Raw genomic sequence first — 57,671 nt, forward strand, 5'->3', positions numbered from 1 at the left:
AGCCGTGCCGCACGCTCAGCGTCATTGCCTTTGGAACAGACGGGAGCGTGAGATGAAGATCGGTGTCCCTCGTGAAGTCAAGAACCACGAGTACCGGGTCGCGGTGACGCCCGCGGGCGTGCACGAATTCACCTCGGCCGGGCACGAGGTGTTCGTCGAGCGTGGAGCAGGCGAAGGTTCCTCCGTGCGCGACGAGGATTACGCCGCGGCAGGGGCGAAGGTGCTCGACAGCGCCGACGACGTCTGGGCGACCGGAGACCTCGTGCTCAAGGTCAAGGAGCCGATCGCGGAGGAGTACCACCGGCTGCGGCGCGACCAGTTGCTGTTCACGTACCTGCATCTCGCCGCGAGCGAGCCGTGCACGCGGGCGCTGCTGGACGCGGGCACGACGTCGGTGGCCTACGAGACGGTGCAGCTGCCGAACGGTTCTCTGCCCCTGCTGTTCCCGATGAGCGAGGTCGCCGGACGGCTGGCCCCGCAGGTCGGCGCGCAGACGCTGATGCGCGCCAATGGTGGACGGGGTGTGCTGATCGGCGGTGTCTCCGGGGTGGCCCCGGCGCGGGTGGTCGTACTCGGCGCCGGTGTCGCGGGCATGAACGCGGTCGCCGGCGCGGCCGGGACCTGGGCCGACGTCGTCCTGTTCGACAAGAACGTCGACAAGCTCCGTGCCGCCGACCGGATGTACCAGGGCCGGATCCGCACCGCCGCGGCCAACGCGTACTCGATCGAGGAGGCCGTGCTCGAGGCGGACCTCGTGATCGGCGCGGTGCTCGTGCCCGGTGCCAAGGCGCCGAGCCTGGTGTCGAACGACCTCGTCTCCCGGATGAAGCCGGGCAGCGTGCTTGTCGACATCTCCGTCGACCAGGGTGGCTGCTTCGAGGACACGCGGCCGACGACGCACGCCGAGCCGACGTTCCAGGTGCACAACTCGGTGTTCTACTGCGTCGCCAACATGCCCGGAGCCGTCCCGCACACCTCGACGTACGCGCTGACGAACGTCACGCTGCCCTACGCGCTGGAGCTGGCGAACCACGGTCTGTCCGGCGCCGTCGCGCGGTGCCCGGAGCTGCGCGGCGGGGTCAGCACGGTGGACGGCAGGCTGACCTCCGCGCCGGTCGGCGAGGCACTCGGAATCGCTTCGGCCGGCCTCGACGACGTGCTCGGCTAGGTGGTGCGGGCCGGGATCTGGAGCTAGGTTCAGATCCCGGCCCGTCGCCGAAAGGGAGGTGCCGTTGCCGCGAACGTTGATCGAAATCGACCGGACGTCCGCCGAGCCGCTCTACCGGCAGGTGCGGCGCGCCATCGAGCACGGCATCGCGATCGGCACCTTCGACCCGGCGCACCGGCTGCCGAGTTCGCGTGAGCTGGCCGCCGAACTGAGCGTTTCCCGCAACACCATCAACCTCGCCTACCAGGAGCTGGTCGCCGAAGGGTTCGTGGAGAGCCGGGAGCGCAGCGGCCTGTTCATCAACGCGGAAATGCGGCCACATTGCGCGGTGCAGGAGCGTGGCACCAGCCCGGCCATCGACTGGAGCGCGCGGGTGCGCCGGTACCCGGACGCCGGGGTGCCGCATATCGAGAAGCGCCCGGACTGGCACACCTACCCGTACCCGTTCCTCGCCGGGCAGGTGGACGTCACCGCCTTCCCGGCGCGGTCGTGGACCCGCTGCCTGCGTGACGCGCTCTACCGGCCGCACGTGTTCCCGAGCCTGCAGGACAGCGTCGGCTCCGACGATCCGATGCTGGTCGACCTGATCTGCCGTCAGCTGCTCACCGCGCGGGGGATCGAGGCCGACCCGGCCGAGGTGCTGATCACCGTCGGCTCGCAGCAGGGCCTCGACCTGCTCGGCCGCGCGCTGCTCGGGCCGGACAGCGTCGTGGCGATGGAGAATCCGGGATACCTCGACGCCCGGCACATCTTCCTGCGCACCGGCGCCGGGCTGCGCGGCGTCGACGTCGACCAGAGCGGCCTGCGCCCGCCGGAGGCACTCGACGGCGTCGACCTGCTCTATCTCACTCCGAGCCACCACCATCCGACGAACGCGACGTTGAGCATCGGCCGCCGCCGTCGCCTGCTCAGCCTCGCCGCGAGTGCGGGCACGGTGCTCGTCGAGGACGACTACGACAGCGAGTTCCGGTACCACGGCAGCCCCACGCCCGCGCTCAAGGCGCTCGATGGCACCGGCGACGCGATCTATCTCGGCACCTTCTCCAAGTTCCTCTCACCCGGCCTGCGGCTCGGGTACCTGGTCGGGCCGCGTGAGCTGGTGCGGGAACTGCGGGAGATCCGGCGGTACGTGCTGCGGCATCCGCCCGGTCACCTCCAGCGGGCGCTGGCGCTGCTCATCGACAGCGGCGAGTACCACCGGTCCCTGCGGCGGTACCGCACGAAGCTGATGCGGAAATGGGAGGCGACCTGCGCCGCGGTCACCGAACACCTGCCGTGGACGCAGACGGCGTATCCGCCGGGCGGGGTCAGTCTCTGGATGACCGGGCCGTCCGAACTGGACTGCCGGGCGCTGATGGAACGCGCCGAGCGCGACGGCGTCCTGATCGAGCCCGGTGACATCTTCTTCGTCGGGGACGAGCCGCCGCGCAACCACTTCCGGATCGGTTTCGCGGCGGTGCCGTTGCGCGACATCGACCCCGGTATCCGGCTGCTCGGCGAGGCCTGCCGCGACCTGCTCGGCGGCTGAGCGCTCAACTGGTACCACCGCGCCGGAGCGTTCTGGACCTGTTCAGGCGGCCAGATGTGCCGCACTGTCTGGGGATCCTTCGTGAGCCAGGACACGTCGCCAGGAGGTCCGTGTGGTGGAGTTCGTTCGAGAAGATCCCCGGAATGCCGCCGATTTCGTCGCGCTCGGCGGCACCGTGCTCACGCTGGACGCGGCGGGGAGACGGGTCCGCGCGCTGGCCGCGTCCGGCGGGCGGATCACCGCGCTGGGGGCCGAACGGGAGATCTCGCGGTTGATCGGCCCGGAGACGACCGTGCTCGACCTGGCCGAGCGCACGGTGATCCCCGGCTTCGTCGAGTCCCACAACCATCCGGCGTTCTTCGGGATGACACTGGCCGCGCCGGTCGACGCCGGCAGCCCGCCCAACGACGCCATCGCCGACATCGCGTGCCGGGTCGCCCAGGCGGCCAAGGACCTCGGACCGGGGGAGTGGATCCGCGGTTTCCGTTACGACGACACACTGCTCGCGGACGGCCGTCATCCGACGCGCGCGGACCTCGACCCCGTCTCAGGTCGCAATCCCGTGGTCCTGACCCATGTTTCCGGGCATTTCTGCACCGCGAACTCGCTCGCCCTGCGCGAAGTCGGGATCACCGCCGAGACCCCGGATCCGCCCGGTGGGCTCATCGTGCGCGACGCCCGTGGCGAGCCGACCGGGGTGCTCGTCGAGACGGCGGCCTTCCTCGTCACGTCCCGGCTGCCCGGTCAGAGCGTGGGCGAACTGGCCGAAGCCCTGCTGCTCGCCGACGAGGAATACCTCGCCAACGGCGTGACTTCCGTGCACGACACCGGGATCGGCCTCATCGGCGGAGCGGCGGAACTTGAGGCGTACGCCTTGTTGCGGCGGGCCGGGAAACTGCGCGTCCGGGTGCGCGGCTACCTGTTCGACGGCCTGCTTCCCGGCCTCGACGAGGGCGACCCGGAAGCTCCGGAAGCCCACGCGGACGACAAGTTCGCGATGACCGGCGTCAAGATCATCGCGGACGGGTCGATCCAGGGCAAGACCGGATGCCTCGCGGAGGGCTACACGTGCGACCCGGACGAGCACGGCATGATGCTGCTCGAACCCGCCGACCTCGGCCGCCGGATCGCGGCGCTCGACGCCGCGGGCTGGCAGGTCGCCGTGCACGGCAACGGCGACGCGGCGATCGACGCGATCATCGACGGCTACTCGCGGCTGGGGGCACCGAGCGGAACCGGCAGGCGGCATCGGATCGAACACTGCCAGACGGTGCGCGAAGACCAGTTGGACCGGATGGCCGCCCACGATGTCCTCGCGTCGTTCTTCGTCAAGCACGTCTACTACTGGGGAGACCGGCATCGTGACGTCTTCCTCGGCCCGGAGCGGGCGCGCCGGATCAGCCCGCTGGTTTCGGCCCGCTCGCGCGGAATCCGCTTCGGACTGCATTCGGACACCCCGGTGACGCCTGTGCCGCCGCTGGAAGGGATCTGGTGCGCGGTACGCCGGATCACCAGGCAGGGCAAGGTACTCGGCCAGGAACAGGCCGTGGACGTCGACGCCGCGTTGCGCGGCTACACGATCGACGCCGCCTACCTGGCGGGCGAGGAGGACGTCAAGGGCAGCTTGGAGGTCGGGAAACTCGCCGATCTCGCGGTGCTGTCCGGCGATCCGACCACGATCGACCCGGACCGGATCCGCGAGCTGACCGTGGACGCCACCGTCAGCGGCGGCGAGGTCGTCTGGCGGCGCGAGGCGACGGGGGCACGACGATGATCCGCAGCTGGCCGAGTGTCCTCATCGGACTGTTCGTTCCCGCTTTCGCCCTGCTGGCGGGAATTCTGCTGCTCTCCGGATCGACGGCATCGGTGCTGGGCATTCCGGTGCTGTTCTTCTGGGTGTTCTGCTGCTGCCCGCTGACCACCCTGTGCCTGTGGATCAGCTGGCGTTTCTTCGACCGCGCCCACTATCCGGAGGACGACTGATGCTGATCGCGATCGTGGCGGTGGTGATGGCGGGTTCGATCGGGCTCGCGGTGTGGGCGGGACGGTCGACGCGCGGTGGCGGGATCTCGGAGTTCCTCGTCGCCGGCCGGTCGTTCCCGGCGTGGCTGGTGTACTTCCTCGCGGTCGGCGAGGTGTACAGCATCGGGACGATGATCGGGTTCCCGAGTGGGATCTACGCGCACGGCGCGAGCTACGGGATCTGGTTCCTCGGCTACATCCTGCTCGCGTACTCGCTGGGCTATTTCCTGGCGCCGCTGGTGTGGCGGGCGGCGAAGCGGTACGACGCGATGACCGTGCCCGACGTGTTCGGACGGCATTTCGGCAGCAGGCGGCTGGAGCTGATCACCTGCGTCACGATGCTGATCGCGCTGATCCCGTGGGGGCAGTACCAGTTCATCGGTCTCCAGGTGGTGCTCGGCAATCTGGGGCTGCCGCTGGATCCCGTGCAGTGCGTGGTGCTGGCCGGCATCGTGGCGTTCATCTACATCGCCGTGTCCGGGGTGCGGTCGCCCGCGTTCGTCTCGATCCTCAAGGATTTCTTCATGCTGCTCGGCGTCGTGCTCGTCGGGGTGGCCGTCGTGATCGCCGCCGGCGGCACCGCGAAGGTCAGTGGACCCGAGGTGCTGAGCGCGGCACAGACCACCATGAGCGGTTCGGAACTCACGTTCGCGATGACGACGATCCTCTTCCAGAGCATCGTGTTCTACCTCGGTTTCGGTGGCGCTTACGTGTTCCCGGCTCGTTCCGAACGCGCGGTGAAGAGTTCGACCGTGTGGATGCCGATGTACATGCTGATCTACCCGTTCCTGGTGCTGGCCGCCTATTACGGTGTGCGCGCGCATCCGGACCTGGAGAACCCGAACACGGTGTTCATGGTGACCGCCAAGGGATTGCTGCCGGACTGGCTGCTGGGCCTCGTCGCCGCCGGGGCCGCGCTGTCGGGCGTCCTGGTGCTCGCCGCGACCGCGCTCACCATCGGCGGCATGGTCTGCCGCAACATCGCGCCGAACGTCCCGGCCGCGGCGCAACGGCGGTGGACGGTCGTCGCGGTGGCGAGTTTCCTGGTGCTGGCGGCGGTACTGACCCTCGTCGCGTCGACGTTGATGCTCACCATCCTGAACTTGACCTACAACCTGCTGGCTCAGGTCGTCCCCGGCTGGCTCGCGATCCTGTTCGTGCGTCGGGTGCGGACCGCCGCGGTGGCCGCCGGGATGGTCACCGGGGTGCTCACCGCGATCGTCCTGTACCTCACCGGCGCGACGTTCGGCGGTTTCAACGCGGGGCTGGTGTCACTCGGGGTGAACCTGGCCGTGGTGGCGGTCTGGAGCCTGGCGGCGCCGGACAAGTCCCGGGTTCCGGTGGCGCGGTCGGCCGACAGCGTCTCGGACGCCGAGGCGGTGCCCTCCCTCAGCCGGTGACACCGCTTTTGCCGCTGCGGACGTTGCGAAAGCCACTCTCCAGGTGTGATGCCCCGAAAGTGGCTTTCGCGACGCGATCGCCGACGGGACCCCCGAGCGGACCACCCACCGCACCCAGACACGTTTGCCGTACCCCTCGATAACCCGAATTGCCAGTCACGAGCTGCTCGAAATCACGCATGCAGTCATCAACCAGACATCCAATCAACCGTCGCTGGACCGGTCACGCATGACTGTGTGGATTTCTGGTCATCCAACGCCCCAAAATCCACACAGTCGACGTTATGCCCCGACTGGGCGGCTAAATCGACCTCCGCCATGAGCGCAGGGTGAGGCGTCGCGTCGCGGGCTGTGCCGCCTCGGCCACCGGACTTCCGTAAACCGCCTTCGCGACCGAGAGTTTCAAGTCCCGGGACCGCCGGACGACGTGCGGCGGGAACCCGCTACCGGTCGGCCGGTCCGGCGTCCCGCCCGTCTCGGCGTCGAACGGCGTCCAGCCCGAGCCGAGATCGATCAGGCTGCGGTGTTTGGTCGTGTAGTACCCGCGCGACACGCTCATCGCGAGGCCGGTCGCGCCTGCCGCCGCGGCGACGAGGTGCGGGTGGTACCGGCTGGAGATCCAGGTCTGCCCGGGCGCCAGCGGGAGGCCGTGGCGCCAGATGTCACGGAGCGGGTGGAATTCCGCGCCGGCGAGTTCGTGTTCCAGCAGTGCCGGAACGGCGCGGTCGACCCGGGGGATCCCTTCGACGACGGCGAGTTGCTCAGGGTGGACTTCCCACGCGCGCAGCAAGCCGAGTACCTGGGCGGCCAGCGCGGACGGCTCGAAGGCGCCGATGTCGGACTGGACGCACAGCACGAATTCGCGCGCCTGCGCGGCGGGTCTCGGCTCGGGCGGTTCCAGGAAGACGTCGTCGCACGTCCGGACGGCGCCGGTGAGCAGTTCCGCCGAGGGGTCGTCGCGGACGTCGACGACGTCGAAGCGGTCGGTGAGTGAGCGGAGGAGGTCGGTCGCCCCGGGCGGGAACGGTGTCAGGCCCTGCCCGGTCATGGCCGTACGGGCACCCGATCGGCGTGCGGCGGCCGCGGCGCCCGCGATCAGCCCGATATGCCGGGGCCATAACGCGTTGAGGTAGCCGCCGCCGATCAGGTGCACGACGTCGGTCCGGCCGAGGAGGTCGATCCCCGCGTCCCACCGCGGCGCGAGCCCGGGGTCGTCCACCGCCGACTGCACCCAGCGCGCCACTTCCCACGGATCGTCCGACGGCGCCTCACCGCACAGCCGCCACAGGGTGTCCGTGCAGCGGAGGCGCGGATGCAGATCGTTCAAGAGCAGTTGCGCGGGTCCGGGCGAGTGGGTGTCGAGCCAGACGTCGGCCTCCGGCGCGGTCCGCGCCAGGTGACGCAGCCACGTCGCGGCGATCAGTTCGTCGCCGTAGTTGGGAAAACCGCTCGGGCCGATCAGATAGTGACAGGCGCGGGCAGGCGGATCGCTTTCGTCGCGGGCAGCACGATCCCGAACANCTCGTGGAGGAGTTCAACGAGGAGTCGGGTTCCTCGGGCTGATGCTGCCCGAGCTGAGCATCCCGTACTTCGGCGCGCTCCGCCTGCCCGCGCTTCCGTCGAGGGTCACTGGGCGACGGTGATCTGCGTGTCCAACGCCTTGTCGCCCTGCGCCTTTTCGTTGCCGGTCGCCTCGGTCTTGACGCGGTCCTTGGCCACGCCCGCTCCTTCGAGCGCGGCGGTGATCGCTTCGGCGCGCTTTTCGGAGAGCGTCTTGGACTTTTCCGCGTCGGGGTAACCCGCGTGGGTGGCGACCGTGATCTTCACGTCGTTGCCCTGCATGGCCTTGGCGATCTCGCCGAGTGCCGCCTTGCTCTTTTCGGACAGTTCGGCGCTTTCCGTGGTGAAGGCGATCGGCGACTGCTGGAGCGCCTGCTGGATCGCCGCGGTCACCTTCTGCGCCGCCTCGCCGCCGGCCTGTCCCGCGTCCGCTCCTGAGGACGCCTGGGCGCCGTCGCCGGAGGACGGCGCAGCGGCCGCGCTTGAAGCGGTTCCATTCGCGCCAGATGTTCCAGCCGCACCGTTCTCGCCCTCGGAGCCGCACGCGGCGACCAGGCCGGCCACGATCGCCACGCCCGATACCGTCCGGGCAATATTCCTGCGCATGAAGTTCGAACTCCCTTTGGCCGTGTCCGCATTGGCTGACCCCAGGGATACGAACACGAAAGGGCTAAAAGCGCCAATCGTGGTCCGGTGGAGCGGCGGCAAGTCCACCCGAGTGAGCTACCTCAGGTGATCCGTGTTCACGGTGGTCGAGTTCGATTTCCTTGTCCGCAAAGGGTAAATGAGGTGAAGTTCGGGTAACTCACCCGACCGTCCGGCTCAAGTTGCGGTGGGGCGCGAAGGGTCTTTGATGGGAGTTATGCGCCGGTAGCCGGCGTATTCACAATAGGTGAGGAGTTCTGATGGGTATCGACTTCGAAGGCATGAAGGACAAGGTGAGCGGGGAACACGTCGACAAGGCCGCCGATTTCGCGAAATCCCGTTTCGGTGACCACTCCGATAAGATCGACTCGGCCGCCGACAAGGCGAAGGACTACCTCGGCGAGTCCGGCGGCGAGCAGCAGGGCGAAGGGCAGCAGGATTCACCGCAGGGTCAGTAACCCGAGGACGTCACGGAACGGCGCGTACCCGGACGTGACCGAGGTGTCGAGAACCCGGGAGCGGCGGTAGAAGGGGCTGAGGTCGAGCCCCACGCCGATCCCGCGGATCTCGACGGTGTCCTGCTCCCGCAGGACCGTTTCCCGCAAATGCTCGTCCAGGTAGTGCGGATCGTTCGCCAGGCTCGTCGCGCTGTCCATGGGGCTGCCGTCGGAGAGGACGAGCAGGATCCGGCGTGACTCCGTTCGCGCACGCATCCGGCCGCAGGCCCAGGCCACGGCCTCGCCGTCGATCCCCTCCCGGAACAGATCGGCTTTCAGCAGTGCCGCGAGATCCGGGCGCGCCCGGCGCCAGGGGGTTTCAGCGTCCTTGAACACGAGGTGCAGGCGTTCGTTGAGCCTGCCGGGATGGCGCGGTCGTCCCGCTCGTCTCCATTCCCGCCCGGGTCCGCCGCCGTTCCAGGCACCGGTCGTGAAGCCGAGTACCTCGCAGGACGCACCGGCGAGTTCGATCGAGCGCGCGAAGAGGTCGACCAGCGCGGCGACGGGTTCCGCGTGCGCGGTCATCGAGCCCGAGCAGTCGATCAGGAACGTGACGAGGGTGTCCGCCACCGGTTCGATCCGCTCGGTGCGGAAGATCCGGCGTTCGGTGGGCGAGCTGATCAGCTGCGCCAGGGTGCGGCCGTCGAGCCGGCCTTCCTCCTGGCCGCCGTCCCAGCCGTCGCGCGCGGGCTCGGCGAGCACCGCCTTGAGGTCGCGTGCCAACCGTCCCGGCCCGACGCCCTGCCTGGCAACCCGCCGGTCGAGCCGTTCGCGGAGTTCGGCCAGCGGTCCGGGGCGCACCAGATCCGACGCACGCCGTTCGCGGTCGTACGCGGTGGTGAAAACCCGGTACGCCGCACCGGATTCGCCCAACGTCCGGCTGGTACCGGCGGTCGCGGAGGGAATCTGCTCGCCGAGGCTCGCGTCGAAGTCGATGACGAGGCTGAACCGCGGGTCGGTGGGATCAGCAGGGTCGTTGCCGTCCTCGGCGTCCTGCTCGGTCCCGGCGAGCAGGACGCCGGTCGTCCGGGCGATCGCCAGCGCGTGTTCGGCGAACGCCTTCTGGTCCGTCCGGTGCCGCCGAAGCCCGGCGAGGTCGTGGCCGAGCGAAGGGGCCAGCGCGAACCTGGTCGCCTCGATGAGGTCTTCGGTCTCCTCGACCACAGGTTCGCCGGTGATCCGTGACCGGCAGATCTGCGCGACCGTGTACAGCAGCAGTCCGCGTGCGGTCTCGGTCAGGCCGGACCGGTGGAACTCCAGTGACCAGCGAAGATGGCGGAGGCGCAGGTTCCGCCGCATTCCCGGCATGTCCGCGGGCGGGAGCGACTCGACGCGGAACTGTTCCAGCAGCTCGAAAATCCCGCGTTCGGCCGGGTCGCGCGGGCACAGGCTCCGGTGCAGGGCGGCGTCGGAGGACGTCAAGCGCAGCGCCATCCCGTCCGCGATCCCGCGGGACGACAGCAGATCGTCGTCGGCCGACGGACGAAGATGCGGTGCGTGCAGGGGGAGCGGTTCGCGTCCGCGGTGCAGCCGTCGTGCCCGGAAGTGGAGCGCCGGATCGCCGCTGAGCGCCCGGATCGCGGCCGCGCACAGCTCTTCGACCTGGTTGCGGCGCCGGCTTTCCGCCTGCCCCGTGGTCATGCCGAGAGCAGTTGGAGCTCGTCGTCGAAGCAGCGCTGGAAGTACTCCGCCACCAGGTCCCGCTCGGCTTCGTCGCATTTGTTCACGAAGGACAGCCGGAAGGCCGTCGCCGGATCACCGAAGATCTCGATGTTCTCCGCCCAGGTGATCACCGTGCGCGGGGACATCAATGTGGACAGATCGCCGGCCTGGAAACCCTTGCGGGTCAAGGCGGCCACCGCGACCAGTGACGCCGCGATCGACTCGGAAACGCTGGGGACCCTCGCCCGCACGATCGCGATCTCCTCGGCGGCGGGCAGGTAGTTCAGCGAGGCCACGATGTTCCAGCGGTCGATCTGCGCGTGGTTCAGCCGCTGCGCGCCGTGGTAGAGCCCGTTGAGGTTGCCGAGTCCGACCGTGTTGGCGGTGGCGAACAGCCGGAACGACGGATGCGGCCGCAGGACCCGGTTCTGATCGGTGAGAGTGAACTTGCCGTCGCGTTCGAGGACCCGCTGGAGGACGAACATGACGTCCGGGCGGCCGGCGTCATACTCGTCGAGCACCAGCGCGACCGGCCGCTGCAGCGCCCACGGGAGGATGCCCTCCTGGAACTCGGTGACCTGTTTGCCCTCGCGCAGCACGACGGTGTCGCGGCCGACGAGGTCGAGGCGGTTGAGATGACCGTCCAGGTTGACGCGCACGCACGGCCAGTTGAGCCGTGCGGCGACCTGCTCGATATGGGTCGATTTCCCGGTGCCGTGCAGACCCTGCACCAGCACCCGGCGGTCGCGGGTGAAGCCGGCGAGCAGGGCCAGCGTCACGTCCGGGTTGAAGCGGTACGCCTCGTCGACCTCGGGGACGTGCTCGCCGCGCTCTCGGAACGCGCCGACGACGAGGTCCGAATCGATGCCGAAGACTTCGCGTACCGGGAGCCGAAGCTCGGGGGTCATGAGAACTCCTTACGACGGAACACTTTCCGGTTCGGACGCGCCCTCGGCGTCGACTCGGCTGATCGCCTCGGCCGCGCGCTGGAGTGCGGGCAGCGTCTGTAGTGCCTTGTCCGGTGTCAGGCGCATGACGGGTGCCTGCACGGCGACGCAGAGGTTGGCGCGCCCCGGCACGAGGACGGCGACGCACACCAAGCCGGGCAGGAACTCCTCGTCGTCGAGCGCGAACCCGTCGCGGCGGATGCGGGTGAACTCGGCTTCGAGCGCGTCGAGGTCGGTGAGGGTCTTGTTCGTGTACCGCTTGAGCGGCGCGTGCGCGAGCAGCTTCCGCCGCTGCGACGGGCTCATCTGCGCGAGGATCATCTTGCCGCTGGCCGAGCAGTGGATCGGCACGCGGGAGCCGGGCCGGAGGTAGAACCGCAGCGGCTCCGGCGTCTCCACCCGGTCGAGGTACACGATCTCGTTGCCCGACAACGTGGTCACGTTGCAGCTCTCGCCGAGTTCGTCGACGAGGTGGCGCAGGACGGCGTGCCGGGCGCCGTGGTGGGTCGCGTTGAGGAGCAGGTTCTCCGCGAGCCGTCGCAGCCGGTGGCCGGTGCCGTAGTGGCGGCCGTCGGCCTGGCGGACCAGCAGGCCCGCCCCTTCGAGTTGCTGCAGCATGCGGTGCAGAGTCGGTTTCGGCAGGCCGGTCTCCTCGACGAGGCCCTGCAGGGAGACCAGCTGGTCCTTGGCGGCGATCAGCTCGAGCAGGGAGAACAGTCGCATGGTCGGCGTGTCCCCGTTGATCGGATCGGGTTCGCGAAGCAGCTCCATTTTCCGAAAAGTAGCACATGGCGTCTCGTTTTTCAGAATCCTACGTTGACGCTCGGCGATCCGCGTCCTATCGTCGGTCGCATCCTGATTTCAGGAACGCCACGTATCGGTTTTTGTAAATCTTGCCTGTCGAAGGAGCGCAACATGACGGAACGGAAGACGGGTGACGGCCGCGTGGTCGTCAGCGGCCGGAAGAAGATGACCCCGTCCGAGGCCTTCGTCGAGACGCTCGTGGCGAACGGCGTCACCGACATCTTCGGCATCATGGGGTCGGCGTTCATGGACGCGATGGACATCTTCGCGCCGGCGGGCATCCGGCTGGTACCGGTCGTGCACGAACAGGGCGCCGGGCACATGGCCGACGGCTACGCCAGGGTGAGCGGCAGGCATGGCGTCGTCATCGGGCAGAACGGTCCCGGCATCAGCAACTGCGTGACCGCGATCGCGGCCGCCTACTGGGCGCACAGCCCGGTCGTCATCGTGACGCCGGAGGCGGGCACGATGGGCACCGGCCTCGGCGGCTTCCAGGAGGCCAACCAGCTGCCGATGTTCCAGGAGTTCACGAAGTACCAGGGGCACGTCAACAACCCGAAGCGGATGGCCGAGTACACCGGCCGTTGCTTCGACCGGGCCCACTCGGAACTCGGCCCGACGCAGCTCAACATCCCGCGCGACTTCTTCTACGGTGAGATCGAGGCCGAGATCCCGGAGCCCGCCCGGCTCGACCGCGGCCCCGGCGGCGAGCGGAGCCTCGACGAGGCCGCCGCGCTGCTGGCCACGGCGGAGTTCCCGGTGATCATCTCCGGCGGCGGCGTCGTGATGGCCGACGGCGTCGAGGAGTGCAAGGCGCTGGCCGAACGCCTCGGCGCGCCGGTGGTGAACAGCTACCTGCACAACGACTCGTTCCCGGCGAGTCACCCGCAGTGGTGCGGACCGCTGGGGTACCAGGGTTCCAAGGCCGCGATGAAACTGATCTCGCAGGCGGACGTCGTGATCGCGCTCGGCTCGCGCCTCGGCCCGTTCGGCACGCTGCCGCAGCACGGCATGGACTACTGGCCCAAGGACGCGAAGATCATTCAGATCGACGCGGACCACAAGATGCTCGGCCTGGTCAAGAAGATCACCGTCGGCATCTGCGGCGACGCCAAGGACGCGGCGGTCGCGCTGACCAGGCGCCTGGCGGACCGGACACTGGCCTGTGACTCCACAAAGGACGCTCGCGCGGCGAAGATCAAGGCGGAGAAGGACGCGTGGGAGGCCGAGCTCGACGCTTGGACCCATGAGACCGACCCGTTCAGCCTCGACATGATCGCAGAGCAGGAGAGTGAGGAAGGCAACTGGCTGCACCCCCGGGAAGTGTTGCGGGAGCTGGAGAAGGCGATGCCGCCGCGGGTGATGGTGTCGACCGACATCGGCAACATCAACTCGGTCGCGAACAGCTACTTGCGCTTCGAGGAGCCGCGCAGTTTCTTCGCCCCGATGAGCTTCGGCAACTGCGGGTACGCGCTGCCGACCATCATCGGCGCCAAGGCCGCCGCGCCCGACCGGCCCGCGATCTCCTACGCCGGCGACGGTGCGTGGGGGATGAGCATGGGTGAGATCATGACCGCGGTCCGGCACGACATCCCGGTCACGGCGGTGGTGTTCCACAACCGGCAGTGGGGCGCGGAGAAGAAGAACCAGGTCGACTTCTACAACCGGCGGTTCGTCGCGGGCGAGCTGGAGAGCGAGAGCTTCGCGGGGATCGCCAAGGCGATGGGCGCGGAAGGCATCGTCGTCGAGAAACTCGACGAGGTCGGCCCCGCCCTGCAGCGTGCCGTCGACGCGCAGATGAACGAGGGCAAGACCACCGTCATCGAGATCATGTGCACCCGCGAGCTGGGCGACCCGTTCCGCCGGGACGCGCTGTCCAAGCCCGTGCGGTTCCTGGAGAAGTACAAGGACTACGTCTAGGTCTCGTTTTTAGCGCGTGAAGGCCCCCTTCCCTCGGCTCAGCNCCGTGAAGGCCTCCTTACCTACCCTGAAGGTAGTGAAGGAGGCCTTCACGGCCAGGTGTGTAACCCATGATGCTCCTGGGGCGACCGTGGCGGCCCGCGCCCAGGGCCCAAGTCCGTTAAGGACCCGGCTCCCCAAAGAGCTCTCCCCGACACTGCGTCCCGCGAGCGCCAACTGGACCCATCGATCGTCGCCGCTCTGGTGCTGGGCCGGTGCCAGCCGGGTTGCGAAAGTCAAAGCACAGACTCGTGTCTCGAAGGAGGTCTCCGGTGGACGTCACCCAGCTGCGAGCGCAGGCTCGACGGCATCTCGGCCCGCACTTCACCCGTAAGGACACCTGGGCCTCGGATTTCCCGGTGTTCGTACGCGGCGAGGGAAGCCACCTGATCGACACCGAAGGACGCCGTCATCTCGACGGGCTCGCCGGGCTCTTCTGCGTCAACATGGGCCACGGGCGGGCAGACATCGCCAAGGCGGCCGCCGACCAGGTCGGCACCCTGGCCTACGCGAGCAACTGGGGTTCGGCGCACACCCCCGCGATCGAGGCGGCCACGCTGCTGGCCGAGCTCGCGCCCGGCGACCTCGGGACGACGTTCTTCGTCAACTCGGGTTCGGAGGCGGTGGAAACCGCGCTGAAGTTCGCCCGGCAGTATCACCGCAGCCAGGGGGAGCCCGAGCGAACGAAGATCATCAGCCGGGACATGGCGTACCACGGCACGACCATCGGTGCCCTTTCGGTGACCGGGCTGGCGAAGATCAAGGAGCCCTTCGGCCCGCTCATGCCGGGCGTCCGGCACGTGCCGAACACGTTGGGACTGCTGGGAGACTGCGGTCCGGCGTCCGAATTGGACTGTGTCACGGCGATCGAGCGGGTCATCCTGGAGGAAGGGCCGGAGACGATCGCGGCGCTGTTCGCCGAACCGGTGCAGAACGGCCGCGGGGCGCTGGTGCCGCCGAAGGGGTACTGGCCCGCTTTGCGCGCCCTGTGCGACAAGTACGGCATCCTGCTGGTGTCCGACGAGGTCATCTGCTCGTTCGGCAGGCTGGGGCACTGGTTCGGGCACGGTGTCACCGGGGTCGTGCCGGACCTGATCACCTTCGCCAAGGGATCGACGTCGGGCTACGCGCCGCTCGGCGGGGTGATCGTGCGCGAGAAGCTGGTCACCGAGCTGTACGACTCCCCGAAGGGTGGCGTCTTCACCCACGGCGCCACGTGGGGCGGGCATCCGGTCGCCACCGCCGTCGCCGTCGCGAACCTCACCGCGATGCGGGACGAGCGGGTACTCGACAACGTGCTCACCGAGGGGCCGGAGCTGTTCGCCGCGCTGAACTCGCTCAAGTCCGCGCACCGCTGCGTCAAGGACGTCCGCGGCACCGGGTTCTTCTACGCCATCGAGCTGATGGCTGACCGCCACAGCGGCCGGGAGCTGACCGAGGCGGAGTCGTTGAAGGTGCTTCGCGAGGTGCTCCCGGAGGCGTTCCGGCGCACGGGCGTCATCCTCCGCGGTGACGATCGCGGCGCGACGATGCTGATGATCTCGCCGCCGCTCGTCGCCGATCGCGAGGTGCTCACCGAGCTTCTCCACGGCGTCGACGCGATGCTCAACGATGTCGAGAAGGCCGTCCAGCCCTGATCCTCTGTTCACCCGGTGGGGGTCGCCGTCTTGCGGCGGCCCCCACTTCGTCCGTGGAGGTACTTCGATGAGCCTGACCACCGAGGTCACGCCGGACGCCACGCTCGACGCATGGCGGGCGGCGTTGCGCGGCCGGGATCTCCGCGTCGCCTTGCCGGACGGCGACGACGATCGCGCCGTCCGCGCCGCACTGACGCTGCGGGACGAGGGAGTCGTGCGGCCGCTGCTTTTCGGTGATGGGGCGCGCCTTCGCGCGGCAGGCGCTACGGACGACCTGATCGTGGACGTCGCGGACGCCCTTGCCGACGACGGGATCGGGGCCGCGCTGACAGCGGGATTCGCGCGTCGTCCGGAGAACCTCGACGCCGCCCGGCGCGATCCGATTTTCGTGGCGGCCGCCGCCTTGCGGGCGGGCACTGTGGACGCCTGTGTCGCCGGGGCGACCCGGCCGACCGCCGACGTCCTGCGCGCGGGGCTGCGGGTCGTGGGCCTCGCGCCGGGAGTGTCCACTTTGAGCAGTTGCTTCCTGTTGCTGCTCCGGGACGGACGGCGGCTTACCTTTTCGGACTGTGCCGTGGTGCCCGAACCGGGGGCGGCGCAGCTGGCGGACATCGCGCTCGCCGCGGCGACGACCCATCGCGGCCTGACGGGCGAAGACCCCGTGGTCGCGATGCTGTCGTTCAGCACGCAGGGGAGTGCCGCCCATCAGCGCGTCGACGTCGTCCGTGAGGCGACTTCGTTGGTGCGGCAGCGGGAACCCGGCCTTCCCGTGGACGGAGAATTGCAGTTCGACGCCGCGCTGGTGGCGTCGATCGCGGCGGCCAAGGCTCCCGGATCCGCGGTCGCCGGCCGCGCGAACGTCCTCGTCTTCCCCAATCTGGACGCGGGCAACATCGGCTACAAGATCGCCGAACGGCTCGGCGGCGCCGTCGCGCTCGGCCCGATCCTTCAAGGACTCGCCGCGCCGCTCAACGACCTCTCCCGCGGCTGCTCGGCCTCCGACATCGAGACGCTCGCGCTCCTGAGCGCCGTCCAAGCTAGCCGAGTACGGCAAGGGTGACGTAGGCGATGGTGCCGACGAGCAACGTGGAGAGCAGGCCGAGCAGCAGCGCCCGGCCACCGGTGCGGACCAGGGTGCCGATCCGGACCGCGCAGCCGAGCCCGAAGAGCGCACCCGCCAGCAGCAGCGTGCAGACCACCTTGGCGACGTCGAGTGCGACGCCCGGCAGGATCCCGGTGCTGCGCACCACCACCATCGCCAGGAAACCGAGGACGAACAGCGGGACCAGCGGCGTGCGCTTCCCGCCGGCGGACGGGCGGCGACGGCGTTCGTGCACGCTGACCGCGGCGACCATCGGCGCCAGCAGGACGACCCGGCTCAGCTTCACCACCACGGCGACCGCGACTGCGGCGGTCCCCGCCGGGGTGGCGGCCGCGACGACCTGCGCGACCTCGTGCACGCTCAACCCGGCCCAGCCGCCGAGCCGCAGCGCGTCCATGCCCAGCCGGCCGCCGAGGAGCGGGACCGCCGCGATCGCCAGGCCGCCGTAGAAGGTGACCAGCGCGACCGCGGTCGCGACGTCGGAGTCTTCACGCTCGACGACGCCTTCCATCGCCGCGATCGCCGACGCGCCACAGATGGAGAACCCGGTCGCGACCAGCATCGCGAGACCGCGCGGAACGCCGATCAGCCTGCCCAGCCCGAGCGTGCCGAGGAACGTGAGACCGACCGTCAGCACGACCGCGAGCAGGGTGCCAGGACCGAGGGAAAGCACCGAAGGGAGCGCGAGTTGCAAACCGAGAAGGACGACACCGGCGCGCAGGAGCTTCTTCGTCACCTTCGCGATGGCTTGCCTGGTGCCGTCCGAGAGTACCGGCAGCGAGCCGGCGAGCACCCCGAGCACGACCGCGAGCGTGAGGGCGCTGAGCACGGGAACGGCGGTGCTCAGCAGATACGCGACGGCCACACCGAGCGCGGTGACGGCGAGACCGATCAGATGCGGCTTCGTCCGCCGCGCATACGTGGTGCTCATGCTGACGAGCGTCGTGCGGAAAGCACGGTGCCGGTAGCCGGGAATGCGGCGGGTAGGTCATGCAGTTTAGCTATGACAGCACCGGAGCTGGATTCGTTGCGCCTGCTCGTCCTCGTCGGCGAACTGGGCAGCATCGGGCAGGCCGCCGCCACCCTCGGGATCGCGCAGGTGTCGGCGAGCAAGCGTCTGTCCTTTGTGGAACGACGACTCGGTCTGGTGCTGATGGACCGGACCCGCCGCGGTTCCGCGCTCACCCCGGACGGTCGCGTGATCGCCGGCTGGGCGCGCCGCGTGCTCACCGAGCTCGACGGGCTGCTCGACGGCGCCGAGGCCCTGCGGACCCGGCACGAGGCAGAGCTCCGCGTCGCGGCGAGCATGACCTTGGCCGAACACCTGGTCCCGGGCTGGATCGGCGAGCTCAACCGCGCGAACCCCGGCCTCTACCTCGGCCTCGAGGTCACGAATTCGGATCAGGTGGCCGTACTGGCCCGCCAGGGCAAGGTCGACCTCGGCTTCGTCGAGTCGCCCGGGGCGCTGCCCGGTCTCGCGTCGTGGAAAGTCGCGGGGGACCATCTCGTGGTGGTCGTCTCCGGCACCCATCCCTGGGCGCGCGAACGTCGTCGGCTGACCCCGGCGGAGCTGGCGAGCACGCCGCTCGTGGTGCGGGAACACGGCTCCGGAACCAGGGAGACCGTCGGCACCGCCTTGCGCGAGGCCGGCGTGGAGCCGGTGAAACCGTTGCTGGAGCTGGGTTCCGCGTCCGCCGTCCGCAACGCCGTACTCGCGGGAGCGGGCCCCGCGGTGATCAGCGCACTGGACGTCGCCGGACACGATCTCGTGGTCGTCGCGGTGGAAGGTGTCCACTTCGGCCGCGTCCTGCGCGCGGTCTGGCCCGCCGGACGGCGCCTCGACGGCCCGGCGGCGGAACTGCTGGCCTTGGCGACGCGCAAGCCGTCCTGAGTGGTATCTGGACCCCTTTCCCACATCGTAACTGGCACTCGCTCAGGGCCCGACTTGTTCCTACGGTGACCGGAACCACAATGGAGCTCCCAGCGCCACCGCCCCGGCGGTGCGTGCGAGAAGGAGGAGACGTGACTTCAGCGTCCGACCCGGCACAGAGCAGCGGCCTGAAACCAGGGCTCAAGCAGCGACATATGAACTTGATCGCCCTCGGCGGCGTCATCGGTGCCGGGCTGTTCGTCGGCAGCGGCGTGGTCATCCAGTCGGCCGGTCCGGCCGCGGTGGTCTCGTTCCTCATCGCCGGCCTGATCACCGTGCTCATCATGCGGATGCTCGCGGAGATGACGATCGCCAAACCCGCGCTCGGCTCGTTCTACGTCTACGCGAGGGAAGCGCTCGGCAACCGCGCGGGTTTCGCCGTCGGCTGGATGTACTGGTACTTCTTCGTCATCGTCGTGGCGGTCGAAGCCGTCGCGGGCGGCCGGATCCTGCAGCTGTGGGTACCGGACGTGCCACTGTGGGTGCTCAGTCTCGGCCTGCTCCTGATCCTCACCGGCACCAACATGGTCTCGGCCCGGTCCTACGGCGAGTTCGAGTACTGGTTCTCCTCGATCAAGGTCGTCGCGATCGTCGTCTTCCTGGTCGTCGGTGCCCTGTACCTGTTCGGCTTCTGGCCGGGTGCCCAAGGTGGACTGACGAATCTGGTCTCTCACGGCGGATTCGCGCCACTCGGGATCGGCGCGGTACTCGCGGCGGTGGTCCCGTGCATCGGTTTCTACACCGGCGCGGAGATCGTCACCATCGCCGCCGCCGAGTCCGCGGAACCGAAGAAGGCGATCGCGAAGGCCATGCGGTCGATCATCTTCCGGGTGGTGCTGTTCTACGTCGGTTCGGTGTTCCTCGTCGTCGCGATCAAGTCCTGGGACGATCCGGCGACCGCGGTGAGTCCGTACGCGGCCGTGCTGGAGGTGCTCGGCATCCCGGCCGTGGCCACGATCATGAACGCGATCGTCCTGACCGCGGTGCTCTCCTGCCTGAACTCGGCGCTGTACACCTCGTCGCGGATGCTGTTCGCGCTCACCAGCAACGGCGACGCGCCGAAGGCCTTCACCAGGCTTTCCCGCAGCGGTGTGCCGCGGCGCGCGATCCTGGCCGGGACCGCGATCGGGTACGTGTCCGTCATCGCCGCCTACACCTCGCCGGATCTGATCTTCCAGTTCCTGGTCAACTCCTACGGTGCCGTCGCGCTGTTCGTGTACCTCTCGATCGCGCTCGCGCAGGTGCGGCTTCGCCGCAGGCTGGAACGGGAGGATCCGGACAAGCTCACGCTCAAGATGTGGCTGTTCCCGTGGCTGAGCTACGCCACCATCGCGCTGATGGCCGCGGTGATCCTGGCGATGGCGCTGCTGCCGTCGACGCGCTCGCAGTTCTGGCTCAGCGCGGTGACACTCGCGTTGATCCTCGTCGGATTCGAGATCCGGCGGCGGCGGGGGAGGCCGGTGGCCAAGGTGCCCTCCGGGCCCGTCGATCCCGAACCCACGAGGGACGCGGCCCCGGCCGCCGTCCGGGAGTGACCCGGCGGGCACCGTGAAGCCCCGGCCCGCCCGCGGGTTCTTCTGCGGGCGGGCCGTTCCCCGTTCACCGGCTCACGGTGATCTCCCTTGTCACGCTTGAAAGTTTCTCGGGATTGCGGACGTGGTAGGCGCCGGTGACGTAGCCGCTTTCGACCCGTACCGCCAGTACGCCGTCGATCTCCCCGCCGACGCGGACCAGCAAGCCGGGGCCGCCGTTGACCTGTACCTGTTCGACGGACCTTTCCGCGTCGCGTTTCCACCAGCCGACGGCGAGGAGACGAGCCACCTTGTCCGCGCCCACGATCGGCCGCAGCAGGGCGTGTTTCACCCCGCCGCCGTCGCTGAGCGCGACGACGTCCGGCGCGAGGATGTCGAGCAGACCCTGCAGATCGCCGGTTTCCACCGCAGCCTGGAACGCCTGGAGCGCGGCACGGTGCTCGGCCGGTGACCCGGTGCCGCGCGGTCTGCGCGCGGCGACGTGGGCTCGCGCCCGGTGGGCGATCTGGCGTACGGCGGCGGGAGTCTTGTCGACGGCCTTGGCGATCTCGTCGTAGCCGACGGCGAAAACCTCCCGCAGCACGAAGACCGCTCGCTCGGTCGGCGCGAGTGTTTCCAGTACCAGCAGCATCGCCATCGAGACGCTGGCGGCCAGTTCCACGTCCTCGGCGACATCGGGCGTGGTCAGCAGCGGTTCGGGCAGCCACGGGCCGACGTAGGACTCCTTGCGCCTGCCGAGCGTCCGTAGTCGTTTGAGCGCCTGCCGGGTGGTGATGCGGACCAGGAACGCCCGCGGGTCCAGCACCGTCTCGAGCGCGACGCCCGCCCAGCGCAACCAGGTCTCCTGCAGGACGTCCTCGGCGTCGGTGGCCGATCCGAGCATCTCGTAGGCCACGGTGAACAGCAGATCGCGATGGGTCACGAACGCTTCGGTCGCCGGATCCATGGCGCCGTGCGCCTCGCGTCGTCCACTCATCGCCGGTCCCCGCCTGTTCGTTGTCGATCGTGCTTTGCCATACGACCCCGGCCGCCACTGTTTTGTGACAGTGGCCCGCGCCACACGACCGGGTTGTCACACGGGGCCTGCCACCGGGATCTCTTGCTCGTCACGTCACGACACGAGTGAGGAAATCCCGATCATGTCCACAACCTCGACGACGGGCCCGCGGTCACGTATGCCCAATCCGTTGCCGTTCGTACCCGAGCTGGGGGAAGTAGGCGCTGGTCTGCATCAGGTCATCAAGAACGGTGCCCTTCCCGCGGCGACCGTCGGCCTGGTGCAGTTGCGCGCGGGCCAGTTGCTCGGCAGCACGTATTTCGTCGTCCGTGAAACGGGCGCGCTGCGGGGGCTCGGGGAAACCGAAGAGCGGATCACCTCCGTGGTCACCTGGCACGACGCCCGGTGTTTCACCGACGCCGAACGGGTCGCGCTGGAGCTGGTGGAGGCCGTCTTCACCCCGAACGCGTCGGGGGAGCGCGTCCCCGATGAGTTGTACGCCAAGGCATCCGCGCACTACGACCACAAGGCACTTTGGACGCTCGTCATGACCATCGCCCATATCGCCTTCTTCGCCCCCGCCGCGCTCATCGCCAAGCCGATCCCGGGGATGCCACCCGGCCGGAACTACACCGACTGAGCCCACTCCGACGAACCCAGAAAGGCTTGAGACATGAACAAATTCGCGGTGGCGGGAGCGACCGGGCGGCTGGGACGGCACGTCGTCGACGTCCTCACCGAACGGGAGTGCGAAGTCGTGCCGATGTCCAGGGCCACTGGCGTGGACATCGTCACCGGTGACGGTCTCGCCGAGGCGCTCACCGGGGTGGGCGTCATCATCGACGTCGCTTCGTGGCACGCTTCCGACCAGAAGGCGGCGACGGAGTTCTTCCGTACGTCGGCCCGCACTCTGCACGAGGAAGGCCGCAGGGCCGGTGTCACCCGGATCGCCGCGGCCTCCATCATCGGCGTCGACAACGCCACCACCGGTTTCCTCGCCGCCAAGAAGGACCACGAGGAGTTCCTGACGTCCGGTCCGCTGCCGGTCCGACTGCTGCGGGCGGCACAATTCCACGAATTCGTCGTTCAGCTGCTCGACTGGCGCCGCGACGGCGTCGCCTACGTCCCGGCCATGCCCACCCAGCTCGTGGCCTGCCGCGCCGTGGCCGAGGAACTGGTCGATCTGGCCACCGCTCCGGCCGCGCCGGGACCGTCGATTCCCGAGATCGCCGGCCCACGCCGGGAGATCATGGCGGAGGCGGCCCGGCTCGTCGGCGCCCGCCTGGGCATCAAGGTCGCCGACGCCGACGCGGCAGGCGTGCCCGACGGCGACATCGCCGCCCGAGGCGGGTTCTTGCCCGGTCCGCACGCCAAGCTGGCCGGTCCGACCTTCCGGGACTGGCTCGAAACCCAGCCCTGAACGGTCGCGGCGGTTCAGCCCGTTTCGGGCCGCATCTCCAGCCAGCCGCGGAGCGCGGCGACGAATTCCTCGGAGGCGTCGGACTCGACGTAGGTGCCGGCGCCCTCGACGATCACGGTCCGATGGTCGGGGAAGGTCGCCTCCAGGCGTTCGCGTTCCTGGGGACGGAAGGCGATGTCGGCGTCGCCCCACATGATCAGCGTCGGCAGGTGGGCGACGTCGGCGAGACCGGCTTCGACCTCTTTGAAGAAGGCTTTGCCGGCGAGGGTCCGGCCGGGGAGTACGGCGGAGGCCTGCAGCCGCGCGGGGGTGTCCAGTGCCCGGCGGTACTGGGTCATCTCGGCCGCGGTGGGTTTCCGCCGTCGGTGGCCGGTGGGGATGAAGGTGTTGACGAGGAGGTTGAACCGCCGGACCAGGAAGCGGCCCGCGGCCAGGCCCAGGTGTTCGCTAGCACGAGCCGATCGAAGGCGCCTGGCCGTCGCTGAGCGGCGGCCAGGCCGATCAGTCCGCCCCAGTCCTGCCCGGCCAGGGTCGTTCCCTCGATGCCGAGCGCGTCGAGGAACCCGGTGACCACGTCCGCGTGCTCCTCGGGCCAGTAGCGGTAGCCGGGCTCCGGCGTCGACAGCCCGAAGCCGCGGTGCGGGACATCCTCCGGACCAGCCACGCGGCCCCTCGGGCATGATCGGCTCATGCGCGTCTTGTCGGAGAGTCAGCTCGGTTCCGTCCTGGCGGGCGTTCCCGCGTCACGCCCCAGGGTGGTGGTGAGCGGGAACTTCGCCACCCCGATGCGGGCGCTGAACGTGCTGGACGCCGCGCTGGCGGAGTACCGGTTGTTCGCGTTGAACGCGCAGGCGGGAATGCCGGACCGCGAAGGGGTGCTGCTGGAGACGCCGTTCGTGGGTGCGGGGATGCGCGGCCGCGCCGGTCTGCGGTACTTCCCTTCGCGGTTGTCGCTGGTGCCGCAACTGCTCAAGACCGCGTTGCCGCCGGACGTCGTCCTGCTGCACACCTCGGTGCCGGTGGACGGCGTGGTGTCGCTGGGCACGGAGGTGAACATCCTGCCCGCGGCCGTCGAGGCGGTGCGGGCGAGGGGTGGCCTTGTCGTCGCGCAAGTCAACCCGGAGATGCCGTTCGTCCACGGTGACGGGCTCCTTCCGGTCAGCGAGATCGACTACGCCCTCGATGTGGCCGAGCCGCTCCTGTCGCCGGTCCCGCGGCCGGTGGGGGACACGGCGCGGACCATCGGTGAGCGGGTGGCCGGACTGGTCGAGGACGGCGCGACCCTGCAACTGGGCATCGGCGGGATCCCGGACGCGACACTGGCCGCGGTGACCGGACGACGCGGACTCGCGATCTGGTCCGAGATGTTCAGCGACGGCGTTCTCGCGCTCGACCGCGCCGGTGCCCTCGATCCGGCTGTGCCGGTGACGGCGTCGTTCGTGTTCGGTACCGCGGAACTGTACCGATGGCTCGACCGCAATCCGCGGATCCGCTTGCTACGCACGGAAAAGACGAACGATCCCGCCGTGATCGCCCGGCAGCGCGGCCTGGTGTCGGTGAACAGCGCGCTCGAGGTGGACCTGTTCGCGCAGGCCAACGCGAGCCGGGTGCGAGGGGCGATCTACTCGGGATTCGGCGGCCAGACCGATTTCGTGGTCGGGGCGCTGCATTCACCCGGCGGGCGGGCGATCATCGCGCTGCCGTCGTGGCATCCGAAGGCCGACGTCTCGACGGTCGTGCCGCGGCTGGCCGGGCCGGTGACGTCGTTCCAGCACAGCTTCCTGGTGAGCGAACACGGCGTCGCGACCATCTGGGGCAACGATTCCAACGAGCAGGCGCGGCAGATCGTCGACCATGTCGCGCATCCCGAGGCCCGGGAGGAACTCGTGACGCGGGGCAGGGAACTGGGCTTCACGCTTTCGTAGCGAGGTACCGGATTGCTGTGAGGGGTAAGGCAATATGGTGATTCACGAAACCCACTTCGGGACATGAGCACCCGGCGCCCGACCCGCGGAGTTTCCAAGCCGTCAGTTCTGGGCGGCCTCTTTGATGCGGTCGCCCGCCGCCAGGTAGCGCGCGGTCGTCTTCTGCAAGAAGGATTCGACCTCGTCCCGCAATGACGCCGCCCAGGCGCTCGACGGTCTGAGCGGCGGCGCCGGACGCGAAGCAGAGGCCTCCCGGATCGCGGCGGTCGTCGACGCGCAGGCCGACGGTACCGCCGATCCCGACTACGGTGGCTGGGCTCAGGCGCTGTCCTGGTCCCCGGCAACGACGGCGGGGTCGAGGGTGCCGCCGGTGATCGCACCCGTCACCTCACGCAACGCCCGGCCGTTTTCGTGGACGTAGGCGAGAATCGCGGCTTGGGCCGCCGCCGGCTCTATCCCGAGTGTTCCCGCCACGACGCCGACAGCCTGGCCGAGCTGGACCCGGCCGTTCAGCGCGGTGACCGTGGCCTCCAGGAACCGGTCCGAGCGGCGGCCACCGCGTTCTTGCACCAGCGCGAGCACCGCCAGATCCGACACGACCTGCGCCAACTCCAGCTGCCACCGCTCCAGTGTCATTTCGGTGTCGTAGAGCAGGTTGAATCCGCCCATCGCCTGCCCGTCCAGCCGCAACGGGACCGCGACCGCCGCGCGGAATCCGGCCGCGAGCGCCGCCGGGACGAACTTCGGCCATCGCGAACCGTCCTCCGCGAGATCGGTCGAGCTGATCACGGTGGCCATCGCGATGGAATCGACGCACGGTCCCTGATCGATGTCGGTCTGCAGCGATTCCAGGAACCGCGTCTTCCCGGCGGATGCCACCACCTCCAGTCCGCCACCGGGGCGCGACAGGAGCACACCGGCCGCGGACGCCCCGAGCAACTCGGTACCCACATCGAGGATCAGGCGCAGCACGGTGTCGTTGTCCGGCGTGCCGACCAGGCGCGCGGTTATGGCGGCCACTGCTCCGGTCAGGTCGGAGGGCAGCGTGCCGGGATCGCCGCCAGCCCTTGGATGACGACTCATGTTTCCTCCAGGTCGACGGTTCATTCGGCGAGCTCGTCCAGGACGATGCGCCGTTTCAGCACATCACGGGCGACTTCCAGGATCGACCGGTTCCGGCTGTAGGCATGTGCGCGCAGGCGGGTGAAGGCGTCATCGAGGCCGATGTGCAACTGAGCGGCCAGCATTCCGGTGGCCACATTGACATCCTGGTACGACCGAACCGGCTCCGGGGCGAATTCGTGGCCCTCGGCCTCTGCCGACCGCGCCTGCCGCAATAACGCCGCAGCGCCGAGATCCGCCGCCAGCACGGCATCCCTCAGCTCGTCGCTGGGCAGCCCGCCGGGACTATGGCGAATCAGTTCCAGGGTGCCGAGCCGGATGGCGCCGAGCTGGAGCGGGAACGCGAACATCGCCGCCACCCCGCTGGCGAGGGCCGCCTGCGCGAAACCAGGCCAGCGCACCTGCTCGATATTCAGATCCGGGACCAGCACCGGAGATCCGCTCGTGAACGCTTCCACGCCGGGCCCCTCGCCGACGGTGTACTGCGCTTCCGCGAGGTCGGCGGCCCCCTGTTCGCTGGCGCCCAAGACCTCCTCGGCGTGCGAACCACCCCGCAACGCCAGGATCGCCGCGTCCACCTGGCCCAAGGTCTCCACACAGGCGAGACAGACCGTCTGTGCCCAGCTGTCACGACGACCCGCCACCTCGGCGGCGGAGGCGATGGCCCGCCACAACGGTCTTCGACGCCGCCCATCCACCGCCGTGCTCCTTCTCCGCCTGGGCCACTCCGGGGCCGGCGCCCCGGAACCGTAACCCTACGAGATGACGCCGGTGACGGCAGCTTCGTCCTCGCCTCATGGAACCGAGGTCGTGGAACGACGCGAGGACGGTGAGGATGACGGAGCCGCACTGGTCCTCACCTGCTCGGGTGGGCGCCGCCGTTGACTCCGAGAGTCTGTCCGGTGATGTGCCGAGCGCCCGCGGAAGCGAGGAAGTACACCGTTTCGGCGATGTCGACGGGAATCCCGGCACGGCCGGTGCAGGTCGCGTCGACCAGTTGCTCGGCCCGCTCGGCGGGGAGCTTGTCCCGGAAGAACTCGGTTTCCCGGATGTAGCCAGGCGCGACCACGTTCGTGGTGATCCCGTGGGCGCCGAGCCGGCGGGCCAGGTCGACGTTCCACGACGCCAGCCCGGCCTTGGCCGCGCCGTACGATCCGGCACCCTGGTCGGCGGCGATGGACCCGATGTGGATCACCGATCCGCCTTCGGACAGCCTGCTCTCCACGGCGGTGGTGGTCAGCACCGCGCTGATCAGGTTGGCGTCCAGATTGGCCCGCCACCGCGCGAGGACTCCGGCGAGCCCATCCCGCTCGGGGAGATCGAAGTCGGCGTTGCCGCCGGCGTTGTTGACCAGCACGTCGATCGGTCCGTCCAGCTCGGCCAGCGAGGCGACGACCTGCTCGGGATCGGTGCTGTCGCAGACGAGTGGCCGGACCGACGAGCCCAGTTCGGCCGCCGTCGCGACCAGTACGTCCTTGCGTCGTCCGGTGATGTGCACGACGGCGTCCGACGCCGCGAATTTCGCCGCCACGGCCTTGCCGATGCCGGTGCCCCCACCGGTGACCAGGATTGTCCGAGTCATCTGACTTCCTTCGTGTTCGCCGATCCCTGTCACGTTTAGGTCTAAATGATAGGCTGGGCGGCGTCTGGCGACAACCGTGGTGGAGGTCTGGATGAGTGCAGCGGCCGAACAGGACCCGACGCCGGACGCGGCGGACGAGATCGAGGCGGCGTGGCAGCGCGAACGGCCCGGAACGTCGACCGAGTCCATCGGCATCGTGACCCGGGTGTGGCAGCTGGCCAAGGTGTTCGGCGAGGACCGCCGCCGTGTCCTCTTCGACTCCGGCGTCGATTCGGCCACGTTGGACCTGCTCAGCGTGCTCCGGCGCAGCTCGCCGCCGTACTCGTTGACGACCAGGGAACTGGCGAGGTCGACCCTGGTCACGGCGGGAGCGATCTCGCAGCGGGTGGCCCGCGCGGAACGCGAGGGATTGGTCGAGCGGCACACCGAACCGCCCGGCCGCAGCGTGTACGTGACACTGACCCCGGCCGGGCACGCGCTGGTGGAGCAGACCGTCGACCGGGTGCTCGAGCGGGAACTCGAACTGATTTCCGGGCTGAGCGACGAGCAGCGGGCTCAACTCGCCTCACTGTTGCGGGTGCTGCTCGCCGAGGTACAGAGCCGGTGCGACGATCACGGTGTTTCCCATGTCGGCGATGTCGGTACGGCCCTCTGAACCCGCCGGGGGATCGCTTGACACTGTTCACTGTGCTCGCTTTCACGGCCGCGGCGGCGGTCATCGTCATCGTTCCGGGGCCGGATCAAGCGCTCCTGCTCCAGACGAGTGCCGCCGCCGGACGTCCGGCGGCGGTGCGCACCGCCGCCGGGGTCCTGCTCGGCATCGTCTTGTGGGGTATCGCTTCGGTGGTGGGGCTATCGGCGTTGCCGGCCAACGGCAGTGTGGCGTTCCGGGTCGTCACGGTGATCGGCGCGGCCTACCTGATGTGGCTCGGGGTCATGGCTCTGCGTTCCGCGCTGTCGCCGCCGGCTCCCGCGCCGAACCGGGAAGGTCGCGGGAACACGGGTTTCTTCCTGCGCGGACTGCTCATGAATTGCCTGAATCCGAAGATCGGCCTGTTCTATCTGTCGATTCTTCCGCAGTTCCTCCCGGGCTCGGCGGCGTCGGCCCTCGGCGCCGAGCTCGTGCTCTTCGCCATCTATGTCACGGTGAGCGCCCTGTGGTTGTTCGGGTTCGCGTTCGCGGCCGGAAGTCTCCACCCGTTCCTGAACCGGCCGCCGGTCAAGAGATCGTTGGATTCGGTCGTGGGCGTGATCTTGCTGGGACTCGGAGTCGTCGCCTTGGTGGGAGTGTGACGGTGTGGTCGTACGACAGGATGAACCGGCTCTGTGACGGGAGATTCTCGTGCCGCGGCCAGGGTGAACGGCGGTGTCCGGTGCCGGGGCCACGCGTTCCAGCTTCGTCCAGCCGGTCCAGCCTCGCGTTCTCAGCAGCTCGATCAGGCGGCGGGCCGGCGGGGCGGTGTCGAAGGCCAGGGTGTCCATCAGATCGGCGAACGGTGGGGTGACCTCGGTGTCGCCGACATAGGCCTCGTCCCGCTCGTCGGCCATCCGCGTGATGTAGACGGCCAGCTTGTCGGCCAGCTCGACCAGTTCGGGATCGTCGCCTGCCCGGTCGAGAGCCTGTCCCAGGGTGAGATAGAAATCGATGAGCGGTGGGTCGGTGATCTGCTCCCTCTTGCGCGCCGCCCACTCCGGGACTCGCTCGGGTGAATGCGCGGCCAGCAGGATCCAGCCGTCCCGCTCGACCTGGACGATCCGCTCGTCGACACCGTGCGCCCGCAGCCGGTCGAGAATCTCGACCACCTCCGGGGGCAGCACCAGACCGTCCCCGGAGGCGAGCCGGGCGATCCGCTCGCGATGCCGCTGCCGCTGCCGGATCTCGGCGCGCAGCCGCTTGTCGATGTCGGTGACCGCCGCGGCGAATTCCCTCTCCCCGGCCTGGAGCAGTTCCCGCACCCGCGACAGCGGGACCCCTGCTTCGGCGAGAGTCCTGATCGTGATCAACTCGACCACGGCACCGGCGTCGTACCTCCGGTAGCCGGAGTGGTCGCGCCCGGGCTCCGGCAACAGGCCCTTGGCGTGATAGTGCCGCACCGCGCGCACCGTCACCCCCGCGTACGACGCCAGCTCGCCGATGGTCAGCATCTGTCCAGTGTCCTCGACCCGCGTGCTGGTCAGAAGGTCGCCTCGCGGATCAACCGGGAGATCTCCCGGGCGTGGGTGACGACGAGCCGGTGGTCGGCGTCGAGCCGCGACGTGGTGAGGTGTGGCCGTTCCCGGACGAGCCGTTCGACTCCGGCCCGCCAATTCTCGTTGCGCCACCGCGCCTGATCGTCGTCGCTGTTCCCGGCCATCGAGGTCGACATGATGAGGTGGATCGGGCGGTCGATCTTCCGGTACCGGTCGAGGATGCCGGAGCGCACCGCTTCGATCTCGATGTTCAGATCGAGGAAGTCCTGAGGAGTCAGCAGCACCTGACGCTCGGTGCCCGCGACCCGCTCGAACTCGTGCCGCAGTCCCTCGGCCATCGCACGGAACCCCGGCAGGTCGGCCTCGGTGAGGAACGGTTCGGGTACCGGATTCGCGCCGTCGATGAGGACGAGCCCGGACACGGCATCCGGATGACCGGCGGCGTAGTGCACGGCCAGGTCCGCGCCGAGCGAATGCCCCACGAGCAGGGGCGCGTGGTCTTCCAACTCCGCCATGACGGCGCCGAAATCGCCGAGGAACGCCTCGAAGGTGTACCGGTCCGCGGACGAGGAGAGGCCATGACCCCTGAGGTCGAAGGTCATCACGTCGTGGTCGCGGCGCAGCAGCTCGATCAGCTCGCGCAGGTCGGCCTGAGTCGTGAGGAGCCCGGGACACAGGACCAGCGGCCGTCCCCGGCCGCCGCGGGAGACCTGGATCGCGACGCCGTCCCGGTGGACCGTGAAATGGCTGTCTTTCGTGCTCATGGCGGCCATGCTGACGGGTTGCCCCAGCGTCAGGGTCAACCCGCCGCCGGCTTCAGTGCGGGTACGGCCGGATGATCGCCGACGGCGGCACCGCGCCGCCCAGGAGAACCTCCTTCGATCGCGACCGTCCGTTGACCGGCTTTGTTCCTCTTGTACTTCAGTGGCCGGTGTGCGAAACGGTTTCGGGTGAGGTATCGCAGTCGGTACCGTACCGGCGACAGCGGTGTACCGAGAGTCGAGACAGTGCGAGGTGCGGTGTCCGTGGCGGGTGAACGGGTTCCGGAGGGGGTCGACATCCGGGTGCCCAGTGCGGCACGGGTCTACGACTGGCTGCTCGGCGGTAGCCACAATTTCGACGCCGACCGCGCTGTCGGGGAGAAGGTCATGGCGGTCCTGCCCTCTGGCCGTCAGGTCGCCGCGTCCAACCGGGCGTTCCTTCGCCGTGCCGTGCAGTACATGGTCGGACAGGGCATCACCCGGTTCCTCGACCTGGGTTCAGGGATCCCGGCGGTCGGGAACGTGCACGAAATCGCCCAGGCCATGGATCCCGAATGTCAGGTGGTCTACGTCGACTACGACAAGGTCGCCGTCGCCCACAGCCGCCTCATCCTGGACGGCAACCCGAACGCCGCCGTCGTCGAGGAAGACCTCTGCGAGCCTCAGGCGGTCCTGAATTCGCCCGCGGTGCGGGCCTTGCTGGATTCCGGCCAGCCGATCGGGCTGCTCATGGTGGCCGTGTTCCATTTCATCCCGGACAGCCTGCACCCCACCGAGATCGTCGCCCGTTACCGGGAGGCACTGCCGGCAGGCAGCCTGGTCGCGCTGTCGCATCTGACCGCCGACCACGCGCCCCGGGAAATGGCGGCGGTCACCGAGGCGATGAAGAACAGCAGGGATCCCATGTACTTCCGCCCCTACGCCGAGGTCGCCGCGCTCTTCGACGGACTGGAGCTGATCGATCCCGGTGTGGTGAGCGCGCCACACTGGCATCCCGAACCCGGCCTCCGTGACATCGAACCGGACGACGTCTACGCCGGGGTCGGACGCAAGGTCTGAGGTCCTCGGCGTCCTGTTCGCGACGTGAACGGATTTCCCGGCTTGCCCATGCGCGTCATCCGGTGGCGTCACCGTTGGGGGAAGAGTCGGTACGACGACTGGCTGCGCATACCGCGCAGAATCTCGGCGTGGCGGACCGCCTCGATCGTCCGGACAGTCCTCACGCGCTTGCCGCGGCAGCCACCCATCGAGATGAATGGTTACGCGTCTACCGGGAAGCCTTCGGTTTCGTCAGCCTCGTACTCCGCCCGGCCTCCGGGTGACGCCGCGGTCGACGCAGATGTCCCACAACGGGCCGGACTGACAGATCATGACGATGTCTTTCTTCTTCGAGATCTTCTTGTCGTAATGCGTGCACTTCGGACCTGAGGTCGTGTCCCGGTAGCAGGGATTCGCCGAAACCCGGCCCGGCATACCGCGATTCGAACAAAGTTTCCCCTCTCTCGGAGCTTTGCGCGGGAATCGGCCTCGCCGGTGAAAGACCAAACTGGGGATTGCCGCGCGCAGGCCGACAGAACGCTGTCGACCTGTCGGTGTTCGTCCGACGATGGGCGGTGCCGGACGTGACCGGCCCGGTCGTGGATACCGCCGGGGTGGCGACCGGGTTTGAGTCCGTTTGTCATGCTGCCGGTGTGGCAACCACGGAAACACAGCCTGTCCAGGCGCCTGCCGGCCGGGGGAGAGCACTGGTTCTGGTGTGTCTGGCCGGCGTGCTCTGGGGCACGATCGGTCCGGTCATCCCGGTCGTCCACGACGCTTCGGGCCTCTCACCACTGGCCATCGGCGGGTACCGCGCCCTCGTCGCGGTGGTCGTCCTGGTGATCGCCGCTACCGTGATGCGGCGGTCGCGCGACTGCGTGCGGCTCGGTCGTCGGCATTGGCGGCGGGTGGCGGCGGTCGGGGTTTCGACGGCGATCTTCCAGCTGCTCTTCTTTGTGGCCGTCCTGTGGGCCGGGGTGAGCATCACCACCGTGGTGTGTCTCGGGTTCGCGCCGGTGCTGTTGCTGATCACCGGCAGCGTCCGGCGTCGCCGCCGGCCTTCCGCCGGCCAGTTCCTCACGGTCGCAGTCGCACTGGCCGGGCTTCTCCTGGTCAGCGTCGCCGGCAGCCCCGACGGCGAAGCGCCGTACCCGGCGCTAGGTGTGCTCACCGCACTCGCGTCCGGCGCCGCCTACGCCCTCTCCGCCGACGCAGCCGGGCCGTTGTCCCTACGGCTCGACACGCTGACCATGACCACGACGACGACCTGCGTCGCGGCGATGGTGCTCGTTCCCGCCGGACTGATCGTGCCGTTGGCGAGCGGCGGTGGGACGTGGACCGGCGACCTCGGGTCTTGGGCGCTGATCGGCTACCTCGGGGCCGTGACGATGGCGCTCGCCTACGCGTTGCTGTTCACCGGCCTGCGGACCACACCCAGCGGCGCGGCGGTGGTGGCGACCCTGCTCGAGCCGGTCACCGCTGTCGTGATCGCCGTCGTCTGGCTGGGTGAGCGGCTGACGGTGGCCGGTGTCGTGGGAATCGTGCTGATCATGACCGCGATCGGCAGCCTCGGACGTCAGTCGAAGGAACCGGCACCGCAGTGATCCGGCGCTACCGGGGGAAAATCGCCGGTCGTCCAGAGTGGACTCAGCGGTCGAATCGGTCGGCGAGACCAGCGGCCCGGCGCCGATCCGCGGCCCGAGTTCGTCACCTCGACCGGTATCCGCCCGGCGGTCGAAACGCTGTCCATCACTTCCTTTGGTGATGAAGAGCTGTCGTCTTACGCTGGCATCCTGTCCACGAGACAAGGAGCCGCACGTGACCGATGATGCCGCCGCGGACGGTCTTGGCAAGAAGCTCGGCGAGATCGCCCGCGCTCTGGCAGCGGAGCCGGATGTCGACTCGACGCTGGACGCCATCGTGATGGCCGCGGTCGACCACATCGAGGGTGCCGAACACGCTGGTATCTCCCTGGTCGAGCGAGGGCGCCGGATCCGGACCGTCGCACCGACCGGTGAAGTAGTCGTCCAGATCGACGAGGCGCAGTACCGCACGGGCCAGGGTCCTTGTGTCGACGCCATTTTCGAGCATCGCGTCTACCGCAGTGGTGACCTCGCCCGCGAGAGCCGTTGGCCCGACTTCGCGCCCGCGGCCGCCGAGACAGGCGTGCGGTCGATGATGTCGTATCGGCTGTTCACCACGGACACCACCCTGGGCGCGCTGAACCTGTACTCCCGCGCCTGTGACGCGTTCGGCGACCGGACCGAAGAGGACGGTCAGCTGTTCGCCACCCACGCGGCCATCGCGCTGGTCGGGGCGCAGACCGAAGCCAAGCTGCACGTCGCGGTCGAGCACCGAGACGTGATCGGCATGGCCAAAGGCATCCTCATGCAACGCCACGACCTCGAGCCCGCCCAAGCGTTCCGGATGCTCGCCGACTCGTCACAGAACTCGAACGTCAAACTGCACCAGGTCGCCGCCTGGCTCGTCGAGCATCGCCGGGAGCTGTGAGGTCCGCGGAAAGGGCCGGCGCGGTCTCGGTGCGCGCTTCCGCGTAGGCTGTCGGAACGGAGGTCCTCGCGCGTATCAGCCGATTGGCGCGTCCACCTTCACCGCACACCGATCACGCGCGACCGCCGAAGGGCCTCGCCGCAGGACGGAGTGCAGTGCGTCTTCCTCGTCCAACACCGGGCAGGAACATCACCACCGCACCACGATCTCGTGGTCACGGTCGTGATCGTCCTGCTCTCTGTCGCTGTGCTCCTCTCCTTCCACGGTGGCGCCGGGCGACTGGAGACGACCATGGAATCCCCAGGTGACGAGCAAGCACGCGAAACCGCCACACGCATCCGGGAAGCGTTGGGAGACCGCGTGCTGATCGCCCACGCCACAGGCGTCCTGATGGAAACAAGCCACGTCAGCGCCGAGAAGGCCTATGCCCTGCTCGTCGAGCGATCGGAGCGGGAGGACATCGGGCTCCGTGCGGTCGCGGACCGATTGGTCACCGACGCCACCGGCTCCGCCCCGTCCTGACACGCGGTGCGCCGTGGGCTCAGCTCGTTTCCCGGACGACCAGCCGGTACGGGGCGACGATCGAGCGCGGAGATCGCGGGCTCGCCATCTGCTTGGCCAGCCGGTCGAGGGCGAGCTCGGCGATGCGATCCTTGTCCGGGGAGACAGTGGTGAGAGCCGGGACACCGAACCTGCCGTCTTCGATGTCGTCGAAGCCGACCAGTGCCAAGGAGTCCGGCACCGCGACGCCGCGGTCGGCGGCGGCTCTCAACGCGCCCAGCGCGAGTTCGTCGGTGAAGCAGAACACCGCGTCGGGCGGCCGGGGAGAGTCCAGCAGCCGCAGCATCGCCTGATGGCCGTCGGCGCGGTGCAGACGTGGCACGCTCACTTCGAGCTCGGGTTCGGCCGGTAGCCCGGCCTCGGCGAGCGCTTCCCGGTAGCCTGCCAGCCGCTGGCGGGCGGTCGCGTTGAGCGACCGCGGTTGGCTGCCGACCGCGGCGATCCGCCGCCTGCCGCGCGCCAGTAGATGCGCGGTGGCCTCGCGTGCGGCCGCGACGTTGTCGATCGCGACGTGGTCGACCCCGGCGGTACCGTCGTGCTCTCCGAGAAGCACGAGGGGGGCGGTGTCGGTCCGGGAGGCCAGTTCCGCCGGGGCCACCGCCCACGGACTGAACAACACGCCGTCGACCAGTTGGCTGCGCCGTCCGTGCAGCAGTTGCGTTTCGCGTTCGGCGTCGCCGTCGGTCTGGTCGATGAGCACGGTCAGTCCCCGCGCTTCGGCGATACGCACCGTCCGCGCGGCGAGCTCGGAGAAGTAGGGCGAATCGATCTCCGGGATCACCAGCGCGACCAGTCCGGTCCGGCCTCGCCGGAGTGTCCGGGCGGCCATGTTGGGCCGGTAGCCGAGGGCATCGATACTCGCTTGCACCCGCTCCCTGGTCGCCGGGGCGACGTACCGGAAGCCGTTGACCACGTTCGACACCGTCCGCACGGACACTCCGGCGTGCTCGGCCACATCCCGCAGCTTCGGGTTCATCCTCTTCCTCTCGCTCCCTGCGAGGATAGCTCTTGCAACGTGGCATGCCACGTTGCAAACTGGGGTGACGCTGCCGTGTCGCCCGGAGGTCGAGATGCCCGTCCACCACGCCGCCCCCGCCCCGCTGTCCGCCGACGAACTCGAATCCTTGACCGCCCGCCTGCACCGGGAGGGCATCATCGGCCTCCCGCAGGCGTTCACTCGTGACTGGGTCGGACGGCTGGGCGAAGACATCGAGACGGCCTTCGCCGAAGCGCGCGGGCGCGAGAATGGTGCGGTCGGTCGCGGACCCAACCGGTTCTACGTCGAAATCCATCCCGAACAGTTGAGCGGGTTCGCCGAGTTGGCCTCCCATCCGTGGATCACCGCCGTCGCCGAAGCCGTGCTGGGACCGGAGTACCGGATCGTCGAGGTCGGGTTCGACGTTCCACTGGCAGGCGCGATCGACCAGCCGTGGCACCGCGACTTCCCGATGCCCGAGGAGACCGCCCGCCACCGCAAGCTGAACTCGTTGGCCGTCAACGTGACCGCCGTCGACACCGAACCGGATATGGGACCCTTCGAGATCGCGCCCGGCACGCACTGGGAAGACGGCGGCGCGTTCGAGCACGGGATGTTCCCTCCTCGAGAGGCGTACCCGCGCTACCGGGAACTGGCTGTACGCAAATTCCCTCGCATGGGCGACATTTCGATCCGGTCGGCCCTGACCGTCCACAGAGGAACCGCGAACCACTCGGCCAAAAGCCGCCCCGTCCTCGTCCTCGGTCTCGACGCGCCGGGAGCGGGCAACGACGCGCGCCACGACACCGCCGTGACGCACGAATTCTGGACGACCCTGCCGGATTCGGTGCGCGCCCATCTCGATTGCCCGATCGTCGATTCCCTGCGGCCCATCACTCAGAAGCACACCATCGAAGGTCTCGTGATGGGCGAATCCGAATCCTGAGGCTGTTTCGCGCGGGAGAAAAATCCCACCGAAGTAACGTCCCTCTGATTCACGAATTCGCCTGAAATGGACACACGTCGATTCGCGAGGCAAGCGAGCCGAACGACTCATGCGTGAGGCTGGGATGCGTGCCGGTCCACGTCGGTCGTCCATCGCCGGGCGGGTGTTCGCCGCGTCCGGGAAGCCGATGTTCTCCGCCTGCCCCGCGCGGGGCCGCCGTGGGCGTCTTGGCAAGCCCTTGAACTTCACGCCGCCGCGGCCGGCGTTGAAGACGAGAGGTTCATCCGTGGATCGGGATCCGTATTTCTGAATCGATTGTGGAAACGGCTCGCCGGTTGCCGGTAAATGTGGCTCATGACATGGTGTCGGTTAATATCCGACGTGTCACCGAAAGTGATCAACCGAGTGTCGTTGGTGGCCGAACGATGGTCGCGAAGTGTCATCCAGCGTGCGGATTCGGGCGTAAGTCGTGGATAACTGCGACGTATGGTCCAATATGGATGGATCGTTCGGACTAAATCAGCGGAAATCGTATTCCTCGACGCGGCCGGTCGTCTTAACCTTGCGTGATTCTTCACCTGATCTGCACTGGGGAGCAAGATGAAGTCCACGCCGTTGTTGTCGCGCGCCCGAAAGACCTCGGAGCGACTGCTCGACGCCCGATGACGGAACCCGGCTGCGTCAGCCGATTCGACAGGCACGCCCGGCAATCGCCCGACCACGTCGCGGTCTTCGAACACGGCACAGGGCTCACCTACGCCCGGCTCTCCGGGCTCGCGGGCGGCCGCGCGCTGCGGTTACGCGACGCCGGTGTCCGGCCGGGGGAGCGGGTCGGGCTCGTCACCGGGCACGGCAGCGCCGCGATCGCGGCGATCCTCGGCACGCTCGCCGCGGGCTGCACCTACGTCCCACTGGACCCGACCTTCCCCCGGGAGCGTCTCGAGTACCAGCTCACGGCCGCGCGGGTGACCGCCGTGCTCGCGGATCCGGAGTACGTCGAGCTGGCAGAGTCCTTGTGCGGCCCCGGATCCGTGCGGCTTGTACGCGCGGGCACGGAGACCGCGCCGCTCCCGGTGCCGGAAGCCGATCCGGACGGCTTGGCGTACGTGCTGTTCACCTCCGGGTCCACCGGCCGTCCGAAGGCCGTCGCGCAGACCCACCGCAACCTCCTGCACGTCGTCGACAACCAGATCACCGCCCTCGGCATCACCGCGGCCGACCGGCTCAGCCTGCTCGCGTCGTTCGGTTTCGACGCGGCGATCCCGGACCTCTACCCGGCACTGCTCACCGGCGCCGCGCTCGTACCGGTCGACCTGCGCGCGCACGGCCTCGCCCACGCCGCGCGCGAGCTGGCCCGGCACGAGGTGACCGTCTATCACTCGACGCCCACGGTCTACCGGCACCTGCTCGACGTCCTCGGCGAGACCGGCCTCCCGTCCGTGCGGACCGTGCTGCTCGGCGGCGAGCAGGCGACCCACGCCGACGTCCGCCGGGGCCGGTTCGCGCCGGAGTGCGTGTTCGTCAACGGCTATGGCGCCACCGAGGTGACCTTCGCCGCGCACTACCGGACGACCGCCGCCGAACTGGACCCGGACGCCGAGGGACCCTTGCCGATCGGGCGCGCGCTGCCCGGCTTCACGCTCACCGTGCTGGACAGCGGCGAACTCGAAGTGCGCGGGCGGCATCTCGTCGACGGCTACCTCGACCAGCCGAGCCCGGCGTTCGGCGTCACGGCCGACGGTGGCCGCCGCTACCGGACCGGCGATCTCGCCGCGCTGCTGCCGGACGGGAACCTCGTCTGCCTCGGCAGGCTCGACCGGCAGGTCAAGGTCCGCGGTTTCCGGGTGGAGCTGACCGAGATCGAGGCCCGGCTCGCCGAACAGCCCGGCGTGGCCGAGGCCCGCGCGATCGTGCGCGACGGCGACCTGTTCGCCTACGTGACCGCGGCCGGCCCGCGTCCGGACGGCCGGGCGCTGCGGGCCGCGCTGGCGGACGTCCTGCCCGGCTACTCGGTCCCCGCCGCCGTCGCCGTGCTGGACGCTTTTCCGCTGACCGTCACCGGAAAACTCGACGAACTGGCGCTGCCGGACCCGCGGACGGCCGCGATCGTCCCCGCCGAGCGGCTGACCCCGGACGAGGAACGCGTGCACCGGATCTGGTGCGCGGTTCTGAGCCGCGACCGGATCGGGCGCACCGAGGCGTTCTTCGACGCCGGCGGCGACTCGCTGCGGCTCGGCCGGGTGCAGGCGGGGCTGGCCGAGGAGTTCGGGGTGGACGTCCCGCTGCTCGTCCTGTTCGAGCACACGACGATCGCCGGGCAGGCCGCGTGGTTCACGGAGTCCACTTCGGACACTCCGTCGCCGGTCGCCGCAGAGGAGCAGACCGGTGATCTCATCGCCGTCGTCGGGCTGGCCTGCCGGTTCCCCGGCGCGCCGGACGCCGCCTCGTTCTGGTGGAACCTCTGCGCGGGCGTCGACTCGATCCACGACTACACCGATGACGAGCTGGCGGCGCTGGGCATCGGGCCGGGCCTGCGTGCCGACCCGGCGTACGTGCGGGCCGGTGGCCGGATCGAGGGCATCGAGGAGTTCGACGCCGGGTTCTTCGGGTTCACCGCCGACGAAGCCGCGCGGACCGACCCTCAGCATCGGCTGTTCCTCGAAACGGCGTGGCAGGCGCTGGAGGACGCGGGCCGCGACCCCTCCGCCGAGACCGGGCCGGTCGGGGTGTTCACGAGCACCTCGGTGAACCGCTACTTCCTGTTCCACCTGTTCGGCAACCCGGCGGTGACCGGCGACGTCGACCCGGACGACTGGGAGGGGCGGCTGCCCGGCCGTCAGCTCACCGATCACCTGCCGGGCCAGGTGGCGTACCGGCTCGGGCTGACCGGGCCGGCGGTGGCCGTGCAGAGCGCGTGCTCCAGTTCGCTCGCGGCGGTGGCGCTGGCCGCGCAGAGCCTCCTGGACTACCGGTGCGACGTCGCGCTGGCCGGTGGGGCGAGCGTGACGTGGCCGCGCTATCGCAGTGGCGGGCTCGTCTCGCCGGACGGCCGTTGCCGCGCGTTCGACGTCGCCGCGGCGGGCGCCGGGTTCGGTTCGGGCGCCGGGGCGGTCGTGCTTCGGAGGCTGGCGGACGCGGTCGCCGACCGTGACCACATCTACGCCGTGCTGCCCGGCTGGGCGATCACCAACGACGGTCCCGACCGCGCGGGCTACGCCGTGCCGGGACCGGCCGGACAGGCGGCCGCGGTGGCCGAGGCGCTGGCCGTCGCGGACGTCGCCCCGGACGAGGTCGCGCTGCTCGAAGCCCACGGCAGCGGCACCCCGCTCGGCGACGCGATCGAGGTGGCCGCGCTCAACCGCGTCTACCGGGACACGCCGCCGGAAACGTGTGCGCTGGGTTCGGTGAAGACGAACATCGGGCACCTCGACACGGCGGCCGGTGTCGCCGGGCTGATCAAGGCCGTGTTGTCGGTGCGGCACGGCGTCATCCCGCCGAGCCTGCACTTCACGGCCCCGCATCCGGAGGTCGACCTGGCGGGCGGCCCCTGGTACATCCCGGCGAAGGCCACCGACTGGCCCGACCGCGAGCGGCGGGTGGCCGGGGTCAGCTCGTTCGGCATGGGCGGCACGAACGTACACGTGATCGTGGAGGAGGCCCCCGCCGTCCCACCACGGCCGGAGGCGAGCGGTCCGTTCGTCCTGCCGGTGTCCGCGCGTGACGCGAAGGCGTTGCGCGAGGCGGTTTCCCGGCTGCGAGACCGGCTCGCCACGGACGCACCGGACCTCAGGGACGCGGCGTACACGCTTTCGGTCCGGCGGGCGTTCGCGTGCCGGGCCGCCGTGGTGGCGGACTCGGTCGCGTCGGCGGTGGCCGCGCTCGATGCGGTGCTGACGAACGGAACCGACGTCGAGGGCCCCGCAGGGGCAGAGCGAGACCTGGCCGTTCATTGGGCCGGGGGCGGCGACGTCGAGTGGGCAGCGGACGGCGATCCCGGCCGCGTCCCCTTGCCGGGCTATCCGTTCCAGCGGGAGCGGCACTGGATCGACCCATCGCCTCACCACACAACCGACCAGGAGACTCCTCGGTGACCGACACCTTGCCCGTCGTGGGTGGCCACGGACCGCCACTGTCCTATCCGGACACCACGATCACCGGGCTGATCCTCGCCCAGGCCGCGCGCACCCCGGACGCCGTCGCCGTCCGGCAGGGTGACGCCCGGCTCACCTACCGCGAACTGGTCGCGTCGGCGACCGGCGTCGCCCGGCTGCTGTGGGCCCGGGGTGCCGGGCCCGGCACCCGCGTCGGCGTCTGCGCTGACCGACGGCCGGAGCTGGTCTCGACCGTTGTGGGCGTGCTGCTGTCCGGGGCCGCCTACGTGCCGCTCGAACCCGGCGGCCCGAAGGCGCGGCTGGCCGAAATCGCCGGGGACGCCGAGGTCTCCCTTGTTGTCGGCGACCGCGCCAAGGCCGAATTCGGTGCCGCGCAAGGCATCGAGGCGCTCGACGTGCCCCCGCCCGCGGACGGACCCGCCGAATGCCCCGCCGGGCCGGACGACCTCGTTCACCTCCTCTACACCTCCGGCTCCACCGGCCGCCCCAAGGGTGTGCTGACCAGTCACCGCAACGTGGTCGCGTTCGTCACCGGGTTCGCCGCCGCCCTCGGGATCCGGCCCGGCGCCCGGGCGCTCGGTATCTCCTCGCCCGCCTTCGACGCCTTCACCATGGACGTGTTCGTCCCGCTGGCGCACGGCGGATCGGTCCAGCTCGCCGGCGCCGCCGACCGGGCCGACCCCGAACGGCTGCGGCGGTTCCTCGTCGAGCACGACGTCGAGTGGGGCTTCGTCACGCCGACGCTGCTGTCCATGGTGGACCCCGCGGCCGTGCCCGGCTGGCGCGTCATCGCCTGCGGCGGCGAGCCGGTGCCCGCGGAGCTCGCCGCGCGCTGGCTGCCGGGACGGCGGTTCTTCAACGCTTATGGCCCGACCGAGACCACCGTCGTGGTCGTCACCGACGAGGTCACCGGTATCCCCAGCGACCCGCTGCCGCTCGGCCGCCCGACGCCGAACCACCGGGCGTACGTCGTGGACGCCGGGCTGCGGCCGGTCGCGCCCGGCGAGATCGGCGAGCTGCTCATCGGCGGCCCTGGCGTCGCCCTCGGCTACCTCGGCAGCCCCGAGCTGACCGCCGAGAAGTTCGTCGACGACCCGATCACGCCGGGAGAACGGCTCTACCGCACCGGAGACCTGGCCCGGGAGCTGCCCGACGGGCGTCTCGAGTTCGCCGGCCGCGCCGACCGGCAGGTGAAGGTCCGCGGCCAGCGGATCGAGCTGGGCGAGGTGGAGGCGGCGCTCACGACCCACCCGGACGTCGACGCCGCCGCCGTGACGGCCGTCCCCGGCCCGGTGGGCACCCGGCTGGTGGCCTTCCTGGCACCGGCGTCGGCACCGTCCGATGTGGACGAACTCGGCCGGGACCGGCTCACCGCGGCGATGCGCCCGGCCGCGGTCCGGGTGCTCGACCGCCTGCCGGTCAACCCGCTCACCGGCAAGATCGACCGGCCCGCGCTGCGCGACCTGGCCGAAGCGGTGCTGGCGGGACGACGGGAGGACCTCGGCCCGCTCGGCACCCCGGCAGAACGCGCGGTCGCGGCCATCTGGCGGCGAGTGCTCGGCGACGGCGCGGGGACGGACTTCCTGGCCTCGGGCGGGAACTCGATCGCCGCGATGCGCCTGGTCGCGGCGCTGCGCACGGAGCTGGCCGCGGACGTCGCCGCGGAGGACGTGCTCGCGAGCGGCACTCTCGACGGGCTCACCCGGCGGGTCGCGGCCGCGTCGCCGCTGACCGGGCCGGGCCTGACCACCGGGCACGCGCCCACCCTGTCGCCGCAGCAGCGGCGGCTGTGGTTCCTCGACCAGCTCGCCCCGGACGCCGCGCCGTACAACATCGCGATGGCGTTCCGGCTGACCGGTGCGCTGGACGTCGACGCGCTGCGCCACGCCTTGCGCGCGGTCGCCGAGCGGCACGATGTGCTCCGCTGGCGGATCCGCGCCGTCGACGGCGCGCCGGTGGCGGATCGTCTGCCGCCGTCGGACGTTCCGCTGCCGGTGGCGCCGGTGACCGAGGACGGTCTGCGGGCCCGGCTGGCCGCCGACGCCGCGACGCCGGTGCACCTGGACCGTGAGGCTCCCTGGCGTGTGCGGCTCTACCGGCTCGGCGAGACGGAGCACGTGCTCGGCTTCACGCTGCATCACGCGGTGTTCGACGGCTGGTCTCAAGACCTGCTGTGCGCCGACCTTTCGGCGGCCTACCGGGGCGAGCCGCTGCCACCGCCGGTGGCGTCCTATGCGGATTACGCGGTGTGGCGAGCCGGACGCGACGAACGCCGGGAAGCGGTGGATGTCGCGTGGTGGACCGAACGTCTCGCCGGTGCACCATCCACAGTGGACCTTCCGCGCGACCGGCCGCGCCCGGCCGTGCAGACCTACCGGGGCGCAAGCCTGCGTCAGTCCTTTTCGGACGGTGTCGCCGAGTCGGTGCGGGCGCTGGCCGCCCGCACCGGCACGACACGCGCCGGGGTGCTGCTCGCCGCGTTCGGCCAGCTGCTGCGGCGGCTCACCGGGGCGACCGACCACCTGGTCGCCACGGTCGTCGCCGACCGGCAGCTCGCCGAATGCCAGGAGGTCGCGGGGTTCTTCGTCGACATCGTGCCGGTGCGGCTGCGGGCCGACGACGCCGCGGACTTCGCCACGCACGTCCGCGACGGCGGCGCGGGACTCCTCGCCGCGACCGCGCATCCGGCCGCCCCGGTCGAGCGGCTCGTCGAGGCGCTCGGCGTGCCCCGCGATCCTGCGCGTGCCCCGCTCGTGCAGGTGATGTTCAACGTCCTGAACTTCGCCGAGCCGAGGCTGGACCTGCCGGGAGTGGCCTCGGCGTGGCTGCCGGTCGACAAGCCGGGGTCGCCGTTCGACCTCACGGTGTACGTCCACGACGACGGCGTCGAACTGCTGTACAACCCGGATCTGTTCGACCACACCCGGATGGCCGGGCTCGCCGAGGACTACGTCGCCCTGCTCGGCGCGCTGGCCGCGGCGCCGGACGCGCCGGTCGGGACGAGCGTGCCGGAGCTGCCGCGGGCGGACGTCCGCACCGCCGCTCCCGCCGCGGCGGCCCGCGTCAGGGCACGCCCGGTGCCGGTGGTCGCGGATCCGGTGGCGCTCGCCGCGACCGAGGCCGTGATCGCGCGTGCCTGGTGTGACGTCCTGGGCGTGGCCGAAGTGGGGCACACCGAGAACTTCTTCGACGTGGGCGGGCATTCGCTCGCCCTCGCCCGGGTGCACGCCCAGGTCACCGCCCGGCTCGCCCGCCGGATCCCGATGGTCGACCTGTTCACCCATCCCACCGTCCGCGCCCTCGCGGCGCACCTGCACTCCGGCGACGCCGCCAGCCCGGAGCTGGCGCGCGCCGCCGAACGCGTCGCCGCCCGCCGCGGCCGCACCCAGACCAGAAGACCCCGTCGCACCGCCGGCCCGGCCGGCCCCGGATAGGAGCACCACCGTGACCCACCTCCCCGAAACCGGCACCGGCGATCCCGGAGCCGAACCCATCGCGATCGTCGGACTGGACGTGCGCGTGCCCGGCGCGCGTGACGCGCGGCAGTTCTGGCGCAACCTCGTCGACGGCGTCGAGTCGATCGTGCCCGCCACCCGCGAAGAGATGATCGCCCGCGGTGCCGCACCGGACACGGTGGACGATCCGAGCTGGGTGAACGCCACCGCCGTGGTCGACGGCTTCGACGAGTTCGACGCGGAACTGTTCGGCATGACCAGCCGCGAGGCCGAGATCACCGACCCGCAGCATCGGCTGTTCCTCCAGTCGTGCCACGCCGCGCTCACCGACGCGGGCTACGACCCGGCCCGTTTCGACGGCGCGATCGGCGTCTACGGCGGGTCCGGGGGCACCGGATACCTGACCGAGAACCTGATGCGCAACGAGCGGCTCCTCGCCTCGCAGCACGGCGGGATCGGCATCTCGACCGGCAACCAGCCGAGCTACCTGACGACGTCGGTGTCGTACAAGCTCAACCTGCGCGGCCCGAGCCTCGCGGTGTTCACCGCCTGCTCGACGTCGCTGGTCGCCGTGCACCTCGCCTGTGAGGCCCTGCGCAACGGCGAATGCGACATGGCGCTGGCCGGCGGGGTCAACATCGAGATGCCGCACGGCGTCGGCTACATGGGCGTCGACGGCTTCACCTCACCGGACGGTCACGTCCGCGCGTTCGACGCGGGCGCCAACGGCACGGTCTGGAGCAGCGGCGTCGGGGTCGTGCTGGTGAAGCGGCTGTCGCAGGCGATCGAGGACGGCGACCACATCCGGGGTGTCGTGCTCGGCAACGCGATCAACAACGACGGCGCCACCAAGGTCGGTTTCTCCGCGCCCAGTGTGTCCGGGCAGACCGAAGCGGTCGCGCAGGCCGTCGGCATGGCCGGGGTCGACCCGCGCACCATCGGCTACGTCGAGGCGCACGGCACCGGCACCGCGCTGGGCGACCCGATCGAGATCACCGCACTGTCCACTGTGTACGGAAACGGGGTCGAGGACACCGGCTGGTGCGCGATCGGCTCGGTGAAGTCCAACATCGGCCACCTGTCGCAGGCGGCGGGCGTGGTCTCGTTGATCAAGGCCGTGCTCGTGATGGAACACGGGCTGATCCCGCCGACCATCAACTACCACGAACCCAACCCCGGTATCGACTTCCCGGCGAGCCCGTTCTATCCGGCGCGCGAGGTGACGAAGTGGGAGGCGGACCGGGTGCCGCGGCGGGCGGGCGTCAGCTCGTTCGGCGTCGGCGGCACCAACGCGCACGTCGTGCTGGAGGAGGCGCCGAGCCCGCAGCGGTCCCGGACGCCGCATCCCGCGCATCTGCTGCGCGTGTCGGCCAACACCGCGGAGGCGCTCTCGGCCGCGGTCGACCAGCTCGCCGAGCGGCTGGCCGGGGACGTCGACCTCGACCTCGCCGACGTGGCCTACACCCTGGCCGCCGGGCGCACCGAATACCCGCACCGCGCGGTCGTCGTCGCCCGCGACCCGGAGGACGCGGTCGACGGGCTGCGCGACCCCCGGCGCCTCGTGTCCGCACAGGCCGGGGAGACGAACGTGGCGTTCCTCTTCCCAGGGCAGGGTTCCCAGTACGCCGGGATGGGCGCCGAGCTGTACGACGCCGAGCCGGTGTTCGCCGCGGCCGTCGACGAGTGCCTGCGGCTGCTCGAATCCGAGCTGCCGGAGCTGCGCGACCTGATCTTCCGGCCCGGTGGCGAGCAGGCGCTGCGGGAAACCCGCGTGACCCAGCCCGCGCTGTTCGTCGTCGAGTACGCGCTGGCGAGGCTGTGGCTGAGCTGGGGCGTGCGGCCGGCGGCGATGATCGGGCACTCGGTCGGCGAGTACGTCGCCGCCACCGTCGCCGGGGTCTTCACCCTGCCGGACGCGCTGAACCTGGTCGCCACGCGCGGCCGCCTCATGCAGTCGATGCCCGCCGGGGCGATGCTGGCCGTCCAGCTCGACGAGGAGAGCGTCGCCTCGCGGCTGCCGGACACACTCGCGATCGCCGGGGTGAACGGGCCCGGCACGTGTGTCGTGGCCGGGCCGTCGGACGCGGTCGCGGAGTTCGCGGCGACGCTCAAGTCCAGCGGCGTGCAATGCCGCGAACTGGTGACTTCGCACGCGTTCCACTCGCCGATGATGGACCCGATCCTCGCCGAGTTCACCGCGGCCGTCACCGCCGTCACCCGCACCGCGCCCACGCGGCCGTTCCTGTCGAACGTCACCGGCGACTGGATCACCGACGCCCAGGCCACCGACCCGGCCTACTGGGCCTCGCACCTGCGTCAGGCCGTCCGGTTCGGCGACTGCGTCAAGAACCTGTTCGCCCGCGGCGGTCGCTGGGCGCTCGTCGAATGCGGCCCGGGTCACCAGCTGTCCGGGCTGTCCCGCGGCCAGGTGCCGAAGGGCATGCCCGCGCCGCAGCCGAGCCTGCCGGGCCGTACCGAGCGCATCGGCGACGTCGAAACGCTCTACGGCGCGGCCGGTCTCTTGTGGACGAACGGGGTTTCGCTGGAACCGCGGACGTTCGGCGCGCCCGGCCACCGGGTCCCGCTGCCTGGCTACCCGTACGCGCGCAAACGGTACTGGGTCGACCCGGACCCGGTCACGGCTGCCCAGCCCGTGCGGTCGACCGGTCCGCTGCCGCTGTCCGAGTGGTTCGCGGTCCCGGCGTGGCGGCAGGCGGAACCGGACCTGAGACGCGAGCCCTTCGCGGACGCGCTCGTCTTCACCGCCGACGACGTCCTGCCCGGCCTGCTCCGCGACGCGGGGGTGGCGGTCACCGAGGTGCGCCCCGGCGACGGGTTCGCCGCGACGGAGACCGGATTCACCGTCCGGCCCGGGGTCCGCGAGGACTACGACGCGCTCGTCGCCGCGCTACCCGCCCGGCCCGAGCGGGTCGTCCACGCCTGGACGCTGGCCGGGGAAGAGCGCGGCATGGCCGCACAGGACCACGGGTTCTTCAGTGTGCTCAATCTTGTTCAGGCCTGGGGCGAGCCGGTGCGGATCGACGTGCTGAGCTCCGGCACCGCCGACGTCACCGGTACCGATCTGACCCGGCCCGAGCACGCGACCCTCGCCGGAATCGCGAGGGTGGTGCCGCTGGAGGTGCCGGGCACGGTGGTGCGCCGGATTGACGTAATCGACGCTGATCGCTTGCAGGACACCATCGCCGAGCTGTTCCGCCCGGCGGACGCGGCGGCCGAGGTGGCGCTGCGATCCGGTCGTCGCTGGGTGCTCGACTACACCCAGCTCGAACTGCCCGCGGCCGCGGAGCCGGTGCTGCGCGACGGCGGCCGGTACCTGATCACGGGCGGGACCGGCGGTATCGGCATCACGCTCGCCGAGGATCTCGCCCGCCGGGTGCGGGCGAAGCTCGTGCTGCTCACCCGCGCCGGGCTGCCGCCGCGGGCGGAGTGGGACGCGCACCTCGCCGCGCACGGCGGCACCGACCGCGCCGGGCGCGCGATGCTCGCCGTGCGGCGGATGGAGGCCGCGGGCGCGGTGGTGCACGTCGTCGCCGCCGACGTCACCGACCCGGCGCGGCTGCGCGAGGTCCGTGAGCTGGCCGAGCGCGAGTTCGGCGGTCTCGACGGGATCGTGCACGCCGCCGGGCTGCCCGGCGGCGGTGTCGCCGAGGTGAAGGAGCGGGCCGCGGCCGAAGCCGTGCTGGCCCCGAAGATCGCCGGGACGCTGGCGCTGGCCGAGGCGTTCGCCGACCTGCCGATGGACTTCGCCGCGCTGTGCTCGTCGATCACGGCGGTGGCGGGCGGCATCGGGCAGGTCGACTACTGCGCCGCCAACAACTTCCTCGACGCCTACGCGCGGGGCGGCCACGGCTGGCGGGCGCGGCTCGTCTCGCACGCCTGGGGTGGCTGGGAAGAGGTCGGCATGGCCGCGGAAGTGGCCGCGCCGACCACGATCCGCACCGCCCGGTCGCGGGCACTCGGCCCGGTCGAACACCCGGTGCTCACCACGCGCACCGAGGACGGCGCGCACGGGCTGGTCTCGGCGGCCACGCACTGGCTGCTCGACGAGCACCGGATCGCCGGGGTGCCGGTGGTCCCGGGCACGGGACACCTGGAGACCGTCCGCGCGGCGGTGGCCGCGTCGCTGCCGAAGCCCGGTGACGGACACGTCGTCGAGCTGCGGGACGTCGCCTTCCTGGAGCCGTTCGGCGTCCCGGACGGCGCCACCGCGGAGTACCGCGTGGAGTTCGACGGCGACGACTTCACCGTGACCAGCCACGTCGCGGGCGCGAGCCGGACCCACGTGCGCGGATCCGCCGGATGGGTCGAGGCGGGGCCGACGTCCACTGTGGACATCGAGGCGGTGACCGGGCGGACCGAGCCGATCGACGACGGGAAAGGCTTCGGCACCGGCCGCACCAGCATGGTCACCTTCGGCCCGCGCTGGGCGGCGTTGCGCGAACACCGCATCGGCGCGGAGGAGGAGCTGGCCACGATCACGGCTCCCGACGCGGCGGCGGGTGACGTCGGCACGTGGGGACTGCACCCGGCACTGCTGGACGTCGCGACCGCGTTCGGCCGCGGGCGGGGGAGTGGCACCTACCTGCCGATGAGCTACGGCCGGATCGTCGTGCACGACGCGCTCCCGGCGAGTTTCCGTAGTCATCTGCGCTACCGCGACTCCGGTGGCGACCAGGTGGTGGCGGCCGACCTCTCGCTGTGCGACGAGGCCGGACGCGTGCTCGTCACGATCGAGGACTTCGTGCTGCGGCAGGTCGATCAGGACGCCGTCGGCGGAGGCCTGACCTCTGCGTCCGCTGTGTCCGCTGTGGACACTGTCGGGTCCTCGACCGGGATCCGGCCGGTCGATGGTGCCGAGGCGTTCGTCCGGGCGTTGGCCCCCGGCCTCGGCGGGCAGGTGGTGATCAGCACCCTCCCGGTGCGGGAGCTGATCGAGCACCAGGTCACCGTCGAGGAGCTGGACGAACCCGACGGAGCGCCGGTGAAGGTGTCGGAGGACGACTACGTCGCCCCGCGCACCGAGCTGGAGGCCGAGATCGCCCGCCAGTGGACCGAGCTGCTCGGCGTGGAGAGGATCGGCGTGCACGACGATTTCTTCGCCCTCGGCGGCAACTCGCTGGTCGCCATCCAGCTCATCGCCCAGGTGCGCAAGGCCACCGGCACGCGGCTGGCGATGAAGACGCTGTTCGAAGCGTCCACGGTGGCCACTCTGGCCGAGCGGATCGAGGAGCTGCGCGCCGGCAAGGCCGAGGCGCCGGACGAATCCGCCCGGACCACCATCCCGAAGCTCGAGCGCTGAAGCGGTGATGGTCGTTGAGACGCGAACCGAGGGTCGGCCCGGGGGTCCGGCGCGCCCGCGACTATCCACAAGGGACTCAAATCCCTGCCATCGTGACCGTTTTGGGTGCTTTGCTCGGGGGTCGTGAGTGGCAATGGTCGTTCTAACGCTCTTTGCCACTCACGACCCCCCGGCGGAACCGTGCGAAGTTCGCGAACCGGGCACTTTGGCGGCGGAAAGCGTCCCTTGTGGACACTTCGGCCGCCCCGCCGGCCGGTTCGGAACGCGCCAGAGGTTCGATCGCGGACCGGCGGGTTCACCAACAGACACTGAGAACAGGAAATCATGAGCGACACGAAGGAATGGACGTTCCCGGCCTCGTTCGGGCAGGAGCGGATCTGGCTGTCCGGCCAGCTCGACCCGGCGTCCCCGGTGTACAACCTGCACTGTCAAGCCCGGCTCGACCGTCCGCTGACCGCGGAGCAGTGGCGCGCCGCGCTCGGCGTCATCGTCGGGCGGCACGAGGCGCTGCGCACGTCGTTCCGCATGGAGGGCGGCGCGCTCATGCAGGTGGTGCACGCCGAGGTGCCGATCGAGCCCGAGGTGCACGACCTGCGGGACCTGCCCGCCGACGCCCGCGAAGGACGGCTCGCCGAACTCGTCGGTGGTGTGTCGCGCGAGGCCATCTCGCTGGACTCGCCGCCGCCGTGGCGGGCCCAGGTGTGCCGCATGGCCGACGCCGAGTGGGTGCTCACGTTCGTCGTGCACCACACCGTGTTCGACGCCGGCTCGGTGCTGGTGCTGGGGGCCGAGCTGGGCGAGGCGTGCGACGCCGTGTTCGAGGGCCGCGAGCCGAAGCTGCCCGAGCTGGCCATCCAGTACCCGGACTACTCGGCCTGGCAGCGAGGGCAGCTCGAAACGTCCAGCGAACAGCTGGACTATTGGCGGAAGCAGCTCGCCGGGCTGCCGCCGGTGCACGGCCTGCCCACCGACCGGCCGCGGCCTGCGGAGCTGACGTTCGCCGGTGACCAGGTGCACTTCACCCTGCCGGACGGACTGATCGACCGGGTCGGTGAGCTGGGCCGGGAGCTGTCGGCGTCGCCGTTCATGGTGCTGCTGGCCGGCTACTCGGCGCTTCTGTCACGACTGTCCAGAGTGGACGATATCGTCGTCGGCGTCCCGGTCGCCGGCCGTGACCTTCCCGAGCTGGCCGACCTGATCGGCATGTTCGTCAACCAGATGGCCGTGCGAGTCGACTGCTCGGGCGCGCCCGCGTTCACCGAGCTGGTGGGCCGGGTCCGGACCACGCTGCTGGAGGCGATCGACCACAGCCAGGTGCCGTTCCAGGCGGTCGCCGAGGCGGTCGGGGCCGAGCGCGATCCCGGCGTGCAGGCGCTGTATCAGCTCGGGTTCAACTTCCTGCCGGACTCGGGGCTGGAGCCGATCCGCTCGGCCACCGCGAAGGACGACATCGCGATCGACCTGACCGCCGTGGACGGCAGGCTCGTCTACCGCACCGACCTGTTCGACCGCGAGACCGCCGAAGCCATCGCCGAGCGGTACGTGCGGCTGCTGACCGCGGCGGTCGCCGATCCGGCTCGGTCGGTCGCGGATCTACCGCTGCTGTCGGACGCCGAACGCGAGCTGGTCCTGACCGGATGGAACACCGTGTCCGAACTGTCCACTTCGGACACGATTCCCGTCAGGTTCGAGGCCCAGGTGCGGCGGACCCCGGACGCGCCCGCAGTCGACTTCGGCGGAGTTCGCCTGACGTACGCCGAGCTGAACACGCGAGCCAACCGCGTCGCGCACCGGCTGCGTGAACTGGGCGCCGGTCCCGGCACCGTCGTCGGCGTATGCGTGCCGAACTCGGCGGACCTGCTGACCGGCGTGCTCGGGGTGCTGAAGAGCGGCGCGGCCTACGTCCCGCTCGACCCGGCTCCCCGGCAGGCGCTGATCCTCGCCGACGCGGGCGTCCCGTTCGTGCTGGTCACCGGGGAGTCCACACTGGACACCAAGACGCTAGCACTGGACGACCCGGCCGAATGGTCCGCCGCGGCCACCGAAGACCCGGAACCGGCGGCCGGGCCGGGCGACGTCGCCTATGTGATCTACACGTCGGGCTCGACCGGGCGGCCCAAGGGCGTCGAGGTCGAGCATCGGGCCGTCGACACGTACCTGGCGTGGGCGCGGGAGGCGTACCCCGGACTGGCCGGACGGGCGTTGCTGCACACGTCGCCGTCGTTCGACCTCACCGTGACGACGCTGCTCGGCACCCTCACCGCCGGTGGCGCGGTCGTCGACGGCGGTCGCCCGACGTTCGTCAAGGCGACCCCGACGCACCTCGCCATCCTCGCCGAGGAGCTGTTCCCGACGGGGGAGCTGGTGCTCGGTGGCGAAGCGCTGACCGCCGAAGCCGTCCAGCCGTGGCGGGAGCGCCACCCGGGCACGCTCGTCGTCAACGAATACGGCCCGACCGAGGCCACGGTCGGCTGCGTCGTGCACCGGATCGAACCCGGGGATGAGCTGCCGTCCGGACCCGTCCCGATCGGCCGCCCGGTGCCCGGTACCCGTGTGTACGTCCTCGACGAGCGGCGGCAGCCGGTGCCGCCGGGCGTCCCGGGCGAGCTGTACATCGCCGGGTCGCAGCTCGCCCGCGGCTACCTCGGGCTGTCGGATCTGACCGCGGAGAAGTTCATCGAGGGCCTGTCAGGCCGGATGTACGCGACGGGCGACCTCGTCCGCTGGCGCCGCGACGGCACGCTCGACTACCTCGGCCGCGTCGACGAGCAGGTGAAACTGCGCGGCTACCGCATCGAGCCCGGCGAGGTCGAGGCCGCACTGCGCGAGCTGCCGGAGGTGCGGGACGCGGCCGTGGCGGTTCGCGGTGACACGCTCGTCGGATATGTCGTCGGCAGCGCCGAGGGAGCTGCCGATGCCCTGCGGAAGACGTTGCCGGAGTACCTGGTGCCGACCCGGTTCGTGACGCTCGACGTGCTACCGATGGCGGCCAGCGGCAAGCTCGACCGGGCCGCGTTGCCGGATCCCGAACCCGGCGAGGCGCCGGCGTACGTCGCGCCCCGGACCGCGGCCGAAGAGCTCGTCGCCGAGGTGCTCGGGGAGCTGCTCGGCATCGACGACCTCGGCGCGCACGACGATTTCTTCGCCCGTGGCGGTAATTCGCTGCTGGCGATCCGCGCGATGGCCCGGCTGCGCAAGCAGATCGAGGTCGACATCCCGGTGCGGGGACTGTTCACCCTCACCACCGTCGCCGGGCTCGCCGCCGAGATCGAGCGGCGGCTCGAGGAAGACCTCGACCAGCTCAGCGACGAGGAGGTCCAGCGCCAGCTGGCCGAAGGTGAGAACTCATGACCGCGATCGACGAAACCAGCGCGGCCGCGCGCCGCGCCCTGCTCGAACGGCGGCTTCGGCGGCGAGCGGAACCGGCCGCGACCATCACGCCGCGCCCTGGTGACGCCGTCGTCCCGCTGTCGTATCAGCAGGAACGCGTCTGGTTCATGGAGCAGTTCGCGCCGGGCACCGGGTCGTACCACATCCCGGTGCCGATCCGGCTGACCGGCAGGCTCGACGTCGCCGCACTCCAGTCCGCTTTGGACACCCTGCCGACGCGGCACGAGGCGCTGCGGATGCGTTTCCCGGAGGGCGACGACGGACAGCCGACCGTCCACATCGAACCTTCGGTCTCGGTTGATTTGTCCATAGTGGATGCGGGAACTGAGGAAGCCGCCCGCGCCGCCGTCGACGCCGCCGCGGCCGAGACGTTCGACCTGGCCACGGGGCCGCTGCTGCGGGCGACGCTGGCCCGGGTGTCCGACGAGGAACACCTGCTGGTCCTGTGCACGCACCACATCGTGGGCGACGGCTGGTCGGTCGACCTGCTGCTGCGTGACCTCGCCGCGCAGTACCACGCCCTGAGCACCGGCGGCACGGCCGAGCTGCCCGCGCTGAGCATCGGGTACGGCGACTTCGCGCACTGGCAGCGCCGCACGCTCACCGGCGGCGAACTCGACCGGCAACTGGAGCACTGGAAGGCACAGCTCGCCGGGGTCGAGCCGCTGGAGTTGCCCACCGATCGGCCCCGGCCCGCCAAGCAGAGCTTCGACGGCGCGATCCACGAGTTCTTCGTCGAGCGCGACCTCGCCCGCGCGCTCGGCGAGCTGAGCCGTGAGCACGGCGTCACGCTCTTCATGACCCTGCTGGCCGCCTACCAGGTGCTGCTTTCGCGGTACTCGGGCCAGGAGGACTTCGCGATCGGCTCGTCGTCGGCCGGACGCGGCCTGCCCGAGCTGGAGGGCGTGGCGGGCATGTTCATCAACATGCTGCCCCTGCGTGCCCAGCTGGCGGGCGACCCGTCGTTCGCCGAACTGCTCGAACGCACCCGGCGGCACGTGCTGGACGCGTTCGACCACGCCGACGTCCCGTTCGAACGGCTGGTGAACGCGCTCGGCGTGCCCCGCGACGTCAGCCGCTCGCCGGTGTTCCAGGCGATGTTCGTGCTGCAGAACTACGAGATGGGCCGGATGGGCGCGGCCGGCGAGTCCGAAGTGGACTTCCGCTGGCTGCCGATGGACCTGCCCGCGACCCGGTTCGACTTCGAGTTCCACGCGATCGAGGTCGAACGCGGGCTGATCGGCAAGCTCGTCTACAACACCGCGCTGTTCACCCCGGAAACGGTCGACGGGATGGCCGGGCGGCTGGTCACGCTGCTGCGCTCGATCGTCGCCGACCCGGACCGGCGCCTGTCCGAAGTGGACATTCTCGACTCCGCGCAGCGCGAACTCGTCCTGGAGCGTTGGAACGACACGACGGCCGAGTTCCCGCAGACCACGCTGCACGCCCTCGTCGAGGAGCAGGCCGCCCGGACCCCGGACGCGCCCGCGGTGACCTTCCGTGGAACGTCGCTGACCTACCGCGAGCTGGACGAGCGGGCCAACCGGCTCGCGCACCGGCTGCGCGGCCTCGGCGTCGGGCCGGGCGTGCTCACCGGTGTGTTCGCGGAGCGGTCGTTCGAGCTGGTCGTCGCGCTCCTCGGCGTGCTGAAAGCCGGTGGCGCGTACGTCCCGCTCGACCCGGAGTACCCGGCCGACCGGCTGGCGTTCATGCTGCGGGACGCGGCCGCGCCCGTCGTGCTGACGCAGGCTGCGTTGCGCGAAACGCTGCCGCCGGGGGACGCGACCGTCGTCGTGCTGGACGACCTCGCCGAGACGGCCGGGCAACCGGGAACCCCGCCCGAGCCGCTCGCCGGACCCGAAGACCCGGCGTACGTCATCTACACCTCGGGCTCGGTCGGTCAGCCGAAAGGCGTCCCCAACGGTCACCGCGGCATCGTCAACCGGCTCGACTGGATGCAGCGCGCGTACCGCCTCGACGGCATCGATTCGGTACTGCAGAAGACCCCGGCCGGTTTCGACGTGTCGGTCTGGGAGTTCTTCTGGCCGCTGATCACCGGTGCGCGGCTCGTGCTCGCCGAACCCGGCGGCCACAAGGACGCCGCGTACCTGCGTGAGCTGCTCGCGTCCGAGAGCATCACCACCGCGCACTTCGTGCCGTCGATGCTCACGCTTTTCCTGGCCGAACAAGGCGTCGAGGCCTGCACGGCGCTGCGGCGGGTCGTGTGCAGCGGCGAGGAGCTGCCGCTCGACGCGGCCCGCGAGTTCACCCGGCGGCTGCCGGACTGCGAGCTGCACAATCTCTACGGCCCGACCGAAGCCGCCATCGACGTCACCGCCTGGCACTGCACGCCCGCCGCGCTCGCCGACGTCGCGTCGGTGCCGATCGGAGCGCCGATCCAGAACATCCGGATCTACGTCCTCGACCGTGCCGGGCGGCCCTGCCCGGTCGGCGTACCCGGCGAGCTGCACATCGCCGGTGTCGGTCTCGCCCTCGGGTACCACAATCGCCCGGAGCTGACGGCCGAGCGGTTCGTGGACGATCCGTTCCACAGTGGACGGATGTACCGCACCGGCGACCTCGCGCACTGGCGCCCGGACGGGACGATCGCGTTCCTCGGCCGGATCGACCACCAGGTCAAACTGCGCGGCCTCCGCATCGAACTGGGGGAGATCGAGACGGCCCTGCGCGCCCAGCCGGGAGTGCGCGACGCCGCCGTGATCGTCCGCGAGGACACGCCGGGGGACAAGCGGCTGGTCGGGTACGTCGTCGGCGACGCCGAGCCCGGCACGCTGCGGACGGCGCTCAAGCAGAGCCTTCCGGACTACATGGTCCCGCCGTCGTTCGTCGCGCTCGACGAGCTGCCGCTCACCCCGAACGGCAAACTCGACCGCAAGGCATTGCCCGCGCCGGTCGCGTCCCGGGACGCGACCAAGGAACTGGTCGCGCCGTCGACCCCGGTCGAGACCCTGCTCGCCGAAATCTGGCGCGACGTGCTCAAGGTGGACGAGCTGGGCGTCGACGACGACTTCTTCGACCTCGGCGGCCACTCGATGCTGGCCACCCAGGTGGTGGCGCGGATCGGCAAGGCTGGCGCGGGCCAGGTCGGCGTCATGGACCTGTTCCAGCACCGCACGATCCGCGAGCTGGCGTCCTTCATGGACGATGACGCCACCGACCGGCCGCGGCATCTGCTGTACGAGCTGACCAAGCCGGCGAAGCAGCGGACGCTGACCTACGTCTGCTTCCCCTACGGCGGCGGCAGCGCGATCGTCTACCAGCCCTTGGCCGACGCGCTCCCGGAGGGCTACTCGCTCTACTCGGTCGCCATCCCCGGCCACGACGTCGGACTGTCCGAAGAGGCCCTGCCCTTCGACGACCTGGTCGAGCGGCTGGCCGACGAGATCCTCGACCGCGTCGACGGCCCGCTGGCCATCTACGGCCACTGCGGTGTCGGCAACGCACTCGCCGTCGCCGTCGCCCGGCTGCTCGAAGAGCGCGGCCGCGAGCTGGAGGTCGTCTACATCGGCGCGATCTTCCCGTTCGCCCGGATGAAGGGCGCGGTGGGCACGCTCCGCACCCGGCTGGAGAAGTTGCGCAGCAACCGGTACTACTCGAACTGGCTCAAGGGCATGGGCGTCGACACCGACGACCTCGACCCGGCGCAGGCCGATCGGATCATCACGAACATGCGCGCCGACAGCCGCGCCGCCGAGGAGTACTTCAGCGGCCTGCTCGACGCCCGCGTGGCCAAGCTGCGCGCGCCGATCGTGTCGGTGGTCGGCTCCGAGGATCCGGTCACCGACTACTACGCCGAGCGGTACCGGGAATGGGAATTCCTCACCGACACCACCGCGCTCGTGGTGCTCGACCAGGCCGGGCACTTCTTCCTGCGTTACCGGGCCGAAGAACTCGCGGAGATCGTCACGCGCGTGCATCCGGCGCTGGACGACCCCGGCGAACTCGACGTCCGGGTCCGCGGCGAAGACGCGGCCTGGGCGGTGCACGAGACCCACCGGGCGGACGTGGACGAGAAACCCGCGGTGCGGCCGAGCATGGCCCGGTTCGTCACCATCACGGTCGGGCAACTGGTGTCCTCGACCGGTTCGGCGCTGACGTCCTTCGCGGTGCCGATCTGGCTCTACACGCGCACGGGCTCGGTGGCCGACCTCGGCCTGCTGTGGGCGCTCGCGCTGCTGTTCGGCGTGCTCGTCCTGCCGGTGGCCGGCGCACTGGTCGACCGCGGCGACCGGCGGCGGATCATGATCGCGGCCAGCGGCATCGCCGGCGGGATCCAGCTGATACTGGCGTTGCTGCTGATCACCGGGCATGTCCAGCTGTGGCTGTTCTACGTGCTGATCCCGCTCGGATCGGTGGCCGCTTCGTTCCAGCGCATCGCCTATCAGTCGTCGGTGGCCCAGCTGGTGCCGAAGCAGTACCTCGGGCACGCGATGGGCCTCGCGCAGCTGTCCACCGGTTTCGCCCAGTTGCTGATGCCGGTGCTCGCGGCCGGGCTGCTGGCGACGATTCAGTTGTCCGGCATCCTGATCCTGGACATGGCGAGCTACGCGTTCGCGATCGTGGGCCTGCTGTTGGTGCGGTTCCCGGACATGATGGGCTGGCGCCCGCGCGAACCGCTGCTGACGGCGATCGCAGGCGGGCTGCGGTACTCGTGGAACCACCGCGGTTTCCGCACGATGCTGCTGTACTTCGCGCTGGCGAACGTCTTCCTCGCCCCCGCGCTGGTGCTGGTCTCGCCGCTCGTGCTGTCGTTCGGCTCGGTCACCGACGTCGCACAGGTGGCGCTGGCCGAGGCCATCGGCGCGGTGGCGGGTGGGATCGGGATGGCCTTGTGGGGCGGCCCACGGCACCGCCGGATGGTCGGCGTGCTCGTCGGCAACATCGGGATCGCGCTCGGCAGCCTGGTGATGGGCCTGCGGCCGTCGCTGATCGTCGTCGCGGCCGGGGTGTT

41 protein-coding genes and 1 pseudogene (1 of these 42 running past the window's edge) are annotated in these 57,671 nt (G+C 70.3%); 26 read left to right on the forward strand and 16 right to left on the reverse strand.

Annotated features, from left to right (window positions below):
- The first annotated feature begins 52 nt into the window (after positions 1-52).
- From ald to LCL61_RS21065, 5 genes are all read left to right on the forward strand, one after another.
- Entirely contained in the window at positions 53-1,168 is a 1,116-nt protein-coding gene (gene ald / locus LCL61_RS21045) for an alanine dehydrogenase (protein WP_016335093.1), read from the forward strand.
- 64 nt (positions 1,169-1,232) lie between these two features.
- Positions 1,233-2,696 carry a PLP-dependent aminotransferase family protein gene (locus LCL61_RS21050; RefSeq protein WP_340688419.1) on the forward strand — a complete coding sequence of 488 codons (1,464 nt, stop codon included), beginning with the start codon at positions 1,233-1,235 and terminating at the stop codon, positions 2,694-2,696.
- A 112-nt stretch (positions 2,697-2,808) separates the two neighbouring features.
- Positions 2,809-4,470 (forward strand): amidohydrolase, encoded by a 1,662-nt coding sequence (locus tag LCL61_RS21055; protein WP_340688420.1) that lies wholly within the window; start codon positions 2,809-2,811, stop codon positions 4,468-4,470.
- On the forward strand, positions 4,467-4,679 hold the full coding sequence (locus LCL61_RS21060) for a DUF3311 domain-containing protein (RefSeq protein ID WP_037339284.1): 213 nt from the start codon (positions 4,467-4,469) through the stop codon (positions 4,677-4,679). Before LCL61_RS21055 ends, LCL61_RS21060 begins: the two co-directional genes overlap by 4 nt.
- The gene (locus LCL61_RS21065) at positions 4,679-6,118 is read left to right on the forward strand and encodes a sodium:solute symporter family protein (RefSeq protein ID WP_340688421.1); all 1,440 of its coding nucleotides are present in this window, start codon (positions 4,679-4,681) and stop codon (positions 6,116-6,118) included. Before LCL61_RS21060 ends, LCL61_RS21065 begins: the two co-directional genes overlap by 1 nt.
- 301 nt (positions 6,119-6,419) lie before the next feature.
- Here the strand turns inward: LCL61_RS21065 and LCL61_RS21070 are convergent, their stop codons facing one another.
- Together LCL61_RS21070 and LCL61_RS21075 are read right to left on the reverse strand one after the other, a co-directional pair.
- Positions 6,420-7,580, reverse strand: coding sequence for a polysaccharide pyruvyl transferase family protein (locus LCL61_RS21070; protein ID WP_340688641.1), 1,161 nt, complete (start codon positions 7,578-7,580; stop codon positions 6,420-6,422).
- Positions 7,581-7,744: 164 nt separating this feature from the next.
- Complete coding sequence (locus LCL61_RS21075; protein WP_340688422.1) at positions 7,745-8,392, reverse strand: OmpA family protein; 648 nt, start codon at positions 8,390-8,392, stop codon at positions 7,745-7,747.
- A gap of 191 nt (positions 8,393-8,583) precedes the next feature.
- Between LCL61_RS21075 and LCL61_RS21080 the strand changes: the two genes are divergently transcribed.
- Complete coding sequence (locus LCL61_RS21080; protein WP_034314965.1) at positions 8,584-8,781, forward strand: Rv0909 family putative TA system antitoxin; 198 nt, start codon at positions 8,584-8,586, stop codon at positions 8,779-8,781.
- Here LCL61_RS21080 and LCL61_RS21085 read toward each other — a convergent pair.
- The 3 genes from LCL61_RS21085 to LCL61_RS21095 are packed head-to-tail and all read right to left on the reverse strand — an operon-like array spanning position 8,764 to position 12,200.
- A complete protein-coding gene (locus LCL61_RS21085) occupies positions 8,764-10,461 on the reverse strand; it encodes a cobaltochelatase CobT-related protein (protein ID WP_340688423.1) in 1,698 nt (565 codons plus the stop codon). The two genes, LCL61_RS21080 and LCL61_RS21085, sit on opposite strands and share 18 nt — an antisense overlap.
- Positions 10,458-11,390 (reverse strand): AAA family ATPase, encoded by a 933-nt coding sequence (locus tag LCL61_RS21090; protein ID WP_340688424.1) that lies wholly within the window; start codon positions 11,388-11,390, stop codon positions 10,458-10,460. Before LCL61_RS21090 ends, LCL61_RS21085 begins: the two co-directional genes overlap by 4 nt.
- Before the next feature lie 9 nt (positions 11,391-11,399).
- Positions 11,400-12,200 carry an IclR family transcriptional regulator gene (locus LCL61_RS21095; protein ID WP_340688425.1) on the reverse strand — a complete coding sequence of 267 codons (801 nt, stop codon included), beginning with the start codon at positions 12,198-12,200 and terminating at the stop codon, positions 11,400-11,402.
- 144 nt (positions 12,201-12,344) lie between these two features.
- On the opposite strand from LCL61_RS21095, the gene xsc reads away from it, so the two are divergent.
- The 3 genes from xsc (at position 12,345) to LCL61_RS21110 (ending at position 16,889) form a co-directional block, all read left to right on the forward strand.
- Entirely contained in the window at positions 12,345-14,153 is a 1,809-nt protein-coding gene (gene xsc / locus LCL61_RS21100; RefSeq protein WP_125795585.1) for a sulfoacetaldehyde acetyltransferase, read from the forward strand.
- Between the two features lie 311 nt (positions 14,154-14,464).
- Entirely contained in the window at positions 14,465-15,829 is a 1,365-nt protein-coding gene (locus LCL61_RS21105) for an aspartate aminotransferase family protein (protein ID WP_340688426.1), read from the forward strand.
- 67 nt (positions 15,830-15,896) lie between these two features.
- Complete coding sequence (locus tag LCL61_RS21110; protein WP_340688427.1) at positions 15,897-16,889, forward strand: phosphotransacetylase; 993 nt, start codon at positions 15,897-15,899, stop codon at positions 16,887-16,889.
- On the opposite strand, the gene LCL61_RS21115 is transcribed toward LCL61_RS21110, so the two are convergent.
- Positions 16,867-17,862, reverse strand: coding sequence for a YeiH family protein (locus LCL61_RS21115; RefSeq protein ID WP_340688428.1), 996 nt, complete (start codon positions 17,860-17,862; stop codon positions 16,867-16,869). The genes LCL61_RS21110 and LCL61_RS21115 overlap by 23 nt on opposite strands.
- Before the next feature lie 72 nt (positions 17,863-17,934).
- Here LCL61_RS21115 and LCL61_RS21120 point away from each other — a divergent pair, with 72 nt between their 5' ends.
- Positions 17,935-18,822: a LysR substrate-binding domain-containing protein gene (locus LCL61_RS21120; protein WP_340688429.1), complete on the forward strand. Its 888-nt coding sequence runs from the start codon at positions 17,935-17,937 to the stop codon at positions 18,820-18,822.
- A gap of 194 nt (positions 18,823-19,016) precedes the next feature.
- Positions 19,017-20,396 carry an amino acid permease gene (locus tag LCL61_RS21125; protein ID WP_340688642.1) on the forward strand — a complete coding sequence of 460 codons (1,380 nt, stop codon included), beginning with the start codon at positions 19,017-19,019 and terminating at the stop codon, positions 20,394-20,396.
- A gap of 64 nt (positions 20,397-20,460) precedes the next feature.
- On the opposite strand, the gene LCL61_RS21130 is transcribed toward LCL61_RS21125, so the two are convergent.
- Positions 20,461-21,369 carry an RNA polymerase sigma-70 factor gene (locus tag LCL61_RS21130; protein ID WP_340688430.1) on the reverse strand — a complete coding sequence of 303 codons (909 nt, stop codon included), beginning with the start codon at positions 21,367-21,369 and terminating at the stop codon, positions 20,461-20,463.
- Between the two features lie 163 nt (positions 21,370-21,532).
- Here LCL61_RS21130 and LCL61_RS21135 point away from each other — a divergent pair, with 163 nt between their 5' ends.
- Both LCL61_RS21135 and LCL61_RS21140 read left to right on the forward strand, forming a co-directional pair.
- Positions 21,533-22,030, forward strand: a complete 498-nt coding sequence (locus LCL61_RS21135; protein ID WP_340688431.1) for a carboxymuconolactone decarboxylase family protein — start codon at positions 21,533-21,535, stop codon at positions 22,028-22,030.
- A gap of 33 nt (positions 22,031-22,063) precedes the next feature.
- On the forward strand, positions 22,064-22,810 hold the full coding sequence (locus tag LCL61_RS21140; protein ID WP_340688432.1) for an epimerase: 747 nt from the start codon (positions 22,064-22,066) through the stop codon (positions 22,808-22,810).
- A gap of 14 nt (positions 22,811-22,824) precedes the next feature.
- Here the strand turns inward: LCL61_RS21140 and LCL61_RS21145 are convergent, their stop codons facing one another.
- Entirely contained in the window at positions 22,825-23,148 is a 324-nt protein-coding gene (locus tag LCL61_RS21145) for a hypothetical protein (RefSeq protein ID WP_340688433.1), read from the reverse strand.
- Entirely contained in the window at positions 23,145-23,474 is a 330-nt protein-coding gene (locus LCL61_RS21150) for an alpha/beta fold hydrolase (RefSeq protein ID WP_340688434.1), read from the reverse strand. The genes LCL61_RS21145 and LCL61_RS21150 overlap by 4 nt, the downstream gene beginning before the upstream one ends.
- A 25-nt stretch (positions 23,475-23,499) precedes the next feature.
- Here LCL61_RS21150 and LCL61_RS21155 point away from each other — a divergent pair, with 25 nt between their 5' ends.
- Entirely contained in the window at positions 23,500-24,735 is a 1,236-nt protein-coding gene (locus LCL61_RS21155) for an acetyl-CoA hydrolase/transferase family protein (RefSeq protein ID WP_340688435.1), read from the forward strand.
- A 318-nt stretch (positions 24,736-25,053) separates the two neighbouring features.
- Here LCL61_RS21155 and LCL61_RS21160 read toward each other — a convergent pair whose 3' ends face one another.
- From LCL61_RS21160 to LCL61_RS21170, 3 genes are all read right to left on the reverse strand, one after another.
- Complete coding sequence (locus tag LCL61_RS21160) at positions 25,054-25,818, reverse strand: GAF domain-containing protein (protein WP_340688436.1); 765 nt, start codon at positions 25,816-25,818, stop codon at positions 25,054-25,056.
- 20 nt (positions 25,819-25,838) lie between these two features.
- Positions 25,839-26,435 (reverse strand): GAF and ANTAR domain-containing protein, encoded by a 597-nt coding sequence (locus LCL61_RS21165; RefSeq protein ID WP_340688437.1) that lies wholly within the window; start codon positions 26,433-26,435, stop codon positions 25,839-25,841.
- Positions 26,436-26,713: 278 nt separating this feature from the next.
- Positions 26,714-27,439 carry an SDR family NAD(P)-dependent oxidoreductase gene (locus LCL61_RS21170; RefSeq protein WP_340688438.1) on the reverse strand — a complete coding sequence of 242 codons (726 nt, stop codon included), beginning with the start codon at positions 27,437-27,439 and terminating at the stop codon, positions 26,714-26,716.
- Between the two features lie 91 nt (positions 27,440-27,530).
- Between LCL61_RS21170 and LCL61_RS21175 the strand changes: the two genes are divergently transcribed.
- On the forward strand, positions 27,531-28,094 hold the full coding sequence (locus LCL61_RS21175; RefSeq protein WP_340688439.1) for a MarR family winged helix-turn-helix transcriptional regulator: 564 nt from the start codon (positions 27,531-27,533) through the stop codon (positions 28,092-28,094).
- A 32-nt stretch (positions 28,095-28,126) separates the two neighbouring features.
- Positions 28,127-28,732 (forward strand): LysE family translocator, encoded by a 606-nt coding sequence (locus tag LCL61_RS21180; protein ID WP_340688643.1) that lies wholly within the window; start codon positions 28,127-28,129, stop codon positions 28,730-28,732.
- Positions 28,733-29,434: 702 nt separating this feature from the next.
- Here the strand turns inward: LCL61_RS21180 and LCL61_RS21185 are convergent.
- Together LCL61_RS21185 and LCL61_RS21190 are read right to left on the reverse strand one after the other, a co-directional pair.
- Positions 29,435-29,584 (reverse strand): annotated as a pseudogene (locus LCL61_RS21185) (MerR family transcriptional regulator); the annotation flags it as partial.
- A 29-nt stretch (positions 29,585-29,613) separates the two neighbouring features.
- Entirely contained in the window at positions 29,614-30,393 is a 780-nt protein-coding gene (locus LCL61_RS21190; protein WP_340688440.1) for an alpha/beta fold hydrolase, read from the reverse strand.
- Between the two features lie 255 nt (positions 30,394-30,648).
- On the opposite strand from LCL61_RS21190, the gene LCL61_RS21195 reads away from it, so the two are divergent.
- Complete coding sequence (locus tag LCL61_RS21195) at positions 30,649-31,449, forward strand: SAM-dependent methyltransferase (protein WP_425342019.1); 801 nt, start codon at positions 30,649-30,651, stop codon at positions 31,447-31,449.
- A 231-nt stretch (positions 31,450-31,680) separates the two neighbouring features.
- Here LCL61_RS21195 and LCL61_RS21200 read toward each other — a convergent pair whose 3' ends face one another.
- On the reverse strand, positions 31,681-31,863 hold the full coding sequence (locus LCL61_RS21200) for a hypothetical protein (protein ID WP_340688442.1): 183 nt from the start codon (positions 31,861-31,863) through the stop codon (positions 31,681-31,683).
- A gap of 218 nt (positions 31,864-32,081) precedes the next feature.
- Here LCL61_RS21200 and LCL61_RS21205 point away from each other — a divergent pair, with 218 nt between their 5' ends.
- The 3 genes from LCL61_RS21205 to LCL61_RS21215 all read left to right on the forward strand — a co-directional run bounded on the left by LCL61_RS21205 (position 32,082) and on the right by LCL61_RS21215 (position 34,461).
- Positions 32,082-33,032, forward strand: a complete 951-nt coding sequence (locus tag LCL61_RS21205) for a DMT family transporter (RefSeq protein ID WP_340688443.1) — start codon at positions 32,082-32,084, stop codon at positions 33,030-33,032.
- A 214-nt stretch (positions 33,033-33,246) separates the two neighbouring features.
- A complete protein-coding gene (locus LCL61_RS21210; RefSeq protein WP_340688444.1) occupies positions 33,247-33,939 on the forward strand; it encodes a GAF and ANTAR domain-containing protein in 693 nt (230 codons plus the stop codon).
- A gap of 210 nt (positions 33,940-34,149) precedes the next feature.
- Positions 34,150-34,461, forward strand: coding sequence for an ANTAR domain-containing protein (locus LCL61_RS21215; RefSeq protein ID WP_340688445.1), 312 nt, complete (start codon positions 34,150-34,152; stop codon positions 34,459-34,461).
- A gap of 19 nt (positions 34,462-34,480) precedes the next feature.
- Here LCL61_RS21215 and LCL61_RS21220 read toward each other — a convergent pair whose 3' ends face one another.
- On the reverse strand, positions 34,481-35,476 hold the full coding sequence (locus tag LCL61_RS21220) for a LacI family DNA-binding transcriptional regulator (protein ID WP_340688446.1): 996 nt from the start codon (positions 35,474-35,476) through the stop codon (positions 34,481-34,483).
- Positions 35,477-35,570: 94 nt separating this feature from the next.
- On the opposite strand from LCL61_RS21220, the gene LCL61_RS21225 reads away from it, so the two are divergent.
- The 6 genes from LCL61_RS21225 to LCL61_RS21250 all read left to right on the forward strand — a co-directional run.
- Positions 35,571-36,422 (forward strand): phytanoyl-CoA dioxygenase family protein, encoded by an 852-nt coding sequence (locus LCL61_RS21225; RefSeq protein WP_340688447.1) that lies wholly within the window; start codon positions 35,571-35,573, stop codon positions 36,420-36,422.
- A 662-nt stretch (positions 36,423-37,084) separates the two neighbouring features.
- Positions 37,085-40,513, forward strand: coding sequence for an AMP-binding protein (locus tag LCL61_RS21230; protein ID WP_340688448.1), 3,429 nt, complete (start codon positions 37,085-37,087; stop codon positions 40,511-40,513).
- Positions 40,510-43,968 (forward strand): amino acid adenylation domain-containing protein, encoded by a 3,459-nt coding sequence (locus LCL61_RS21235; protein ID WP_340688449.1) that lies wholly within the window; start codon positions 40,510-40,512, stop codon positions 43,966-43,968. Before LCL61_RS21230 ends, LCL61_RS21235 begins: the two co-directional genes overlap by 4 nt.
- A gap of 10 nt (positions 43,969-43,978) precedes the next feature.
- The gene (locus tag LCL61_RS21240; protein WP_340688450.1) at positions 43,979-49,309 is read left to right on the forward strand and encodes an SDR family NAD(P)-dependent oxidoreductase; all 5,331 of its coding nucleotides are present in this window, start codon (positions 43,979-43,981) and stop codon (positions 49,307-49,309) included.
- A gap of 324 nt (positions 49,310-49,633) precedes the next feature.
- Positions 49,634-52,660, forward strand: coding sequence for an amino acid adenylation domain-containing protein (locus LCL61_RS21245; RefSeq protein ID WP_340681301.1), 3,027 nt, complete (start codon positions 49,634-49,636; stop codon positions 52,658-52,660).
- Positions 52,657-57,671, forward strand: the 5' portion of a protein-coding gene (locus tag LCL61_RS21250; RefSeq protein ID WP_340681302.1) for an amino acid adenylation domain-containing protein. Its footprint extends 415 nt past the window's final position; only the first 5,015 of its 5,430 coding nucleotides appear in the window; the start codon lies at positions 52,657-52,659; the stop codon falls past the right edge of the window. The genes LCL61_RS21245 and LCL61_RS21250 overlap by 4 nt, the downstream gene beginning before the upstream one ends.

The organism is Amycolatopsis coloradensis (genome assembly GCF_037997115.1).
GTDB classification, from domain to species: Bacteria; Actinomycetota; Actinomycetes; order Mycobacteriales; family Pseudonocardiaceae; genus Amycolatopsis; species Amycolatopsis coloradensis_A.

What these genes read in the sequence shown, in the direction of transcription:
- LCL61_RS21190 (WP_340688440.1), bottom strand. Translation starts at nt 30,393, where the DNA reads ATGAGCACGAAAGACAGCCATTTCACGGTCCACCGGGACGGCGTCGCG.
- LCL61_RS21230 (WP_340688448.1), top strand. Translation starts at nt 37,085, where the DNA reads ATGACGGAACCCGGCTGCGTCAGCCGATTCGACAGGCACGCCCGGCAA.
- LCL61_RS21140 (WP_340688432.1), top strand. Translation starts at nt 22,064, where the DNA reads ATGAACAAATTCGCGGTGGCGGGAGCGACCGGGCGGCTGGGACGGCAC.
- LCL61_RS21095 (WP_340688425.1), bottom strand. Translation starts at nt 12,200, where the DNA reads ATGGAGCTGCTTCGCGAACCCGATCCGATCAACGGGGACACGCCGACC.
- LCL61_RS21130 (WP_340688430.1), bottom strand. Translation starts at nt 21,369, where the DNA reads ATGAGTGGACGACGCGAGGCGCACGGCGCCATGGATCCGGCGACCGAA.
- LCL61_RS21225 (WP_340688447.1), top strand. Translation starts at nt 35,571, where the DNA reads ATGCCCGTCCACCACGCCGCCCCCGCCCCGCTGTCCGCCGACGAACTC.
- LCL61_RS21080 (WP_034314965.1), top strand. Translation starts at nt 8,584, where the DNA reads ATGGGTATCGACTTCGAAGGCATGAAGGACAAGGTGAGCGGGGAACAC.
- LCL61_RS21155 (WP_340688435.1), top strand. Translation starts at nt 23,500, where the DNA reads ATGCGCGTCTTGTCGGAGAGTCAGCTCGGTTCCGTCCTGGCGGGCGTT.
- ald (WP_016335093.1), top strand. Translation starts at nt 53, where the DNA reads ATGAAGATCGGTGTCCCTCGTGAAGTCAAGAACCACGAGTACCGGGTC.
- LCL61_RS21135 (WP_340688431.1), top strand. Translation starts at nt 21,533, where the DNA reads ATGTCCACAACCTCGACGACGGGCCCGCGGTCACGTATGCCCAATCCG.
- LCL61_RS21200 (WP_340688442.1), bottom strand. Translation starts at nt 31,863, where the DNA reads ATGCCGGGCCGGGTTTCGGCGAATCCCTGCTACCGGGACACGACCTCA.
- LCL61_RS21245 (WP_340681301.1), top strand. Translation starts at nt 49,634, where the DNA reads ATGAGCGACACGAAGGAATGGACGTTCCCGGCCTCGTTCGGGCAGGAG.
- LCL61_RS21160 (WP_340688436.1), bottom strand. Translation starts at nt 25,818, where the DNA reads ATGAGTCGTCATCCAAGGGCTGGCGGCGATCCCGGCACGCTGCCCTCC.
- LCL61_RS21115 (WP_340688428.1), bottom strand. Translation starts at nt 17,862, where the DNA reads ATGAGCACCACGTATGCGCGGCGGACGAAGCCGCATCTGATCGGTCTC.
- LCL61_RS21220 (WP_340688446.1), bottom strand. Translation starts at nt 35,476, where the DNA reads ATGAACCCGAAGCTGCGGGATGTGGCCGAGCACGCCGGAGTGTCCGTG.
- LCL61_RS21090 (WP_340688424.1), bottom strand. Translation starts at nt 11,390, where the DNA reads ATGACCCCCGAGCTTCGGCTCCCGGTACGCGAAGTCTTCGGCATCGAT.
- LCL61_RS21085 (WP_340688423.1), bottom strand. Translation starts at nt 10,461, where the DNA reads ATGACCACGGGGCAGGCGGAAAGCCGGCGCCGCAACCAGGTCGAAGAG.
- LCL61_RS21110 (WP_340688427.1), top strand. Translation starts at nt 15,897, where the DNA reads ATGAGCCTGACCACCGAGGTCACGCCGGACGCCACGCTCGACGCATGG.
- xsc (WP_125795585.1), top strand. Translation starts at nt 12,345, where the DNA reads ATGACGGAACGGAAGACGGGTGACGGCCGCGTGGTCGTCAGCGGCCGG.
- LCL61_RS21170 (WP_340688438.1), bottom strand. Translation starts at nt 27,439, where the DNA reads ATGACTCGGACAATCCTGGTCACCGGTGGGGGCACCGGCATCGGCAAG.
- LCL61_RS21175 (WP_340688439.1), top strand. Translation starts at nt 27,531, where the DNA reads ATGAGTGCAGCGGCCGAACAGGACCCGACGCCGGACGCGGCGGACGAG.
- LCL61_RS21145 (WP_340688433.1), bottom strand. Translation starts at nt 23,148, where the DNA reads ATGACCCAGTACCGCCGGGCACTGGACACCCCCGCGCGGCTGCAGGCC.
- LCL61_RS21125 (WP_340688642.1), top strand. Translation starts at nt 19,017, where the DNA reads ATGAACTTGATCGCCCTCGGCGGCGTCATCGGTGCCGGGCTGTTCGTC.
- LCL61_RS21120 (WP_340688429.1), top strand. Translation starts at nt 17,935, where the DNA reads ATGACAGCACCGGAGCTGGATTCGTTGCGCCTGCTCGTCCTCGTCGGC.
- LCL61_RS21060 (WP_037339284.1), top strand. Translation starts at nt 4,467, where the DNA reads ATGATCCGCAGCTGGCCGAGTGTCCTCATCGGACTGTTCGTTCCCGCT.
- LCL61_RS21065 (WP_340688421.1), top strand. Translation starts at nt 4,679, where the DNA reads ATGCTGATCGCGATCGTGGCGGTGGTGATGGCGGGTTCGATCGGGCTC.